We start from the raw sequence: 57,671 nt of genomic DNA on the forward strand, positions 1-57,671 counted from the left end.
TTAGAAATTGAATAAGAGGAGGCTTCTTTAATGCAGCTACCTAAGCATGTCATAATCAAAGAAGTTGGTCCCCGTGACGGTTTACAAAACGAAAAAACGCATATTACAACTGTTGATAAAATACAATTAGTGAATTTATTGAGCCAAACAGGACTAACTTACATTGAAGTGACTTCATTTGTTCATCCGAAATGGATACCTCAATTGGCAGATGCTGTTGAGGTTCTTCAAGCTATTAAACGGCAGAAGGATATTACTTATGCAGCGCTTGTACCTAATATGCGTGGCTTAGAACGTGCATTACAGGCTGAAGTAGACGAAGTAAGTATTTTTATGTCTGCTAGTGAAAGTCATAATCAAAGCAATATTAATAAAACCATTGACGATACATTTCCTATATTAGAGGAAGTAGTAATAGGGGCTAAGGCTGCAAAGAAAAAAGTTCGAGGGTATATCTCAACGGTTATTGGCTGTCCATATGAGGGGTATATACATCCTGACAAAGTACTACGTGTAACAGATAAATTATTGGAAATGGGTGTGGCTGAAATATCGCTTGGTGACACAATTGGTGTTGGCGTGCCAACGCAGGTTGAGTATCTTTTAGAGGCGTTATTAAAAAGATACGATGCTGAAAATTTTGCCATGCATTTTCATGACACACGTGGGACAGCACTAGCCAATATTATGAAATCCTTAGAGATGGGTATGACCAAGTTTGATAGTGCGCTTGGCGGATTAGGGGGCTGTCCATATGCTAAAGGAGCTTCAGGGAATGTAGCTACAGAGGATTTATTATATTTATTCGATGAGATGGGCATTGAAACAGGAATAGATCGACAGAAAGTGCTAGAGGCAGCACTCTTTATTGAAGAGAAATTAGGCAAAGCGGTTGCATCGAAGCAAATGGCTATTGTCCGTAATGAAAGGAGTGCAAACCAACGATGACACAACTTGTTCGTTTGGAATTACTAGAGGGCAGCATTGGACTGATTACCCTAACAAGACCAGAAGCTGCAAATGCTATGTCTGTTCAGTTACTTCGTGAGCTGTCCGACATGCTCGATCAAATCAATGGAGATCCAGCAGTGCGTGTTGTCCTACTGACAGGTGCAGGAGAAAAGGCATTTTGTGCAGGAGCAGATTTAAAAGAACGTAAAGGAATGGCTGATCGACAAGTGAAGCGAATCGTACAGTTGATTGGTGCGACTGTGGCAAAAGTTGAGACACTTGCTCAGCCTGTCATTGCTGTACTAAATGGGGTAGCATTTGGCGGTGGATTGGAGCTGGCATTAGCTTGTGATCTACGTATTGCCGCTACACATGCAAAGCTTGGTTTAACAGAAACATCACTCGGTATTATCCCAGGTGCTGGAGGAACACAACGACTTCCACGACTAATTGGCCTTGGCAAAGCAAAGGAATTAATTTATACAGCACGTAGGTTGAGTGCGGCGGAAGCCAAAGATTATGGCATTGTTGAGTATGTTTATGAGGAACATGAGGTAATGGAAAAGGCACAACAACTTGCGCTAGAAATGGCAAAAAATGCACCACTCTCTCTAGTGCAAGCTAAAGTCGCAATCAATCAGGGTGTTGAGGTAGATTTAGCTACCGGGTTAAAAATTGAATCACTAGCATATAGTGCACTGATCCCAACAGAAGACCGATTAGAGGGCTTGTTAGCATTCCAAGAGAAGCGAGCGCCACAATATTCAGGGAAATAAAGCGCTAAAAATGATTTTGGTGTAATTGATTGGGCAAAGGGAGGAAATAAACATGAGCAATATCTCGACAGAAAATACGCCACCTACAATGAAGGACAAAATTTTAACAGGTGGTTTACCAAAATATCATGATAAAAATGCACAACAGGGCAAGCTATTTGTACGTGAACGTCTTGAACTATTACTAGATGATGGTCTTCAATCAGAGGATGGCCTCTATGCAAACTGTTTAGCAGGGGATTTACCAGCTGATGGTGTTGTCACAGGTATAGGTAAAATTCATGGTCGCACGGTATGTGTGCTAGCTAATGATTCTACTATTAAAGCGGGCTCTTGGGGAAAACGCACAGTTGAAAAAATGATTCGTATTCAGGAAACAGCTGAAAAGCTGAATTGCCCATTACTATATTTAGTCGATTCAGCAGGTGCGCGTATTACAGATCAGTTAGAAATGTTCCCAGGACGCAGAGGAGCAGGACGTATTTTCTACAACCAAGTCAAGCTGTCAGGGAAAGTTCCGCAAATTTGCTTATTATTTGGTCCTTCCGCAGCAGGTGGTGCTTATATACCTGCATTTTGCGATATCGTTGTCATGGTAGAAGGAAATGCTTCTATGTATTTAGGATCACCTCGGATGGCGGAAATGGTTATTGGGGAGAAAGTAGATTTAGAAACAATGGGTGGCGCAAAAATGCACTGTTCTGTATCAGGCTGTGGAGATGTACTTGTCAAAACAGAACAGGAGGCTATTACGTATGCTCGTAAATATTTAGGTTACTTCCCGAATAACTATGCTGAGCGCAGTAAGATAGAGGCACCTAAACCACCTGCTTCATTTGATAAATCTATTGAAGAATTAATTCCACAAAACCAAAATGTTCCTTTTGATATGTATAAATTAATTGAACGTATTATCGATGAAGATTCATTTTGTGAAATCAAAAAATTATTTGCACCAGAATTAATTACAGGTCTTGCACGTATTAATGGGCAATCCGTTGGGATCATCGCTAACCAACCTCGTGTCAAGGGAGGCGTGCTATTCCACGATTCTGCTGATAAAGCAGCGAAGTTCATTTCACTTTGTGATGCATTCAATATTCCGCTGTTATTCTTAGCAGACGTTCCTGGCTTTATGATTGGTACTCAGGTAGAAAAAGCAGGAATCATCCGTCATGGTGCGAAAATGATTTTTGCCATGAGTGAGGCAACTGTTCCTAAGCTAACGGTCATTGTGCGTAAAGCGTATGGTGCAGGTCTATATGCCATGGCAGGACCTGCCTTTGAACCAGATTGCTGTATTGCTTTGTCAAATGCACAAATTGCCGTAATGGGACCAGAGGCTGCTGTGAATGCTGTTTATGCCAATAAAATTGCAGAGCTTCCAAAAGAAGAGCAAGCAAGCTTCATTGCTGAGAAACGTAAAGAATACCAAGAGGAAATTGACGTGTATCGATTAGCATCAGAGCTAATCATCGATGATGTCATTGAGCCGAATGAGTTACGCAAGGTGTTAGAAAATCGCTTAGAGCTTTATATGTCCAAATACTTATTATTCTCACAACGTAAGCATGGGGTAAACCCAGTATAAACATACTTATTGAAAGGCTGTCTCTGCTGTTAAGAGGCAGCTTTTTTTGAATGATTAATTTTTTCAGCTACTTGCATGCCATAGAGCAGCATATTAAAATATGGGAAGGAATAAAGGGAAGTGGGTGTTAAGCTTGTCTAAAAACAACATAACGGATGTTCACGGTAATGCCAAGCTCCCATTACCGTATCGAGATGTCATTGATACATATTATTTGCCCCTCAAGGTCATGGGGTGGATCTTATTTAGCATCTATTCATTTATAGCTTTTTATAAATTGGTCATTGATCGCTTAGTAAATGTAGTAGTTGTTTTATTGCAAGGCGATTATTCTATCGGCGACTTAGGTTTGTTTGATTATAGTAGTTGGCGACTAACTACTAATTTTGTTCCCTTTGAAACGATTCTCCGCTATATAAACTACTCTCAATATTTTAATTGGGATATCATAATCGTTAACCTTCTTGGCAACTTATTAATTTTTACGCCAATGGGTTTTTTATTGCCATTATTGTCGAAAAAATTTCGCAAAGCATGGGTCATTATTTGTTTGGGCTTTTTTGCTAGTCTTGCTGTAGAAACCATTCAATTCATTTTTACAGTGGGTTCTGCGGATATTGATGATTTAATTTTGAATACGATTGGCGCATGGCTTGGCTATATAGCTTATAAAGGGATCTTAATTAGACCTAAAAAATGAGAAAGCAGTCCTGTTTTAAGGGCTGTTTTTTGCGTTAATAAAAATTTTGTTTAAAGAATGCTTACTGTAAAATGAATGTATGGATTATACGCTTAAAAATAGAGTCTTTATACCTAGCACTAAAAATAATTAGTATCTCTTTAGGTGGTTAGTATTAATTTTTGCTTGAATTTAATAGTGAAAATTCCGATAATGAGTGTACAGAAACTGTTCAGACGGTATAGATATAGTGAAAGAAGATATTTTCATATCTAGTATCTTATTAGCATATGAAGATAGAAGGGCGAGGTGAAAACTATGAAAATATCAAATTTAAGGGAGCAAGAGAGAATTTCATCGCAATATAATCGTAAAAAAATCTTGCAACGAAAAGAAGCCGGAGAAGCTTATCGCAAAAATGCGATGTATTTCCAGCCAAAGAAAAACCCAGCATTGCTTGAACTTGAAAATCTACTGTTAGGGCGTACCGATCAAGACTTATTTGAGCAGCAACAAGAAAAGTCAAAAGAAGTTACTCCTCAACAGCAAGCCATAATGGAAGACTTGCGACAAACAGAAAAGAATGTACGTGCTCATGAGCGATCCTATAAAGAAGGTACTAGTGATAGCGCAGAATCTTCTACTGTCGTCAATCCAGAGCAAAATGACACATTGCAAATTTTAGAGCAGGTGCGACATGCCGCATTAGCATCGACAGAGCCTTCTCCTCAAGATTTACAGGTGGCACAAAGCGTGAATGCGCAAATACAACATATATTAAACGATTCGTATACTGAAGAGGGCAAAATAGGTGAAGAAGAACCATCCTTTGTACGTGACATCATGGAAGTGAAGGTTCCTGAACGTTTCTCGAAGGAATTGAAATTGGATCCATTTGCAGATACAATTTTCGGTAAGAACTATGAGACTGCATTTAAATTAAGAACATTCCATCAGGTATCGGAAAAATATGCGGCTCATGTTCAAATGACGAAAAATGGCTATCGTCCAGACACGGACTCTATGTTCTCTTTGATAGCCTGATGCTGTAGATAGGAGATTATTGACATGGCAAAGGCAAAGCATGCGAAAACAAATGCAATTCGATTATTAGAACAACAAAAAATCCATTTTGATGTGATTGAATATGAAACGGGAGACGGTCAAGTTGATGGTGTCTCTGTTGCAGAAAAAATTGGTCACCCTGTCACGCGTGTGTTTAAAACATTGGTAGCAAAGGCAAGCGCACAAAAGCTATTTGTATTTATCATTCCAGTGGCAGAGGAGCTGGATTTAAAAGCTGCCGCAAAGGTAGTAGGGGAAAAGAAAATCGAAATGCTAGCGGTAAAGGATTTACTTGGTTATACCGGTTATGTACGTGGCGGATGTTCACCAGTGGGGATGAAGAAGTTATATCCAACAGTAATAGATGAATCTGCCCTAGGGCAAGATAGTATTATTGTGAGTGCGGGGAAAATAGGTATGCAAATCCATGTTCAGCTAGACGACTTGAAAAATATGACAAAGGCACAGCTTGCCCCTATTACAACTACCCATGTGTGAGAGAATGGGTAGTTTCTTTATGTATAATGGACAATCAAGTACAAGCGCAGTCTCTCAATTTTTTATAGAAAATGTGATACAGTTAGAGCAATATCATGCATAGAGAGAGGGATAGGAAATGCGTAAGATAATGGGGTGGCGTTGGACATTTTTTATTAGTGGCCTAATTGTGATGTCACTTGGCATCACGATGTCGATAAAGGGGAAGATTGTTGGCACAAGCCCTTGGGATGTCTTGCATGTTGGGTTATTTCAAAATTTTGGGTTAAGTATTGGGACATGGTCTATTATAACAGGGCTCTTTATAGTTGCTTCAACATCGATTGTGTTACGTGAATGGCCAAAGATAGGCACTTGGCTGAACATGCTGCTCATCGGCTCCTTCATTGATGTATTTAATTTGGTGCTGCCATCTACTGATGTTTATGGCTTGCAGATTACATATTTTATCATTGGTTTATTTGTTTTGAGTTTTGGCTGTGGGATGTATATTGCACCGAATATGGGTGCAGGTCCACGAGATACTTTAATGATGATACTTGTTGAAAAGTTTGGTGGCTCGATTAAAACAGCCAGAATGGGCATCGAAGTTCTGGTGACCATTGTTGGCTGGCTTTTAGGAGGACCAGTTGGCGTAGGGACGGTATTAATCGCTCTAACCTCAGGCTATATTGTGCAATATTCATTACCGTATTGTCGTAAAATATTAATGAAATGTATTGGGCATATAGAAGGAATGAAGCCATTCTATTAAACGATGAAGCTACTTAGATCTGTAAAAGATAGAAGTAGCTTTTCATCTTTTTTAGCGTTCTTTCATATAATGCAGGGCAGAAGCTAAAGGAGGAACGACATTTGAATGGAAATGTAACGTATTATTTTGGACACGCATTGACTGGGCAAGGTGTGAAACATTTATATAAAGAGATGATAGAAGAGGCGGAGCTTGTTTACTTTTTGCAAGGTGCTCCCACATTTAAAGGATCAGAGCTGTTAAAAGAGCTAGGGTATTTTTATGTGAAGCAGGGCTTTGCAGTCGAATGGTTTAAGCATGCTTTATTAGAGGAAGTAGTTGAGGCCGTTTATGTAAAGGGCTGTAATAGACTTTTTGTATGGGCCTCTGAATGGAATATCGAGCCAACTTTACTCGGTACAAAGCATCGCGTCATGTCCTTTTATGATTGTTTAGAGGAAGTACAGCTTGAAAAGGTTGGGGAGCAGCTTGCTGAGGCGATGCAGGAGCGTGCAACTTGGCGTGAAAAATGTATTGCAAAGCTGGATCAGGCAATCAAGCTTCATGATGACTGGGAGATTATCACGCAAAGCTGTATGAACTGGCAGGCATTAAATGAACAAGTGGAAAATTTAAAGACAGAAGTGTTCCAGTCAATTGTTTTAAATAAAACGGGTATACGGACACATCGTTTACTTGGAACACTAACGCCTAGAGGTGCGGAAAATACCGTTGAAAGTATTACAAAAAGTATAACGACTCGCTTCATGATTAAAGGTAAGCCTGGTACAGGTAAGTCTTCATTAATGAAGGGTTTAGCGGATGAGGCTAATGCTAGAGGTCTTGATGCACAAATTATATGGTGTGGTTTAGATGCAGGTTCAGTGGATATGGTCATTATTCCAGAGCTTAATTTCTGTATCTTTGATAGCACAGAGCCCCATGTCTTTGATCCACAGGATGGTAGATTAGGGGACAAAATTTTTGATATTGGGCAACATTGTGCACTTTCAGAGGAGGCAGAAACAGCAATTGAGGCAGTTCGAGCACACTACAAAGAAGCTATCCAGGATGCAATGGGTCATTCGAAGCGTTATGCTGAAGCCGAATATACAATCCGCCGTCTAGTGGATAATTGTCTATCCGCATCCTTATGGCGTGAAAAAACAGCGCCATTATTCGAAAGATTAACAAAGTAATGTAGCTAATGGCTTGCATGTGCTAAACTAGGAGCTAGAACAGTTTTCCTAGGAAAGGATGATACGCTTGTCAAAAGTATTGAATGCATTTTTAGATGAAAACCTACAAGCCTTACATGAACAAGGCTTATACAATGAAATTGATCCAGTAGAGGGAGCTAATGGCCCGATTATTCAAGTCCGTGGCAAAAATCTTGTTAACTTATCCTCTAACAACTATCTTGGCTTAGCAACAAATGAAGAATTAAAGCGTATTGCCAAAGAGACAATTGATAAATACGGTGTTGGTGCAGGTGCTGTTCGTACAATCAACGGGACACTTGATTTGCACGTTAAATTAGAAGAAAAGCTTGCTGAATTTAAAGGAACAGAAGCGGCTATTTCTTATCAATCTGGCTTTAATTGTAATATGGCAGCCATTTCAGCTGTGATGGATAAAAATGATGCGATTCTATCTGATCAATTAAACCATGCCTCTATTATTGATGGTTGTCGTTTATCAAAGGCGAAAATCATTGCGTTTAATCACTCCGATATGGATGACCTACGTGCTAAGGCAAAAGTAGCTAAAGAATCAGGATTATACAATAAAATCATGGTCATAACAGATGGTGTATTCTCAATGGATGGTGATATTGCTAAATTACCTGAGATTGTGGAAATTGCTAAAGAGTTTGATTTAATTACGTATGTCGATGATGCACATGGTTCAGGTGTAACAGGTAAAGGCAAAGGAACTGTGAAGCATTTTGGATTAGAAAAAGAAATTGACTTCCAAATTGGTACACTATCAAAAGCTATTGGTGTTGTGGGTGGCTATGTAGCAGGTAAGAAAAATTTAATTGATTGGCTGAAAGTTCGCTCTCGTCCATTCCTATTCTCAACAGCTCTACCACCTGGTGATGTAGCAGCCATTACAGCAGCTGTACAAATGCTGATTGATTCAACAGAGCTGCACGATAAGCTTTGGGATAATGGCAACTATTTAAAAGCTGGACTGGAGAAGCTTGGCTTTAATATCGGTGCATCTGAAACACCGATTACGCCTTGTATCATTGGGGATGAAAAGCTGACACAGGAATTTTCAAAACGTCTTTTTGAAGAAGGCGTTTATGCAAAATCAATTGTTTTCCCAACTGTGCCAAAAGGTACAGGACGTGTTCGTAATATGCCAACAGCGGCACATACAAAAGAAATGCTGGATGATGCGATTGCGATTTACGAAAAAGTTGGTCGTGAATTAGGCGTTATTCAATAAGAAAAAGGCTTCCTCATGGATGGGGAAGCCTTTTTGTGTGATAGAAAGTTGAAAGTGGTGGATAGAAGTGAAAAAATAGTCGATAGCAGTTCATAACTGATTGATAGCCACCTGAAAGTAGTCGATAGTTTTATTTCGAACCTATAATTTTGGCTGTTCTTAATTGCTGAATGTCTTCAGCGGAGATATTCAAAGCCTGTAAAATCTCCTCATTATGTTGTCCTAAAGTAGGAGCTGCACTTGTTAGATGACCTGGTGTTTGTGAGAACTTAGCTGGGAAGCCTAATGTACGCATTGGTCCTGCAGTTGGGTGCTCATAGGACAAGACCATGCCACGCTCTAGAATATGTGGATCATTTAATGTTTGATCGTAGGAATAGATTGGGCTAGATGGTACGCCGTGTTCATCCAATAGCGCTAGCCAGTAAGTAGCTTGATGCTTGATTAATTCGCTCTCAATTTCTGCCTCCAGTACTTTCACATGTTGGGCACGTGAATAGTTGGTAGCAAAGAGGGGATTGTCTAACCAATCAGGTCGGTTGATAACTTTTGTTGCAAAAATCTCCCATAGCTTTTGATTGCCAGCACCTATTAAAATATAGTCGTCCTGCGTTTTGAAACCTTGATAGGGGGCGGATACCCGATGTGCTGTTCCAGTCCGCTCCGGTAGTTCGCCATGTCCAAAGTAAGCAGCGGCCTCCCATACAGTCCATGCTAGACCTGATTCCACTAAGGAAACATCAATATATTGCCCCTCGCCACTACGCAGCTTATAAATATAGGCCATTAAAATAGATTGTAATGCTGTTTGAGCAGCAGCAATATCATTCACGGCAAAGCCGACTTTTACAGGTCGACCATCCGCTTCACCCGTCATATGCATTAAGCCATTCAGACCCTGTGCCATAATATCATAGCCACCCTTTTGACTATACGGACCCGTTTGTCCATAGCCTGAAATAGAGCAATAAATAAGACCAGGATTGATAGCTTTTAATGTGTCATAATCAATACCAAGCTTTTTTGTGACACCTGGTCGATAGTTTTCCACAAGGACATCAACAGATTGGATAAGTTCTTTAAATAAAGCTAATCCCTCTGGCGTTTTTAAATTAATACAAACCCCTTTCTTATTGCGATTGACCATCATATACATATGGCTTTCTTCATTTATAAAAGGACCCATTGTACGGGTATCGTCTCCATTTGGATACTTCTCAATTTTGATAACCTCTGCACCCATATCTGCTAAGACCATCGTGCAATAAGGACCAGCTAATACTTGCGATAAATCAACAACTCTTAATCCTTGTAATGCTTGTTTCATTTAACCACAGTCCCATCGTGTTTGACTAATGTGATGTTGCGTAATCCTTTGATAGAGGTTGCACCTGCTAAAGCGATGGAAACTTTTAATTCATCATAAAGATTGGTCATCACCTTTTCGACGCCCTGTTGTCCTTCAAGGGCTAGCCCATAGACGAAAGGGCGTCCAATTGCAACGGCATCCGCTCCTAAAGCAAGTGCTTTTAAAGCATCCATGCCACGATAGACACCACTATCTAAAATAATAGGAATTTGTCCATTCACAACTTTCGCAATAGCAGGAAGTGCATCAAGTGAACCAATAACACCATCTAATTGACGGCCACCGTGGTTTGATACAATAATGCCATCAATACCATTGTCGATAGCTAGCTTCGCATCTTCAGGATGTAAAATTCCCTTCAATAATATAGGAAGGTTTGTACGTTTTTTTAATTCTCGAACATGCTCCCAATTAAGTGTTGGGTGGAAGACATTTTGCAAGACACCTTGTACGTAGGACTCGAATGAATCATCAGGTAAAGTGGCTGTAAAAACGGGATCATTCATATAATTGCCTCGTGCATAGCCTAGCTTCAATGGTGAAAATTGATTGCGGACATCTTCTTCACGCCAACCAAGCATTACTGTATCGACAGTTAAGACAATCGCTTCAAATCCGGCTGCCTCCGCTCGTGCCACCATACTAAAAGCGATTTCTTCATTAGTAGACCAATATAATTGAAACCATTTTGTTGCAGAAGGAGCAGCTTGAGCAACTTCTTCAAGTGCATAAGTGGAAACGGTGCTCTGAATATAGGGCATGTTTAAATGCTCGGCAGCACGTACTACAGCAAGCTCACCTTCATCATGAACCATTCCGTTCATGCCGACGGGAGCAAAGAGCAATGGAGTTGGGTATGTTTTACCAAACAAATTAATCGATGTTTGAACATTTGAAACATCCTTTAAAAAGCGAGGAACTATAGAATACTTTTCGAAAGCTGCACGATTATTGCGCAGTGTTTGTTCACCACCAGCACCTGAACGGATATAGCCAAAAGGTCCAGCTTCGATTTTTTCCGCTACGGCCTTTTCTAAATCTGCAAAGCAAATGGGGAAGGGGGCTTGTGCAGTAATATTTTTTAAGAGTAGATCACCATCAGTTATGTTTGTCATCGTTACTACCTCACTTATTTATTGAAAATAGGCTTTCTTTTGTTTAAGAAGGCTTGAATACCTTCGTTATAATCATCTGAACTAAATGAATTAAGAACGATCTGTGCCAGCTCATCGCTTTCTTCGTTTTCACCATCTACAATTGCTTGGATCATTTTTTTGATGCCTGCGTTTGCAATGGATGATTTACTTAATAGATGTTCAGCAAAATGCAGCGTGGCACTTTCAATATCCTCTGGCTCATGTAAGGCTGTGATTAAACCGATGTTTTTTCCATCTTGTGCTGTAAAAATATTGGCTGTGTATAAAATCTCTTTCGCCTTGGCAACACCAACAAGATTGATGAGACGCTTTGTACTTTCAAGATTATAGACAATACCAATATTCGCCGCTGTGATGCCTAGCTTACTCTTTGGTGTCGCCATTCTAAAATCACATGCGTTGGCTAGTTCTAAGCCACCACCAATGGCTAAACCCTGAATCATAGCAATCGTCGGGTGAGGAAATTTATAGAGGGTATCAATCGCCTTTAGAGCCAAATCATTATAGGCTTTGGCATTGTCCGCGGCATAACGAATATCTAAAAACTCGCTAATATCGGCACCAGATGAAAAGGCTACTTCATTAACGCCACGGACAATTAAGAGCTTAATAGAAGAATCTACACGTAACTGCTCAAGTTGCTCTACTATGTTCTGAAACATCGCCTTTGATAAGGAATTCCGTTTATCAGGTCGGTTTAACACTAACGTTGCAATATAACCATTTTTCTCTACATAAATTTCAGTTGTCATTGTCATTCTCCTCTTAATCCTTTTTCAATTTCGCAGCGAAGCGGTTGCCGATGGATTGAATGCTTTGCACAAGAATGATTAAGATAAAGACAGTTGCATACATAACATCGACCTCATAGCGTAAATGACCATAACGATAGGCGAGGTCACCCAAACCTCCAGCACCAACCATTCCTGCCATAGCCGTAGCACCGATTAAACCAATTGTGGCAATTGTTAAGCCTAAAATAATAGATGGACGAGCTTCACGTAATAGCACATGCCAAATAATATGGCGACGTTTAATACCCATTGCTGTGTAGGCTTCTACCACTCCCGAATCCACCTCTAATAGCGCAGATTCCATCAGTCGAGCAATATAAGGAGCTGTATAGACAACTAGCGGAACGATAACACCTTTAACCCCAATTGTTGTGCCGACGATCAGCTTAGTAAAAGGTAGGATGAAGAATAATAAAATGATGAATGGAACAGAACGTATAATATTAATGACTAAATTAAAAAATTGATATAAAAATTTATTGTCAAAGGATTGACCTGGTCGTGTTAATACGATTAATAGCCCCAATGGAATCCCAATGAGAATGGAAAACAATAAAGAAATTCCGACCATTTGAAATGTTTCGATAATTGATTTGCCAATTACATCTGACCAATCTGTAAAAAAGCTTTGAATACTACTCATTGAATTCACCTCCTAATTCTTCCACCGCGACGCCATTTTCCGTAAAATATGTGAGTGCCTTTTGGACAATGTGAAGTTCTCCATGTAAATGCACCACAATGTTACCAACAATGCCGTTTTTTAATTCAATAATATTTGCCGTTAAAATATTTGGTTGTACATCATACACTTTCGTAACTTCTGCTAGTAATGGCTTACCAGTACTTTCACCTAGGAAGGTTAAACGAATGACACTGCCTGAAACATTTAACTGCTCGATCAGGGAAGGGGATAAATTACGTTGTGAAATCGTATTTAAAAACTTTCTCGTTGTAGGATGCTTCGGTTTAGCAAAAAGTTCAATAGCCGTACCAAATTCCACCACTTTTCCTGATTCAAGAACAGAAACCTCATCACATATTTTCTGAATGACATTCATCTCATGTGTAATCAGCAGGATCGTAATACCTAATTCACGGTTAATTTTTAACAACAATTCAAGAATGGCTTCGGTTGTTTCAGGGTCGAGTGCACTTGTTGCTTCGTCACTAAGTAGAACCTCTGGTTCCTGTGCCAAGGCACGTGCAATAGCAACACGTTGCTTTTGCCCACCTGAAAGTTGGTTAGGGTAGCTGTCTAGTTTGTCTGTTAATCCAACAATTTCAGCATATTTAGCCACACGGTTTTTTACCTCTTTCTCGTTATAGCCAAGTAGCTTTAAAGGAATAGCAATATTATTGTAAACGGTTGCCGTTTTTAATAGATTAAAATGTTGGAAAATCATCCCGATTTTTTGGCGTGTTTGCCGTAATTCATGAAGAGAAAGGGCAGTAATGTCCACATTGTCGATTAACACTTTTCCAGCTGTAGGTCGCTCTAGTAGATTGACGCAACGAATGAGTGTACTTTTACCTGCACCACTATAGCCAATCACACCATGAATTTGTCCTTTTTTTACATGGAGATTTATTCCATCTACAGCCTTAATGATGTCTTTTTTCGTCTTATATTCTTTTGAGATATTTTGTAATTGAATCATCCGATTGATTGCTCCTTTCTCAAGCTCCTAAAAAGCAAGAATCTGCTCGTTTTCCATAGAGGAATTTCGGCAGATTCTTCAGCTACTAGAAGCTTCCTGAATGTATTACCAGCTAGGGATTACTGAACCTTTGAATTCTTCTTCAATGAATTGACGTACTTCATCAGATTGGTAAGCCTCAACGAACTTTTTAATTGTTGGGTCATTTTCATTTTCTGCACGTACCACAATATAGTTCACATATGGAGAGTCAGTAGATTCTAAAAGAATAGCGTCATCTTTAGGATTAATGCCAGCTTCCAATGCGAAGTTTGTATTAATAGCTGCTACATCTACTTCACTAAGCTGCTTAGGAATTTGAGCTGCCTCTAATTCGATGAATTTTAAATTCTTTTTGTTTTCTTCTACATCACGGATAGAGGCTGTTAAATCTGCCCCATCTTTTAATTTTATATAGCCTGCTTCCTGTAAAACAAAGAGGGCACGAGCACCATTTGTTGGGTCATTTGGTAAACCAAATGTTGCACCATCCGGAATGTCCTCAAAGGATTTATATTTTTCAGAGTAAATACCCATTGGATTTAAAATCGTTTTGCCTACTGGTACTAAATCTGTATCATGATCTTTATTAAACGTATCGAGGAAAGGCTCGTGTTGATAGCTATTCGCATCAAGATCACCTTCAGATAAGGATGTATTAGGTAAAACATAATCAGAAAATGATTTAAGCTCTACTTCTAGCCCATTTTCTTTGGCTACTTTCGCTGCAACTTCTGCTATTTGTTCGTGTGGACCAGACGTGACACCTACGACGATTTTATTTTCATTAATTGCTTCAGCTTGACCTTTACTCTCTTCTTTAGAGCCACAACCTGCTAGAGCTGCTGCTAATGTAAGACTTGCTAAACCTACTAAAAATTTATTTTTCTTTTTCATGAAAACTACCTCCAAGATTGTTTTTATCGGTTTTTGAAAATAAAAAAACTCTCTTACAAACTAAGAGAGGCTCATGAAAAAATGTCCTCTCTTATCTATCAAACGATAATCGTTTGCAGGATTTAGCACCTTCCTTCTAAAAGGAGGTTGCCGAGCTTCATAGGGCCAGTCCCTCAGCTACTCTTGATAAGAGATTTATCATATTTTTTTTGTAATTCCGATAGAACTAATATAATTTATAGGTTATAGTAAGTCAATAAATATTTTTTTAAATTTTTTATATTATTATAATATTTCGTCATGAAAGAGGGATAGCAATGTCTGTAAGAGTTAATTATGGTATAGGTTCATTTGGCAAGGTTGTGAGTGCTCGATTGCTAATGGGTACAGACATTATTGAAGGAATGGAGGCACTTTGTGAGGAGAACCATATTGAGTCAGCAACAATTGTTAGCTGTATAGGTAGCCTTCAAAAGAGTAGCTTTGTTTATTTAGTACCTGATGAAACATCACAGATTAACGTAAGTTTTAGCGATGTCATAAAAAAAGAGGGGCCACTTGAATTGATCCAAGGCTCTGGCGTAGTATGTAAGCGCGATGGGGGATATGAAACACATTTCCATGGTTCTATGAGTGATCAATGGGGCATCGTGTCAGGGGGGCATTTAATGAAGAGGGGGAACCCTGTTATTACGGCTGACATAGTGCTAGCTGAGGTTCAAGGCATCCAGCACTTTCGAAAATTTGATGAAGAAACAGGCCATGTTCAATTTTATCCATTAGAACACGGTTTACAGCAGCCAAGGAAAATTGAAAAATAGCGAAAATGATACTAACTTTTTCTTTTCACTGAGCTGCATGTTCCTTACTGAATTAAAAAATGTTAGACCGAGCTTATAATCGGTCTAACATTTTTACTTTTGTCCCAGCCTCATGTCATGGTTAAGGGTTGAATAATTGTAATTGTTCGATTCTATGGATTGCTTCACGTAAGCGTTCCTCGCTAACAAGTAAACCAACACGGATATAGCCTTCGCCATATCGGCCGAAACCATTGCCTGCTGCTACAGCGATATCAGCCTTTTCCAATAATAAATCGGCAAACTGCTCGCTAGTATAGCCGAATGGTACAGGGAGCCATGCGAAGAAGGAGCCTTTTGGAGCCGTTACATGCCAACCAATTCTTTGAGCTTCTTCAATGAGTACATTGCGGCGACCTTCATAGGTAGCTCGCAGTTCATCCACACATTCTTGGGAAGCTGTAAGTGCCGTTGCTGCTGCTTGTTGAATAGCAGGGAATTGACTACAAAACAGATGATCCTGAATTAGATTAATGGCAGCAATAATGTCGGCATTACCGACAGCGAAGCCTATACGCCAGCCTGCCATATTATAAGTTTTGGAGAGTGTGTACATTTCAATTCCTACTTCTTTTGCACCCTCAGCTTGTAGGAAGCTAATAGGTTTATTACCGTCAAATCCTATTGCCCCATAAGCAAAATCATGTGATACGATAATATTGTGTTCCTTCGCAAAGCGAACGGTCTCTTCAAAAAATGCAAGTGTTGCTGTACCACCTGTAGGGTTGTTCGGGTAATTTAGGTAAAGTAGCTTCGCCTTCTCTTTCATTTCATCAGGTAATGCATGATAATTAGGTAAGAAATCATTTGCAGCTAAAAGTGGCATCACTTCAAAATGGACATCACCTAATACGACACCTGATAAGTAATCTGGATAGCCAGGGTCTGGTAAGAGCATTGTATCACCTGGATTTAATACGGCTAAAGGTAGCTCAACGAGTCCAATTTTTGTCCCGCCAAGAATCGCTACCTCTGTGTCAGGATTTAGATTCACATTATATTCACGTTTATAATAGTCGACAGCTGCTTGGCGTAATTCAGCGATACCGCGAAATGGTGAATATTTGTGATTTTGTGGATTTTCAGCCGCCTCCTGTAATGCTTGAATGATATGAGGGGGCGTTGGTTGATCGGGATTTCCTTGACCAAGATTAATGACATCGCGACCTTCTTCTAAGGCATTATTTACTTTTTGAACTAACGCTGCAAAAAATTGAGTGGGTAGTTGCTGTAGTTTTTTAGAGAATTCCATGCATGATCACCTTTTTCAGAATATAATAATTATTATTGAAGAATATGAAGCAAATAGTATTACTTTTTTTGTTAATTGTCTAGAGGAGGAATGGCTATGAAAATCGGTTGTATTCAATTAAATGTTGGCTTTGGCAAAGTAGAAGAAAATTTTGCACGAGCTGAGGACAAGATTCGAGAAGTGGCAAAAAAAGGAGCAGAAATCATTGTGCTGCCTGAAATGTGGAATACAGGCTATGCGTTAGAGAAGCTGCCTGAACTAGCGGATGTCGATGGTGAACGTACGAAATCCTTCTTGGCTGAATTAGCACAGGAACTTGGTGTACATATTGTAGGTGGTTCTGTTTCAACGAAGAAAGGCGACAAATTTTATAATACGATGTATACATTTGATCGCAATGGAGAACTTGTAGGGGAATATAGCAAAGCACATCTTTTCCGTTTAATGGATGAGCATCTCTACTTAGAAGCAGGGGATGAAATGAATCGATTTGCTCTAGGAGATATTGAAGCTGCTGGGGTCATTTGCTATGATATTCGTTTCCCAGAATGGTTACGTGCACACGCATTACAAGGAGCAAAGGTATTATTTGTACCAGCCCAGTGGCCAACACCAAGGATTGATCATTGGAAAACATTGCTGCAAGCTCGTGCGATTGAGAACCAATGTTTTGTAATAGCAGTTAATCGCATTTCAAAAAAGGTAGAAAACTTTAATGGCCAATCGATGATCATACAGCCTTGGGGAGAAGTACTTTGGATCGGTGCAGAGGATGAAGAAGTAGCGGTGATTGATGTAGATTTTTCTATTGTCGATGAAGTACGTGGAAGAATTCCAGTTTATGACGACCGTAGACCAGGACTATATCATGATGTTGTCGTGAAAGGCTAATAGAGGGGCACGCTCAAGAGGGAGTAATCTTTTGAGCGTGCCATCTTTTTTCTAGCCCTTATCCTCAATCAATGAATTTGCCAATAGCATAAATTCTAATGTAATGCGGTTATGTCCTTTCATGAAATTTTCACCTAGTAAACCTTCAAGCTTTCTTAAGCGGTGATAGAGTGTTTGACGAACAATAAATAATTGGTTGGCTGTTTGCTGCTTGGAGCCATTTGTTTGTAAATAAACCTGTAATGTTTCAAGAAGCTTGCTATTGTATTTTTTATCGTACTCAATAACGGGCTGTAAATAATCGTAAATCACTTCCTGTAAATTCACTTGCATTTGTAATTTATAGATTAAATGATATAAATGCAAATCATCATAAAAGAAAGAGGACGTTTGCACTTTACGGCAAATATATAAAGTTTCTAAAGCAGTTTGATAGCTTTTAGGAATTTCTTCTACATCGCAAACAACCTTTCCAACGGCTATTTGAAAACCTTGTGCTTGCTGCTTTTTATAAAAGTCGGTATTGGGCAGTGTGGAAAAAATGCTATTCAATATGTCACGAATAGCTTTACTGTCTTTCGTATGAAGTAAAATAAAAATAATATAGCTTTTTCTTTCGAATAAAAAGGGCATAAATCCATGTTGCTCAAAGAGATTTCGATAATAAAGCTTACTATAGACCATATCCTCCTGTGTCTTTGTCATTGTAGTAGGAGAGGATAAAATAAAGACAGCTCCACTAGATTGTGTATAGCCCGCGTAATGTGTAACGATAAATTTATAGATTTCTTCCTTAGATAATTTTTGATCAATCCAATCGACTAAAATTGTAGCATCCTCAATATTCTTTTTTTCCTCAATATAAAACTCTCGCATTAATAGCTGTGCCAGCGCCGTTGCTGTACGATCTAATATTAATAATTCAAACTCTGAAAATAGTCCATCCTCTCGATAGAGTGTTAAATCTGCATAATGCTGATCAAAGATAAAAATAGGCCCATGTTTAAATTGCTGAGCAGACTTGTTCAATGTTAATAGCTGCTGACGTTTTTGGTGTGTCGTATTGGGGAAAAAAATAGGATTGCGTCCCTTAATGGAAAACATGATTTGTGTTTTTAATTCATTATACATATTTTGTAAAATATCTTCTGTGTTTTGTCCTAAGACAGCATTTTTGTTCAAAGCTTGTGCATAAGATTCTAGCGAAGAAATCATTAAATATTGCTGATTGATAATTTGGCTATGTAAATCCTGCGTAATACGAACAAAAGGAACTGCCTCATGAAAAACAATAATGGGAAACTGATGCCGGTTTGCCAGTGCTAGTATTGCTTTTGGAACGGTCTGAATATAAGAGCCATACTCAATACAAAGAGCAGCACAATTTTTTTGAATGATGGCTTCTACAAATGCGGTAAAATTAGCGATACTATGCTGGAGACTAATTCCTGTTGTTAATACTAACTCCTCACCAACTAAAAAATGATCAACTTGTACGATTTCAAGAACATGTACCCATTTGATAATCCTTGATAATCCTTCATGACCTGCCACAACCTCTGCCTTATGAAAATACTTATTTTCCAAAACATCTAGTACTTTAAGTTGAAACGGACTCAATTTAGCCCCTCCCTTAGTTGTATGCATTGTATATTTTTTCTGTCTGATGATTTATATTTTCTTATAAATTCGTGGATATAGTATTTTAAGAATATTTAGTCTATTTTACATTATGTTTAAAACAAAAGTATATAATTTTACAGTTTGTCTATTACTTCAACGTTATGAAACATGTAAAATTTTTGTAAGCGATCAAGCAATCTACTAAAAGGGGTGACAGATATGGAGCAACAAACGCATTTACAAAGAGGGTTAAAGAAGCGGCATATGACGATGATTGCTATTGCAGGAGTAATCGGTGCTGGCCTATTTATGGGGAGTGGTTCAGTTATTAATTTAGCTGGTCCAGGGGCCATTTTATCGTATATATTTGCAGGAATTATCGTTATTTTAGTTATGCGTATGCTAGGCGAAATGGCAGCTGTTAATCCAACGAGTGGCTCATTTGCACATTATGCGCATGAAGCCATTGGCCCGTGGGCAGGTTTTATGATTGGATGGCTGTACTGGTTTTTCTGGGTCATTGCGATTGCACTAGAAGCAACAGCAGCGGCAGCCATTATTCAATATTGGTATGACGGGATGCCTTTATGGCTATTAAGTTTGTTACTAACCGTAGCACTTACTTTAACGAATGTTCTTTCTGTCAAAGCATTTGGTGAGTTTGAGTATTGGTTCTCTCTTATTAAGGTTGCAAGTATAGTGGTTTTCCTTGGTCTTGGTGCCTTCATTATTTTTGGCATCGCCCCAAACTTTAATGCTGTAGGTATGACCAATCTAGTCGGGCAAGGTGGTTTTTTACCTAATGGTTTTGGTGCTGTTCTAATGGGTGTCGTCATTGTTATTTTCTCCTTCATGGGAACAGAAATTGTGGCCATTGCTGCTGGTGAATCAGATGAACCATTAGCTGCTGTAACGAAAGCTACCAATTCCATTACTTGGCGGATTTTAATTTTCTATGTGGGCTCTATAGCGGTTGTAGTAACGCTATTGCCTTGGCATTCCTCCGATATTTTAACAAGTCCTTATGTAGCGGTACTCGATTATATTGGAATTCCTGCTGCCGCACAAATTATGAATTTTGTTGTGTTAACAGCGGTGCTATCGTGTTTAAATTCAGCACTTTATGCAACATCACGCATGGTATTTTCTTTAGCAGAAAAGGGAGAAGCGCCAAAAGCATTTTTAAAATTAAACAAAAAGGGTGCACCTGTCAATGCCATTTTAGCAGCAACATTTTTCTCGTATATTGCAGTCATTATGAATTATGTTTCACCAGATAAAGTTTTTATGTTTTTACTGAGCTCTTGTAGTGCGATTACTTTAATACTTTATTTAATCATTGCCTTTTCACAATTAAGAATGCGACGCAAGATTGAACAAGAAAATTTAGAGCTATTAAAGGTGAAGATGTGGTTTTTCCCTTATTTAACGTATTTCACAATACTCGCTACAACAGCTTTATTAATGGCGATGTTCTTTATAGAGTCTATGCGCTCACAAATTTTATTTACATGCGTTGTCGTCGCTATTGTGATGATTTTCTATGTACTTACTCAAAAGAAAAAAACGATTAAACAACCCGATGAATCAAGTTCTATTTTTAGCAAAGAAGAATTCGATTTTGAACAATAATACGATAAAGGAGTGGTCTAATTATGACAGTTCAGCAAGAAATGAAAACGCTCACACATTTTATCCAAGGGGAAGAGGTAGCTGGTACAAGTGGCCGATTTTCAGAGGTTTATAATCCATCAACAGGAGAGGTTATTGCAACAGTACCACTTGCTTCAAGAGATGAGGTAAAGCATGCTATTCAGCTTGCAAAAGAAGCCTTTCCAGCATGGAAAAAACGATCAATTGGTAAACGGGTAGAAGTGTTACATCGATTCCGTCAGTTGTTAGTAGAAAAACAGGAAGAGCTTATCGATGTGATTTGTCAGGAAAGTGGTAAAACAAAGGACGATGCAAAAGGTGAAATCGTTCGTGGTATTGAATCTGTTGATATGGCGATCAGTGCACCGCAAATGCTAAAAGGAGAGTACTCAGTCAATGTAGGTGGTAATATAAATGCCTTTTCTGCCAAATCACCACTCGGCGTAGTGGCAACTATCGCACCATTTAATTTCCCTGTTATGGTACCGCTTGCGATTACAAGCATGGCTGTGGCAGTAGGAAATACCGTTATATTAAAGCCATCAGAGCGCGTACCGATGTCCGCTCTCTATATAAGTCAATTATGGAAAGAGGCAGGTTTACCAGATGGCATTTGGACTGTTGTCAATGGAGATAAAGAGGCTGTCAATGAACTATTAGAAAATAAAGAGATTCAAGCTATCTCATTTGTTGGCTCAACACCTGTTGCTGAATATATTTATCAAACAGGAACAAAGCACAATAAACGTGTTGCGGCATTTGGTGGTGGGAAGAACTTTATGATTGTGATGCCAGATGCCAACCTAGAACAAACGGCGAATGCCTTTTTAGGAGCAGCGTATGGTGCAGCATCACAGCGCTGTATGGCGATTTCAGGTGCACTTGTTGTAGGCAAAGATACCGAACAACGGTTTACGGAACTATTAAAAAATAAAATCTCTCAACTAAAGGTTGGACCCTATACAGAAAAAGACGTCGATTTCGGACCAGTCATCACTAAAGAGTCGAAAGGAACGATTATTCGTTCTATCGATGAGGCAGTCACTGAAGGGGCAAATCTTGTGATTGACGGAAGAAATCCGAAAGTATGTGAAACGTCAAATGGCTTTTATCTTGGCCCAACCCTCCTTAATAATGTCACATCGGAAATGAAGATCTTTAAAGAAGAGGTCTTTGGTCCAGCACGTATTGTTGTAGGGGTGGACTCATTACAAGAGGCAATAGATTTAATCAATAACCATGAGCTTGGCAATGGGGTAACCATGTTTACAAGCAGTGGAGCAGCAGCACGGAAATTCCAAGAGGAAATAGAAGTCGGCATGGTAGGTGTGAACGTACCTATACCAATCCCTGTTGGCTATCATAACTTTGGTGGATGGAAACGTTCTAAGTTTGGTGAAGGGCATATGTTTGGCCCAGATCAGGCAAGGTTCTTTACAAAGGCCAAAACGATTTCTGAGCGCTGGCCAGATGAAACGGAGGATACAACAAGTTCCTTTGCGTTCCCAAGTAATAATGATGCGAAAAACTAATATAGTGAGGGGTGTTTGATGATGACACAGACAAATCTTAAAAGTGATGTATTATCCAAGGATGAGCAATATGTTTGGCATTCTATGAAACCATATAATCCGCAAGCCACATATGTAGTAGAAAGGTCTGATGGTGCAAGAATTATGGATACAGATGGTGTGGAATATATTGATGCAATGGCAGGGCTTTGGTGTGTCAATGTTGGCTATGGACGGAAAGAGTTAGCAGATGCGGCACATGAGCAAATGATGAAAAATGCTTATGCACCTTTATCTCAGGGTCATTTGCCTGCAGTGGAATTAGCTGAGAAGCTAAATGAACTACTTGGTGGAGATTACGTTATTTTCTTCTCCAATAGTGGATCAGAGGCGAATGAAACAGCCTTTAAAATTGCTCGGCAATACCATCAGCAAAAAGGACAAAGCTCACGCTATAAAATTGTCTCACGCTACCGTGCTTATCATGGTAACTCCTTTGGGGCTTTAGCGGCAACGGGGCAGGCGGAGCGCAAATATAAATACGAGCCACTATCTCCAGGTTTTATCCATGTCGCACCACCTGATCAATATCGTGAGCATGAAAGCGATGCTATTGCGCCATTGGATTTAGCGAGTGTAAAGGCTGTAGATAAAACGATGACATGGGAACTGAGTGACACAATTGCAGCTATGATCTTAGAGCCTATTATTACAGGTGGCGGTGTCATTATGCCTCCAGAGAATTATTTAAAAGGCATTGAGGAAGTGTGTAAAAGGCATGGTGCTTTACTGATTGTGGATGAGGTTATTTGTGGCTTTGGTCGAACAGGTAAGCCTTTTGGATTTATGAACTACGGTGTTAAGCCAGATATAATTACGATGGCTAAAGGAATTACAAGTGCCTATTTACCATTATCAGCAACAGCCGTGAAGCGTGAAATTTATGAGGCGTTTAAGGGCTCAGATGCATACAGCTATTTCCGCCATGTGAATACGTTTGGAGGCTCTCCTGTGGCATGTGCAGTTGCATTAAAAAATATTGAAATTCTTGAGCAAGAAGCGTTGTTTGAGCGTTCCAAGGAAATTGGCGCTGCAACACTACAAACATTGCAGCAACAATTGCAGCATCATCTAAATGTAGGAGATGTGCGTGGCAAAGGTTTATTAATTGGGATTGAATTAGTTGCAGATAAAGTCTCGAAAGAACCTTTACCAGTGGAGAAGGTGAATGCTGTCATTGCCAAATGTAAAGAACAAGGGGTTATCATTGGAAAAAATGGAGCAACTGTTGCAGGGTTTAATAATGTCTTAACGCTATCACCACCACTTAATATTGTACAAGAAGATCTTGATCGTATACTCGATGTGGTTGTGGATAGTGTAAATAAGCTGTAAAGAATATTGATATGGTTCTAAAAGCCTTGGAGTAATTAGCGGTGGGTGGTAGATGTCAACTAGATGGAACAAATTCAGTATACAAATCAAGAAACGATTGAGCGTATTAAAGCCTTGTCTCCTGCATTTGTGCGTAATGACGCAGGGCAGGAAGTAGGAGAAATTGTTTCTACAATTAAAATCGTATAGAGGTGAAGGTACTTGTATGTTTTGGCAATTGACGGTGGTGGAACAAAAACAATTGCGACAATCTCAACATTTCGTGGGCAAGTTATAGCACTAGCAGAAACAGGTAAAAGTAATCCCACATCTATGAGCTTAGAGCAATTTACGCAGACGATAACAGAACTAATAATTGATTTAAAAAGACAACAACCTTATGATTTTCATCAAATTACGAAGTGCCATGCGGGACTATCTGGCGTAACGGAAAATAATAATGAGGAAATTACCCACACATTATTAACCTCGCTATTACCTGAAGGCTGTCAATTATCACTGTCGAATGATGGGTTGAACGCGCTGTATGCTGGTACATTAGGTCAGTCTGGCATTGTACAGATTTCTGGTACAGGTGCAATTACATTAAGTATAGATTCGTCTGGCAGAGTTGAGCGTACGGCAGGATGGGGCTATATTTTTGATGATGAAGGCAGTGGCTATGATATTGGTATTCGCACATTAAAAGCGGTGTTTAAAGCATTTGATAAAAGAGGGCCAGAAACGAGCCTCACATCCTCAGTATTAAATTATTTTCAATTACAATCGATTCCACAAATAATTGAAATTGTTTATGGAAAAGGACATCCGAGAGATACAATCTCTCCTTTAAGTAAGATTGCCATTGATTGCGCTAAAAGAGGTGATGCTGTAGCGAACACGATTCTGGATCAAGTGTGCCATGTTTTTTATCAAAGTATAGATGCTTGTTACAAAAAAAATCCGTTTTCAGATACGCGTGTCAAAGTCGTGCTAGCTGGTGGAGTTTTTAATGAATTGACGTTATTTATTGAAAAATTAGCCTCCATTGATAAAAATAATAGCAATCAGTATGACTTTATGGGTGCTTATAGCCTACCAGTTGGCGGTGCCGCATTAGCCGCATTAAAACTACCTAATAATGAAGCGAAAATATTTATCGATCAATATAATGCTAGTATTAAGGAGTTTTTAACTAATTAATCCTCCCTTTTAATTTAGCAAGTAGAGAATAGGAAGGTCTTTTCTCTACTTGCATTTTGTTAGTCCTCTACTTTAAACATATTACCTTTATAAGACTTATGAATAGTCATAACAATTCCCATAAGCATGATGTTCGATAATATTGATGATGAAGGAGCTTAATTTACACTACTGGAGTGGACAAAAAGACAGCTAATCCCACCTAGTAGAAGAAAATGAACTACTAAACTTACATCCAACCTCTTGAGTTGAGACAAATATAATACCTCCATTCTTTATTAATACGATAAACGTTTGGAATGCATGGAAGGTTACGGTGGCAGAAATAGTATAATTAAGGATCAATGGTAGGGAGTTATTTGTGTGGTAAATTACCTATATAAAACTAGATAATGGGCATAAATTCTTAATTCTTCTTGCAATCTTTACAAAAACATAACACTGGCTTTATATCTTCATACTATCATTATTGGTAAGAGTTGGAGGAGGAGCCAAGGATCATGCATTTTTTCCGTTTCATAAAGGTGAAGGACAAGTTACTTGTACTCATGATTGTTTGTGTATTATCGAATGTATTGCTGGGTGTGTTTAGTGTGGATTATTTAAGGAAGATGTCGTGGCATGCAAGTGAGAGTTACACACAGGGACTTGTCCCAATCGGTTGGCTGAATGAGCTAGAAGAATCACAGCGTCAATTAGATTTTATCGTAGATGCTCAGGGTGACTATCAAGAAATGACGGTTATTTTAAAAGAGATGGCACAGCCTTTAAAGCAATTGGATAGCCAAGAAATTGATAAAAAAATGAGTCATCAAATTAAAAAATTTAAATCCTTGCTGAAGAAGCAAGGAGAATTGATTGAGAGTTATAAGCAATTGAACCAAGGTGAGCTAGAGCAGTTCTATTCGCTAACATTTCTACCAATAAGTCAGGAAAGCCATACATTATTAGAAGAAACACAAAATTATTTGGTTGAAAAAGCGAAGGATCAACAGAAGTATTATCAACAAGATGTGCAATTTGGTTATTGGTTACTAGGTGGCGTATGCTTAGCGGTGGTGTTGCTTGTCATTCTGATAGGATTTATCGCAACTAAGGCAGTCAATGTACCAACACGTCAATTGAAATCATTATTAAAACGAGCAGAACAAGGCGATTTCACTGCGAATGCAAGTTATGTTGCCCATGATGAGCTTGGTGAGGTAGTACTGTCTTACAATCAAATGGTCACAGAGGTAAAACACCTACTCCATACTGTAACGGACAGCGCCTATGAAGTAGAAGAAATGACAGGTAAATTGCAAGGATCCTCAGAGCAATCATCAACAACAACGTTAAAAATAGCAAAAGATGTACAATCTATTTCAGATTCAACGGCTGCTTCTACTAGTAAATTGGCTTCCAATACAGCTTCTTTAGAGGAAGTTTTAAATGATGTACAAGTCATTTTAGAAAAAGTGCAGGTCGTGGAAAGCTTTGCGCATCAAACAGCAAGAGATGCTGAGAGTGGAACTGAAATTGTACAGGCTAATTTAATGCAAATGCAGGTCATTAAGCAGGCCGTAGAAAAGTCGAATACAGCTATCTTTAACTTGGTTGAGCGTGCCTCATCAATCGATCAAATGATTGAGGTCATAGAAAAAATAACAGCACAAACCAACTTACTAGCGTTAAACGCATCCATTGAAGCAGCAAGAGCAGGAGAACATGGAAAGGGGTTTGCGGTTGTAGCCAATGAGGTGCGGAAGCTTGCGGAACAAACAGTCCAATCAACACAAACGATTACATCCATTGTACAAAACATCCATTTAGATTCGAGCTATGCAGTACAAATGATGGAGGGCGTGTTGTTGGCTACTGAAAAAGGTGTTGCCGTAACAGGACAAACAGCGACAAGTTTTGATCAAATTTTAGAAAAAGTACATACAATCAAGCCTTATATGATGGAAGTATCTGCTACAGTTCAAGAGATAGCCACTCACACCCAAAAGGTGAGTGAGGATGCGGTTATGTTAACAGCTATATCGGATACGAATGCCGTATCCACTAAGCATGTTGCTACATTAACAGCAGATCAATTAACAGCTCAACAACAATTCCATAATTACATTAAAGAATTGCGCAAAGTATCAAAAGTTTTGCAAATTGCTGTTAAACGTTTTTCAATCTAATTTAATATTAAAGAATAATGTTGAAAAGGAGTCTTTTTTGCGGAAATTAGCAAAGAAGGTTCTTTTTTTGCGTGGTTACAAAACTAGTTTATGAAAGATTTAATTTTTTGTATTTTTGAGGTGTACAATTGTATTTTTTATATTTTTGTAGCACAATATTTTTTGAGTGCTCATATACTGGAAGTAAGGGATTGTATGTTCCTTTTAATGAATATTATTAATATAATTGTTGTATTTTCAAAACGAACACATTATAATGAGTTTCATTGAAAGTGTTATTAAATCAATGTTTATCAATATATATTTGTACTTTCAGCAAGTACAATTGTTCATATGTGGAGGTTTTGAGAAATGAAAAAGATTATTGTTACTGGGGCACTTGGTCAAATTGGTTCTGAGCTTGTAGAAAAACTTCGTGGTATTTATGGAGAGGACAATATACTTGCTACAGACATTAGAAAGCTTGAACATACTAAGGGCCCATTTGAAATATTGGACGTGACAGATGGACAAAGAATGCACGATTTAGCAAAGGACTTTGGTGCAGATACGATGATGCATTTAGCAGCATTACTATCAGCCACAGCTGAAAGAAATCCATTGTTAGCTTGGAATTTAAATATGGGCGGTTTAATGAATGCATTGGAAGTTTCTCGTGAGTTAAATATGCAATTTTTCACGCCAAGTTCAATTGGAGCATTTGGTCCATCTACACCGAAGGAAGATACACCGCAGGATACTTTGCAACGTCCAACAACTATGTATGGTGTAAATAAGGTAGCGGGTGAATTATTATGCGATTATTACTTCAATCGTTTTGGTGTTGATACACGTGGTGTACGTTTCCCTGGATTAATTTCTTATGTAACACCTCCAGGTGGTGGTACAACTGATTATGCAGTAGAAATTTTCTATGAAGCAATTGAGCAAGGTAAGTACACATCTTATATTCAGGAAGGTACGTTTATGGATATGATGTACATGCCAGATGCCTTACAAGCTATTGTAGATTTAATGGAGGCAGATGGTAGTAAGCTCGTTCATCGCAATGCCTTTAATATTACAGCGATGAGCTTTGAACCATCACAAATCGCAGCTGAAATCAAGAAGCATTTGCCAAATTTCACAATGGATTATCAGGTTGATCCAGTGCGTCAAGCGATTGCAGACAGTTGGCCAAACTCTTTAAATATTGACGCAGCTCAAAAAGAGTGGGGCTTCAAAGCAGAGTATGATTTAGCCAAAATGACGATAGATATGTTAGAAAAACTAAAAATGAAACTGCATAAAAAGGCAATTTCCTAATCATTAAAGGACGGATGTAGAATTAGTCTACATCCGTTTTTTTATGTGTCTATAAAAGAGAATTGTTGGCATATATAGATTAAATTACGTAACTGAAATATATTTGTGTTCTGAATATTGACAGTTCCTAAAAGCTAAGCTTTGTGATAGTATTGCCGAAATATACCTAGATCATTGATATAGTTAAAAGAGCGATTTCCTTTTATAGAAGTCACTCTTTTATTGAATTATTTAGTTAACATGTGGAAAACCTGTTCCACGTCTTTATCACCACGACCTGAGATATTAATAATAATGCTTTCTTCAGATGATAAAGTTGGTGCTAATTTTAGAGCATGTGCGACCGCATGTGAGCTCTCAAGGGCAGGAATAATCCCTTCAACCTTCGAAAGTACTTGAAATGCCTCAAGGACTTCTTTGTTTGTCACAGTCACATACTCAGCACGGCCAATTGTTTTTAAATGACTATGTTCTGGACCTGCTCCAGGGTAATCTAAACCAGCAGCTATTGAATAGGTTGGTAGTGGATTGCCGTCTGCATCCTGTAATACTAAGCATTTGAAGCCATGTAGCTCTCCGGGCGAACCTTCGTTTAATGTAGCAGCTTGATCTGGCTCTATTCCAATAAGACGAACCTGTTCATCTGCAATGTAGTCTGCAAATGCTCCAATGGCATTACTGCCACCGCCAACACAGGCAAGGATCGCTGCGGGTAGCTTTCCTTCTTTTTCTAAAATCTGTTCACGACTTTCGCGACTAATCACAGATTGGAAGTGTTTAACCATTGATGGGAAGGGATGTGGCCCAACTGCTGAACCTAATAAGTAAAACGTTGTTTCATAGTTTTCGACTAAGTCAGCGAATGCTTCATCAACTGCATCCTTTAAACGTCCTTGCCCTTTATCAACAGCTACTACTTTCGCGCCAAGAAGCTCCATGCGAAACACGTTCAATGCTTGACGTTTTGTATCCTCTAAGCCCATATAAATAGTGCAATCCATTCCAAACATGGCACAAGCAGTCGCAGTTGCTACACCATGTTGACCTGCACCTGTTTCGGCAATAACGCGATTTGCCCCCATACGTTTGGCTAGTAAAATCTGTCCCAATACATTATTAATTTTATGTGAGCCTGTATGGTTAAGATCTTCACGTTTTAAATAAATTTTTGCGCCACCCAATTGCTTTGTTAAATTTTCTGCAAAATAAAGTGGGGATTTACGACCAACATACTCACGGAAATAGTAATCCAATTCTTTTTTAAATTCTTCATCATCTTTAAACTTTTGGAAATGCTCATCTAGAATAGTTAAGACATTTTGAAGCTCCTTTGGAACAAAGCTTCCGCCAAATTCTCCGAAATAACCTTTTTTCTCTACTACTTTACTCATCTTTACTCGACTCCTCTATGCTAATTTTTCCATAAAAAAAAGCCACTCTAATCCTCTTAAAAAGGACGAGTAACCGTGGTGCCACCTTCATTCGCAATTTTTGCGCGCTTTCTTACTCCGATAACGGGGAGTGAATCGGCCTTACATTTAATAAGGCTGCTCTGAAGTCCATTCACAAGTATCTACTACTGGTTTGCACCATTCACCAGCTCTCTGAAAGTAACCATGCTTGCTACTACTCTTCTTCCTTGCATTTATATTAGAAAGAATTGTAGTTTATTTTCAGAATAGTGTCAAGAAAAAAAGACGAATCTAAAAAGACTCGTCTGTTAAATCAAATGATGAAAGTGAAGGCGTTTATTGAGTGCATACATAATCGGTGCACCAACAGCTAACACAACAAATTCACCTGCCGCCACTGTTAGCCAAGTCCAGAAGAATGGTAGTTCTAAGGCCAAATTCAACTCGAAGGCAATAATAAACATTGTGCAAGTAAATAATAATGTATTAATAATTAAACGTGCCCAAATATTTTTGACATATTTACAGATTAAAATGAACAGTCCAAGTGTAATCATCGAATGACCAACACCAAACACTAAATCGTAAATGCCAAGTGGTGAAAATAGATTAGAGATCAATACACCAATAATGATCCCTACGGCAAAGCGTGGGTTAAAGGCAACCAAATGGTTAAACATTTCAGATACACGGAATTGTACCTCTGTAAAACCAAACGGTGCAACAAGCATTGTCACCGCAATATATAGCGCTGCAATAATACCACTTGCTGCTAAAAATTTTATCTTCATATTCATTTCTCCTTAGTTTTTTTGCGTGGGATGGTTACGAACCACGTAGAGCAAGTGCAATCATATCAGTATTCATGCGGGTTTGTAAATAACATTGTGTAAAATATGTGTAAAATTATAAAGCAACTAGAATATTGACTGTATTATTTTCATCTTCTTCACGAAGCTCTTTGATGAGGTGAGTGTAAATTCGAATTGTTGTATCAACATCTGCATGTCCAAGTCGTTCGGAAATATACTGAACTGAAATTCCTGTGTAAAATAAAATACTAGCGTGAGAATGGGGTAAACCATGAATTGAAATTTCTTCTATCAGTAAATCAAGAAGTATTTTTTTAAATCCTTTATTAACACCTGTATTGCTGAAAACATTTTATAGAAGCGGGTTTATAAAACACCAATTTATGAATATTCTCAGGTGTCACTTCGAAAAAAATGATTGAACAGACTCATCGTTACCTTGTCTATTTTAATTATGCGGTTTGAACTTTCCGTTTTGGTCTTTTTCTTACCTTCATCATAGGAACATGTATATCCCCATGTCTTGTTAATGTTGATGGTGTTGTCTTTGAAATTAAAATCTTTTTAGTAAGTGCGATTATTTCAGCAAAGCGCATCCCTGATTTCAAAGCTAATAAAATAATGTAGTATACAGGTCTATTATCTTCTTTTAGTGATTTCATTAGATAACTGGACAACAGCTTGCTTTCTGTATAGTTAATATGCTTTTCATCACTCTTTTTGGAGTCTTGGCCAGAAATTGTTGCATTGCGAGTAAAGTTTGAAGGAATTATAGCCTCATCAAAAGCTTCGCGTACACAGGCTCTAATGTGGGCATTTATCTTTTTTACCGTTTCCTTAGATTTGGTCTTTCCGTACTCATTAAGAAAAGATTGATAATCACTCTTTTTGATATGCTGTAATGGAGTGTTAGAAAAGTATTTTCTAATTACTTTCAATGTATTTTTGTAATGTACTTTTGTAGGTGGTACAGTAGTGGATTTGTAAATAGACACCCATTGTTCAAAATACTCATCGATTGGCTCTAATTTCGTAATGGGATTTAAGCCCTTATTTAATTTAGATTCTATTTCAGCAGCTACGATCTGTGCCTCTTTCTTCGTTTTGAAACCACCCTTGCCTATAGGTTTGATTCACTCTTTTTGATGAACAACATATACAATTTCATCTGTATGAAGAATGTAATAAAGTAATTGTAAAAGATCGGTGATTTTTAGCAAGTGGTCTTTATAGAGGGGGTATAAAAGATGCTATGAAGACTTTCGAGCAATTTAGTGCGATAGATATTTCTTCAACTGATGAATTACCCTTTATTTGTGGGGGGACAAATACGAATTAACGAATTTTATGAAAGAAGTAAAAGAGTATATTTCCAGACCAGGTGAGGGGTATTTCTCTCATTTAATCAAAGATGATTTTAAAGAAATATTAAATCCTCCAACATGTATTATTTAGATGAGAATATAAAAATACTTGTTGAACTAATATCATATTTAATTAAAAGGAAGTTACGTTCCTAATAAATTGTAGGTAGTAGTATTAAAGCGTATGGTAATACCTAAACAATATTGCATTACGAAATAAGCACGTTTTGATTGCTTGTACGTGGATGTCTAAAAACAAGTGATAGGTCACATTTAACTAGATGTGGCTTTTTAAGTTTAAGAGACTAATAATTTCTAATCTATCTTTAGCAAAAAAATATTTATTAGAAATAGGTAATTATTGAAAAAATAATGAAAAACAGTATTGTGAAAAAAACACAATAATTGTAAAATTGTAATATATTGAGAAAGGGAGTGTTTTGGTAAAAATGATAAATTATGTTAATAAAATTTTTGCTATTGTGTTAATTGCGGTATTCGCATTCACAACCATTTTTTCGACTAGTATTGAAGTAAGTGCAAATTCAGAAGTCGATATGAATAAGTATATTACTAGCAATTTACCTAATGATGCTGTAATAACACAAAATGATGATAGAATTACAGCAATTACATATTTAGAAAACGGTAAAACTTATACTACTTCAATCGATAAAGAACATAGAAAGATGTATTTAGAACATAATGGAACTAAGTACGAAATGATTGTAGATGCTTTGGAAAGCAATGAATATACTCAGGAATCTGAATTTCTCGGTCACTTAGTAAATATAGAGACTGGAGAAATTATTGATTTTGATGATTTAGATAAGTCAAACAATGAAACTGAAATTACTCCATTTGCTGTATTCGTTGCCCCTTTAGCAATTCCTGTCTTAACGAAAGCCTTAGAACTGTTACTATTAGGAGCAACAATGATATATGTTGCAAATTCGGATTTTGTAGTTGCTTCAGAAGCAATGCAAATGACTAATAAATATAAAAAGAATAACTATTTTGCGGCTTGGATTTATTACCCGGAACATTATAAAAAAGGGGAAGAATTTGTTGTAATTGGGCAAGGAATCTCAGATGGTGAGGCCCAAGCTCGTTTAATGATTAACAAGAGTATTTTTGCAAGAAGTGAGGCATTAGCTAAATCTATCTTCAAAAAAATAGATAGAGGACCAGAACAACATGGACCTTTCCCAAATTATTTACCACACTATCATGGAAAACTTCCAGGTGAAAATAACCCGAATATAGATGTGTCAAGTGGTGGTCATTCATGGTACTTCGGTAATATTTGGAGATAATTTTATAAAATTATTTTATTACAAAAAAGTGGACAATAAGCTATAAAAGCTCAAAAGTGTCCACTTTTTTTATTTCACATTTTTATAAAATAGAGTTATTTAGTATATTTAAAGAAAAATGCTAGGAGGAATATTTTTGAATAATAAAGAACTAATTCCTACAACTGAAATTAAAGAAGAGTTTGAAGCTATTCTATTAGAAAATGATTGTATTGCGCATTGTGAGATTAATTTAAAAAACGGGACTATAAAAAACATACAACGATTAGATACGAGTTATGACGAGATTGCTTTGGATACTGTGAATAATGAATTCTGTTTTACTCTAAAAGATAAAAATAACATAAACTTTCATAGAGTTAATCTTCAAAAATTTAGTCAAATAAATGCTATAACATTAAATTTAAACGATTATTTTTCTTCTGAAGAACTTAAGGATGAAAGCTATTATTCCAAGTTAATCTACCTTAATCACCAATATTTGTTGTATTTTATTACGAAAAGAGAAATTAACTATGGACTTCCTTTTTATCAATGTATTTTTTTAGTAAACACTTCAACAGGAGAGATAAAACGATTAAATCCTTTACTTCCAAACGGGGATAATTTACTTAGGTTAGATATTTTCAAAAACATCTATCTAAGCAATCATAATCACTTTTTATTGTTAAAAACAGGGAGAATTAGACCTTTTGAAAAACAATCAATGTATAAAAACGTAGATATTGAAAATCTTTATCATGACCATCTTGAATCCATTTACTTAATGGAGGTTTCAACTTTAATTGACCAACAAAATTTTAATAATGCGACATTGATATCTTTATTAAATTATTCAAGTGCTTCTGAAAAATTGCAATATGAGAACAATATTCTTTCATACGTAGTATCTGATTTTACTCACAACACTAAAGAATTAATAAAACATGATTTGTTAATAGGGAATGTTTCAAAGTTTCAAGATAACCAATTAATACGAGATCATTTAAATTATGATTTTGAAATATTACCAAACTACTATCATTATATCTCAAAATTATCTGAACAAGAAAAAACTGATACGTTTAATCTAATTGACGATGAATTTTCGTTTAATGTAAAGCTTGATAAGATAAATTAAATTTAAGTATCTCAGATGAGATGCTTCAGACTGTAGACAAACTCGGAAATTTGGGAGTTTGCCTACAGTCTTTTTTCTTTAACAATAGAATAAAGTAGAGCCGTTTATTTTCATTTCGGGCTGCAGTAAATTAGACAAAAACTGCACTTCAATTGTGAGATTGTGTGTCTAACAATTGGGCGCAGTTCAGAAATTATGGTCATATATTTTTATTGTGTAAAGCGGAACAGAAATTAAACTCAATTTAACGGAAAATTTTATACAAAGTTGAAAAGTATTAATAATACAGTATTTTAAAATTTATGTAAAAATTGTAAGTGAGTCCAGCTTAATTTTTTCATGGGATGGTTACGAACCACGGTGCTTTCACACAAGACAACATTTTATTATAGATATCTAGCAGAAGTCAAATGTCAGACTTTTTGTCTATATGACACACTTCGTAAAATTGTCATAAATATTTTTTACTGTTTTTTAAAAAGAAAGCAAATAACTAAAATAGCGTAGTTTAGCGGTTTAAAGCGGCAAATTGAATGAAAAACTAAAATGTTTCGTCAGTTTTAAAAGTCAGAACATTCATAATGTTGTTGACGGAGCTTGATAATAACGATAATATAGCGATACATTCACACTTTGTTTGGATAAAGTGTGATAGATATTGAGAGTATAATCGGGGGGATTATTTGTGAAGAACAGTGTAAAAAAGCTTTCATTCCTTCTTTTTGGATTAGTGTTACTACTTGCTGCTTGCGGTAGTGGCGGATCTAGTTCAACAGATTCAAAAGGGAATGAATCAAACAATGCAAGTGAGAGCGGGAATACAGAGGATAAAACATATAAAATCGGGATTACTCAAATTGTAGAGCATCCATCATTAAACGCAGCAACGGAAGGCTTTAAAAAGGCAATTGAAGATGCTGGCTTAAAAGTTGACTACGATCCACAAATTGCACAAGGAGATAACAGTCTTAACACAACGATTGCTAACAATCTAGTAAGTGCAAACGTAGATTTAATTTTTGCTAACTCCACACCTTCTGCACAAGCAGCGGCAACAGCCACAAGTGATATTCCAATTATCTTCACATCTGTCACAGATGCTGTTGGTGCACAGTTAATCGAATCAATGGAGAAGCCAGGAAAAAATGTTACAGGAACAATTGATTTACATCCTGAAACGATTTCTAAAACAGTCGCATTCCTAAAAGAGCTTGGCGCCAAAAAAGTAGGGATGGTCTACAATGCTGGTGAGCAAAACTCTGTTGCACAAGTTAAAGAAGTGAAAAAGGTGATGGATGAACAAGGCTTAACAGTAGTAGAAGCGTCAGCATCTACTTCGGCAGATGTAAAACAAGCAACAGAATCACTAATTGGTAAGGTAGAGGCTTTCTATATTATTACTGATAATACAGTAGTTTCTGCTTTAGAGTCTGTTATTGATGTTGCCAATACAAATGAATTACCACTTGTTGTGGGAGAGCTAGACTCTGTTGCACGAGGCGGTTTAGCTGCTTATGGTTTTGAATATTTCGATATTGGTTATGAGGCTGGTCAAATGGCTGTGAAAATTTTAAAAGGTGAAGCAACACCTGCCGAGACGCCAGCACAATATCCGCAAAATCTGAAACTATTAATCAATAAAAAAGTAGCGGATGATTTAGGAATTGAAATAAAAGATTCTTGGGGTGCAGAACTTCTAGAAAAATAAATGGAAGCGGGGGAGAACTATCCCCGCTTTATCTTCATTTATAAGCAGTAGAAATAATAAAAAGATTTAGGAGATGATTCAACGATGTTTTTAGCATTATTTGGCGCAGTGGAGCAAGGAATCATCTATGCAATTATGGCACTTGGTGTATATTTAACGTTTCGGGTGTTAGATTTTCCGGATTTAACGGTTGATGGAAGCTTTGTAACAGGGGCGGCAACTGCAGCAACAATGATTTTGCTTGGCTACTCCCCAATCTTAGCGACTTTAGTGGCAATTGTTGCTGGATTTATTGCTGGATGTATGACAGGAATTCTTCACACGAAAGGAAAGATTAATCCACTATTATCAGGGATTTTAATGATGATTGCGTTATACTCGATTAACCTGCGCATCATGGGGTTAACTGCAGAAAATACGATAGGTCGCCCGAATATTCCACTATTAAACTCAGAAACGATTTTTTCAAAGTTTCAAGCATTTTGGAGTGATTTAGGGATCGATGCTGCTCTCAATAACCTATTAAAAGGCATGGGCTTTCAGCATGTACCAAATACATGGAGTGTGCTGATAGTCGTATTAATCATCACGATTTTAATTAAGTTAATAGCAGACTGGTTCTTGAAGACTGAGGTCGGGCTAGCTATCCGAGCAACTGGTGATAATAAACGAATGATTCGTAGCTTCTCTGCAAATACAGATACACTTATCATTTTAGGGCTTGGACTTTCCAATGCGCTTGTCGCATTTTCTGGAGCTTTAATCGCACAATATTCGAAGTTCTCCGATGTTAGTATGGGGATTGGTATGATTGTCATCGGTCTTGCATCGGTTATTATTGGTGAAGCCATTTTTGGGACAAAGACCATTATCCGTACAACTTTTGCAGTCATTGCAGGAGCTATCATTTACCGTATGATTTTAGCATTAGCATTACGTGTAGATTTCCTTGATTCAGGAGATATGAAATTAATTACGGCTATCATCGTTATTTTGGCGCTGATCTTACCACAATTTATCAATAAGAGTAAGGAACGTAAACGTAAGGCGAAGCGTGCTGCAGAGCTGTCACGAGTAAAAACAGTAGAGCAAGGAGGAAAAGGTCTTGCTTAAATTACATGGTATTAATAAGGTGTTTAATGAAGGAACACCAGATGAAAAAATTGCACTAGCAGAGATTAATCTACACTTAAAGCCAGGTGATTTTGTGACAATCATTGGTAGTAACGGTGCAGGGAAATCAACGATGATGAATATGATTTCAGGCGCCTTAACACCTGATTTTGGCACAGTTTCTATTGATGGTAATGATGTCACGAATTTGCCTGAATATAAACGCTCTCAATACATTGGTCGTGTGTTCCAAGACCCAATGGCGGGAACAGCTCCTACGATGACAATTGAAGAAAACTTAGCACTGGCCTATTCACGAAATAAGGGTAGAGGACTGCACATCGGTGTGGACAAAAAGCGTCGTACCTTGTTCAAAGAATCATTAGAAATGCTTGGTTTAAATCTGGAAGATCGGCTTTCTGCAAAAGTAGGCTTACTTTCAGGTGGGGAACGGCAAGCATTGTCACTGTTAATGGCTACTTTCACAAAGCCCTCTATTTTATTGCTGGATGAGCATACGGCTGCACTTGATCCATCACGTGCAGAATTAATTACCCGTATTACGAAGTATTTAGTTGAAAAAGATCAGTTAACGACATTAATGGTAACGCACAATATGCAACAAGCTTTGGATTTAGGGAATCGTCTTATTATGATGGACAAAGGCCAAATTATTTTAGAGGTTGCTGAAGACCGTAAGCATGAATTAACGATCCCAGATTTAATGGCCGAATTTGAACGCATTCGTGGGGAAAAAATGAATTCAGACCGCGCTTTATTAGGTTAATGACAAAACGCTCATACACTTGTATGGGCATTTTTTATAGTGTTAAAAAATCCATCAATAGCATTTTTGTCAATGGTGAAAATGAATGTCCGTTGCAGGCTACTTGATTTCCTGTGGGGGGAATGCCGATCTATCCCACGGGAGTCAAGTAGCCTTCCACTCCAACCCATAAATTGAGCAAAGGGGTTCACTACTGTTAGTATGAAAGAAAATGAAAAGACACATTTGCAGAATAGTTGATTGGAGTGGAGCCAGCGTCACTCCTAGGGGATTTAGCGTCATATAGGAGAAGCTGGAGCGAGTGAAGCGGGGCTATCGGAAGCTGGCGGAACGGAGATTAACCCCTCGCATTGCCAGAATGTCACTTTCCGCAGGTGATATTATTTTTTTCAACAATATATATAACGCTCATGCACTAGTTTGAATGTTTTTTATTTAGGGTAATAAAAACGATTGATAAACTTTATCACAATAAAAAAGTCTCACTTGCTGAGAAGTGAGACTCTTCATTTTAAACGAGTAAGCCAAATAGTTGAATGTCGTTGTTTACTTCTTTGTATTTGAAGCCGAATTCATCCATTCGTGCAAGCAGCCCTTCATAATCCGCTTGATCGCCAAGCTCAATACCAACGAGGGCAGGACCACTTTCTTTATTGTTTTTCTTTGTGTATTCAAAGGTAGTAATATCGTCGTTAGGTCCTACAACGCTTGTGAGGAATTGACGTAATGCCCCTGCGCGCTGAGGGAAGCTGACGATGAAGTAGTAAAGTAAGCCTTCGTGAATAAGCGACTTTTCTTTAATCTCCTGCATCCGTCCAATATCATTATTACCACCGCTAATAATGACCACGACTGATTTCCCTTTAATTTCTTCTTTATAAAAATCAAGAGCTGCCACTGATAGTGCCCCAGCAGGCTCGGCAATAATGGCATGTTTATTATATAGATCTAAAATCGTTGTACAAACTTTGCCTTCTGGTACAAGAATAATGTCGTCTAAATAGCGGCGACAAACATCATAAGTGTGATGGCCGACGCATTTTACGGCAGCGCCATCGACGAATTTATCAATCCAATTAAGAGCCACAGCGCCCCCTTCAGCAAAAGCAGCTTTCATACTGCCAGCACCAGCGGGCTCTACGCCAATAATTTTAGTAGAAGGGGAGAGGTTTTTAACGTAGGCAGAAACGCCAGACATTAAGCCGCCACCACCAATACTGCCAAAGACGTAGTCGATTGGCTCCTCCATGTCATTCATAATTTCTACTGCAACAGTTCCTTGACCAGCAATGACATCGAAATCATCGAATGGATGGATGAATATTTTATCGTGTTCTTCGCAATAGCTTAAGGCGCTTTCAGCAGAGTCATCGAACGTATCGCCTGCTAAAATAATCTCTACAAATTCGCGCCCAAACATTCGCACTTGGTCTATTTTTTGCTTTGGTGTTGTTTGAGGCATAAAAATGCTAGCCTGGATTTTTAATTGAGCACAGGCATAAGCTACACCTTGTGCATGATTGCCTGCGCTTGCACAGACAACACCAGCGTTGCGTGCTTCTTCCTCGATTTTTTTAATTTTATAATAGGCACCTCGGAGCTTGAATGAGCGCACATGTTGTAAATCTTCGCGTTTAAAGTAAATAGTAGCTCCGTATTTCTCGGATAAATAATCGTTTTTTTGTAGTGGTGTATGGACAACTACATCTTTTAAAAAATGATGTGCAATCAGGACATTCTCCACTTGCACGGTTCTAGTATCAGCAACTTCCATAGTATTCATCCTCCGTTATACGTTTAAAACATTTATCTATGATAGCACACTTTATTTGCTTTTGGTGGTTAATTTTTAGTAAATTCTAAATTTTCCGTGTCTATTTTATGATGTAAGCGTTTTATCGAATAAATGATGCCTCGAGCAATTGCTGAAACGTTACTTTTGGGACAAAAAGCATTTGCTGAATCAGGATAAATACAATTCTCATAACAAAAATGGTCAAGCATATACTAGATTAGCTGAGGACAAGTAGGAGGGTAAGTAGTGGAAATCATTCAAGGAATTTTATCTACATATTGGCAATTTTTTGATTGGGCGATGTGGCAGGAAGTATTAATGGACCCTGTATCCTGGGGGCTAATATCCTCATTAATTATTATAGAAGGGCTACTGTCGGCGGATAATGCACTTGTATTGGCAGTTCTTGTTAAACATTTACCAGATAAACAACGAAAGCGGGCATTAATGTACGGTATGCTAGGTGCCTATTTTTTTAGATTTTTATTTATTGGTATAGGTGTTTATCTTGTGGAATTTTGGTTTATTAAAGTGTTAGGTGCATTATATTTAGGCTGGCTCTGTGTAGCTCATTTTCTTCAAATTGGGAATGAGGATAGCGTGAAGGAAGTGAAAAAATCAGGATGGATGGTGCGACTCTTTGGAACCTTTTGGGCCACCGTCATTTCTGTCGAGCTAATGGATATTGCATTTTCGATCGACTCTATCTTTGCAGCCTTTGCCATATCAGATCAAGTGTGGGTACTTTTAATTGGGGGGATGTTAGGCATATTAATGATGAGGACAATTGCAGGTGTGTTTTTAATCATTATCGAAAAAATTCCAGAGCTTGAAGCAACGGCCTTTATTATAATAGGTGTTATTGGCTTAAAAATGCTAGTGAGTGTTGTTAATATTCATATCCCGCATTACTTATTCTTCCTATTCTTGGTGATTGCTTTTTCCATCACAATCATTGTGCATATGATGAAGAGGGTAAGAGCTGCCTAATTAAAAAGTACTGTTCTCCAAAAATGAGAACAGTACTTTTCTTATTGCTGAAAAACAGTCAATTGACAGACAGAAATGGATTTCCGTTGCAGGCTACTTGCTTTCCTGTGGGCGAGCGTCGAGCTGTCCCACCGGAGTCAAGTAGCCTTCCACTCCAATCCACAAAAGTGTTACCTTTTTAGCAAAGATTTTCAAATAAAGTAAAGGTGTTCACTACTCTTTTATGAGATGTTGTCACTCATCACTTCTCTACATTGAAAATAAAAGCTTATCCCCTCTAAGAATAAAGGTAATGGGCGATTGGATCGCTATGCTACTACGAAAAAAAGTAAAGACACTTTGCAGAATGGTTGATTGGAGTGGAGCGGCACATCAGGGCGTTGGCGGAACGGAAATCAACCTCTCACCTTGCAAAGTTGCTTTTTCTGCCATTGACATCATCTTTTTTTATTTTACATATTTATCTGGGTCAACAATATAAAACTTTTCAACATTTAGCCAGCTTTCACTCATTGGTTCACCATCATCAATGCGCTTTTCAGTTTCCTGCATCATCCAACCAGTTTGGGATGAATGGGCTTGTAATGCTTTTAATTTGTCCATTTTCATTTCAGAAATATCATAGACAACATGTGGATCACCATTTTTTTCAATTGTATCATTGGCAAAGGCACAGCCTAATACTTGTGGTCGGGCAGCCTTAGGCATTCGACGAACAGCTTCAACTACAGCACGTGCTGTGGCTTCGTGGTCTGGATGGACAGCAAAGTCAGGTAAGAACGTGAAGATTAATGAAGGCATTAGCTCTTCGATTAACCCTTCAACTATTTTTACCATTTTCTCATCGTCTTCAAATTCGATTGTTTTATCTCGTAAACCTAGCATACGTAAATCTTGAATACCCATTGCCTCTGCTGCTGCTACCAATTCTTTGCGGCGGATTTCAGGCAAAGATTCGCGTGTTGCAAAGGGTGGATTACCTAAATTACGTCCCATTTCGCCTAATGTTAAACAGGCATATGTAACAGGTGTATTCATCTTCTTTGTATAGTAGGCGATTGTCCCAGCAACTGAAAAAGCTTCATCATCTGGGTGAGGGTACACAATTAAAATATGACGTTGTGGTTGTAAATTCAAATAGTCGTCCCCCTTAGTAAGTAAATGGCGTTTCGCTAATTTCAAGCGCAATCGCCAGTTTCCCTGAGTAGTCTAGTCCAGCCATTAATAAACGGCCTAAATCATCTAATTCAAAATGTGTAATGCCTTGTGCATAAACCCAGCCGTGAGGTAATTTTAAACCAACACGATGCGGTGCATGATCTACCACTTTAGCAAGCTCATAATTAATCTTAGCATTGCGAATAAAAGCACCTGCATTAAAGAATTTTTCATCATAGTGTGCTGCATAAGATCCATTTGTCGTCTCAAGATGAATATAAACGTCTTTGTTGGCGAAAGAATTCAGCAATTCCTGTAACGTCTCTACCTGTACTTCTTGCATCTTAACACTCCTCTCGATCATTTCTCCTTTTAGTATAGTAAAAAAAATTCGCAAAGGGAAATTGATTGCATTGTTATGACAATTTAATGACTCATGAAAAAATGAATCATTATCTATAATTCTATGATAAGTATTTAAGCAATATTCTTGAAAAAATTATTGTAATGTATCAATATAGGGAGTGTGAAAATAGTATGTACAAAATGTGTCGTTCTGTATTGTATCCGTTTTCACATCCGAAAAGATATTGCAACCATGACTTCTTCCTAATTCGTGTGTGTAGACAGCCCCGCCTGTTGAAGGGAGTATTATTTTAGTAATAACGGATTCTATCTTGGTACAATAGATGACGTTCCTTAGACAGGTGAAACAGGGTAGCTGTGAAAAGAGGAAGAAAAGTGAAGCTCATTATCATAGTATAGTAAAAAACCGCGATTCTCTTTTATGACGGAGAGTCGCGGTTTTTTGTCTTGATTCAGCAAATGTTTTTTTATACCAAAAGCGAAGCGTCCTATAAAGAGACTACCTCATCTATTGGTTATGTATTTATTAGTATCGATTAAGCTTTCGTTCGATTGTATCTAAACGGTTGTTGACATTTTGTAACTGTTTAAACATTTGCTTCATATAAAGATTTTGATCTTGTGTTTCAGTTGTTTTGGCTTGTGCCAATTCTTCCTCCTCCTGCAGAGCTAATATTGTGGCAAGGGTGGATAATGAGTAACCAAGTGTTAATATAATGGAAGCAATTACTTCAACTTTTGAAGAGGTGATTTCTCCAGCTAGTAAACCTGATTCTTCCGTTAAGTCCTCTGCCTTGTTTTTTTTCATCTTTTCCCCTCCCATACAGCTAATATATGGGATATGTAGCCCTAACGTATCTTGTCCACTTTTTATCTTTAGCAAGCAAATGATTCATCATGAACAGAGTGTTTACCATTGGTAATTTTTAAAAAGGATGTCTCCAAAATTCTTTGAGACATCCTTTCTATGTTAAATTTCAGTTACTGTTACTGGAGGAGCACCAAAGCGAGATTTCGCTCCATGCATGACTGGTCCTACATATTCATTTAGCGCCCAGCCATGGGCAATGGCAGCAGATACAAATTCTTTCGCTTCAATGACAGAATCTTTAATAGAAAGACCGTTAGCAAGGTTGGCTGTTACAGAAGCTGCAAATGTACAACCAGCGCCATGATTATAAGTAGACGCGACCTTTTCCGATTCTAATAAGAAGAATGTTTCACCGTCGAAGAAAAGGTCTGTTGCTTTTTCAGTAGCTAATGCTTTTCCACCTTTAATGACAACAGCCTTAGCCCCTAGTTCGTGAATTTTACGAGCAGCAATTTTCATGTCGTCAATGTTTTTTGGTGTACCTGTGCCAGCTAATTGTCCTGCTTCAAAAAGGTTTGGTGTTGTTATAGTTGCTAGTGGTAGAAGATGTTGCACCATAGCATCAGTATTTCCAGGATTCAGTACTTCATCGTCACCTTTACATACCATAACAGGGTCGATGACAACATTTGAAGTGCCAGATTTTGCGATAGCTTCTCCAGCGATACGAATAATCTCTTCTGTTGAAAGCATTCCTGTCTTAATGGCATCAATACCTGTTGAAAGGGCGGTATCAATTTGTTTTTGAAGAAGCTTTGTTGGCAATGGTGTGACGTTATGTGTCCAGCCATTCGGATCCATTGTTACGACTACTGTTAAAGCCAACATCCCATATGTACCGTGCTCCTGGAATGTTTTCAGGTCAGCTTGCATACCTGCGCCACCTGATGTATCTGAACCAGCAATTGTTAATGTTTTTTTTAGAGTCATCTGAAAGATCTCCTTTAGCATTGAGAGTTGTAAAATTACCATCTAGTATAATCCGAAACTGATTCTATAAAAATAGTCAGAATATGATATTTATATATGGTCAGTTCGAACTGATGCTTGAATTCATGTTTGATTTTTTGTACCGTTGTAAGAAGAGAAAGGGGCTTAAAGAACGATGAAACAAGTATTCCCGAATGATTGGCAAGAAATACTCGCAGAAGAATTGAAAAAACCATACTATCACAAACTACGTCAATTTGTAGCAAATGAATATTCGACGCAAATGATTTATCCACCAATGACTGATGTGATGAATGCCTTTTATACAACAGCTTACCATGATGTAAAGGTTGTTATTTTAGGACAAGATCCTTATCACGGTCCGAATCAAGCACATGGCTTAAGCTTTTCCGTTAAACCAGGTATTCCACATCCACCAAGCTTGCGAAACATGTTGCAAGAGCTGCAAGATGATTTAGGCTGTCCTATTCCTCCAAATGGAACATTAACAAAATGGGCAGAGCAAGGTGTTATGCTTTTAAATACTGTGCTTACTGTTCGAGCAGGACAGGCTCATTCTCATAAAGATCAAGGGTGGGAGCAATTTACCGACGCTGTTATCGACCAATTAGCAGCAAGGGAAGAGCCGCTAATTTTTGTACTGTGGGGTAAACCAGCACAGCGTAAAAAGCAATTGATACGTAAATATAAAACACCACATGTTATACTCGAAGCGCCACATCCGAGTCCACTCAGTGCTTACCGAGGATTCTTTGGTAGTAAACCTTATTCAAAAATTAATCAACAATTGGTGGAATGGGGCAAACAGCCAATTGATTGGTGTCTAGTATAGATTGGCACAAATCGTTTTCTTTATACACTTTATAAATCATGATACAGTTAATATAGAAGAAAGTGTGGGACAATAATGAAGGTGAATTGTTTCAAGTGTCAATTTTTCAAAGTAACCTGGGACCCTCAAACGCCACGAGCCTGTGCAGCATATGGCTTTAAAACAAAGCAAATACCATCCGTTGTCGTGAAGCAATCTTCAGGCATGGAGTGTTTAAAATTTGTACCAAAAATAGAAGGGGGGAGAATGTCATGATTCCTTATCAAGCCGTGATACAGCAACTTGAAAAACAATTATCTGGCGCAAAAAATGCAGGAAATGATCAGCAAATTCGCGAGGCACTTACAGCTATTCGAGCATTATGTGATGTGGTATTAGATTCTCCAAACGATACGCCAGCCATCACAACACCTAAGCATATACCTCAAATGCTTGTGTCTGAGTCAAAACAAGCAACTTTATACACATCAAAAATTGAAGAAGATGGAGCAAATGGTGACTCCATTTTTGATTTTTAATCCATTTAAAAGGTAGGGTACGAGAAATGAAAAGATTCATCGTGACAGGTGCTCTTCATGGCCTATTAGCAGTGGCATTGGGTGCATTTGGTGCACATGCGTTAAAGGAAATATTAGATGAATATAGCCGAGGAATTTGGGAGACTGCTGTTCAATATCAAATGTTTCATGCAACAGGGCTGCTGGTCATTGGTCTATTAATGAGCTCTAAACTATTAGGTGAAGTAAAGCAATTAAATGTAGCAGGTATTTTCTTTAATCTGGGCATTGTGTTCTTCTCAGGTAGCTTATATGTACTGGCGATAAGTGGAATTAAAGTATTGGGTGCCATTACACCAATTGGTGGCGTCCTACTCTTAGCTGGATGGTTACTCATTATTTTATCTGCTTTAAAACATGCTCGCTAATTTAAAGTTAAGACTCTCTTACATTATTTGTAGGAGAGTTTTTTTGTTATAAACGAATTTTTTACGTTGGCGATTTAAATCCTATTCATTTTGTAAGAATTTATAGTACACTACTATTATTACTTGCAATATTTCGAAAATACAAAAAGAGAGGTTATGTAGTATGGAAAAACTATTTGCATTAATAGATGGGTACTATAATGAAATGGTAGGGATTCGTCGTCATTTACATGAATACCCTGAATTATCCTTTGAGGAAGTGGAGACGCCAGCCTATATAGCTGCTTTTCATAGAGAATTGGGTCATGAGGTTCGTGAAGGAGTAGGGGGACGTGGCGTAGTAGCTATATTATGTAGCGGAAAACCTGGTAAGACAGTAGCATTACGTGCTGATTTTGATGCATTAGCGATACAAGAGGAAAATGATGTACCTTATAAATCTAAAGTAGCTGGAAAAATGCATGCATGTGGACATGATGGTCATACAGCAACATTGCTTGGGCTAGCTAAAGCACTCAATGCGATGAAGGATGAAATAACAGGCAATGTGGTGTTTATTCACCAGCATGCAGAGGAAGTAGCACCAGGTGGCGCAAAGCCGATGATAGAGGATGGTTGTTTAGATGGCGTAGATGTTATTTTTGGTACGCACTTATGGGCGCCTACACCACTAGGAGAAATTTTAGTGAAGGATGGAGCCATTATGGCAGCTGCGGATAAAGTAGAAATCACGGTTCAAGGGAAAGGCGGTCATGGCGCAGAGCCGCATCATTCCATCGATGCTGTTACCCTTGCCTCACAATTTGTGGTCAATGCTCAACAACTTGTTTCAAGACGCATTGATCCATTAAAATCAGCTGTTTTAACAATTGGTCATTTGGAGGCTATTAATCCGTTTAATGTGATTGCGGATCGAGTGATTTTAGCAGGAACAATTCGTACCTTTGAAGAAGAAGTACGTTCACAAATGGAGCAGGAACTAGAAGCAGTTTTAAATGCGACATGTCTGGCATTTGGGGCAAGCTATGAATATCGTTATACAAGAGGTTATCCGCCTGTATATAACCATCAAAAAGAAACAGAGTTTGTAGCACAGTTGGCGTCTACTGTTCCAGGTGTGGAGCAAGTAATAACATGTCCACCGTTTATGATTGGGGAAGATTTTGCCTATTATTTAGAAAAGGTACCGGGTACTTTCTTCTTCACAGGTGCTAAAAAGCCGGAATGGGAAACTGCCTATCCACATCATCATGCACGCTTTGATTTTGATGAACGTGCCATGCTAATAGCTGCGAAAACTTTAGGGAAAGCAACTTTAACGTATCTAAAAGAGCACTAAATATAGTGAATGATAAAAATCCGCCTACACTCATCGACTTTTGTCAGTGAGCGTATAGCGGATTTTTACATTACAAGATGGCATTATGGATTTTGATTAAAGTAAGCCATTTCCTCATCGTATTCAGCAAAATCGAAATAAATCATAGGGAATAGGAAGCGATGATTGGATTTTAGTTCACGAATAATGACATGATCACGACCAGCGGCTTCTACCACACCACGAACAGTTTTTGTATTTTTTCCCTGTTCCACAGCATGTTCGAAAGAAAAATGGAAGGTAGCTGGTTTTCCGCGATTCAAACGTAAAATATTTTCTATATAGGACTCCTCACGACCAGGTGGTCGTCCGCTCGGAAGAGTGACTGGAGGAGGAGTCATTTGTTGTTGCGTTGTTGGTGTCCAATAATAAGGCATCATCAATTATCAACCTACTTTCTTTTTAAATTTGAGGACAATCTTGTTCAGATGGCGAGAAAAAGCAATGAGATTTGAATCTGCCAGTATTCCATTGACCATACCATTGTGCGGGACAATCCCCCGCTGGCATGAAAAACCACAAGGAGCGAGTAGCTGGATGAAATCTTTCCCCTTGAATCACCCTTTTCGCTAAACGAATGTCTTGTTCACGGGCCCGCTGATAAAAATAACCCTTTTGTGTTGCTTCAAAGCCTCCCGGACGCTGATAAACCATTTGCTCAATCGTTCGAATATCACCAAAATCTAAACAGTCACCTCTTACACGATTAACGCCAACATTCCCAACCATCAGCATGCCTAGCTCTCCTTCACCTTCTGCTTCGGCACGCATTAGCCTTGCTAGTAGGGCAGTCTGTGCATCATTCGTCTTGATAACAGCGATTTTCATACCTCCTCGCAGACAGTATATGCACGAGGGTATTGTAGACATGTTCAATTTTGATAAGAAAGACAATCACACATTAAAGTTACTATGCATATAGTAATCATAACGATAAGTGCCTAGAAAATAATTGAAAACGCTACAAGATCCGATAGTCTTTTAGTCAAAACGGGTAAATAGAAAAAGATAGAATTAGGGGAATGTGAGATGGATGATTTGCATGTGTATTCAATACATGTGAGGTGAGTACTTATGGAAATTGGAGTTTGGTTTGGAATTTTATTAAGTGCGGTACTGGCTTTTCTATTGGGCGAGTTTTATGGACAGCCGCTCCATTGGTATCTCTTTATTGTCATAATTGTAATCGGTTTTTTTATTCAAACTGTTATTTTGATTTTAAAAGTAAAGGACGAACACTCTTGAGGAAGTATGCAAAAATTGAATGGATGAATGAACAAAGTGTCATCGCAGAGAGATGGCACTTTTTTATATTACAAGTATATTAAAGATAGAGCGAGACATACTAAAAGTGACTTTATTTTTGCTTTCAAGAAGGAGCGTTTTCATGCGTATTTTTAGTATGTTTGTAGCCATTATCATCAGTGCTTTTTTAGCAGTTGGGATAGCAGAATACTATCATCAACCATATAATTGGTATTTAGTTTTTCTCATGGTTCTTACTGGGTTCTTTATTCACATCATTATTTTAATATTTGAATCTGAGAATGCTGAAGAAAACGAAATTTAAAAATGCGAGTCCGTTGTGGAGGACTCGCATTTTCTATGTGTATTAAACAGTTAAGAACTTAACTAATTTATCGTTATCAAGTAGGTTTCCGACGAAGAATGCACCGAACTCACCATAGCGAGCAGACACTTCATCAAAGCGCATTTCATATACTAATTTTTTGAATTGTAATACATCGTCTGCGAATAGTGTTACGCCCCATTCGTGATCATCGAAGCCTACTGAGCCAGTAATAATTTGTTTCACTTTACCTGCATAGCCACGACCAATCATTCCATGAGAACGCATTAATGATTTACGCTCATCCATTGATAGCATGTACCAGTTATCGTTGCCTTGACGGCGTTTATCCATTGGGTAGAAGCATACATATTTGGCACGTGGAAGTTCTGGGTATAAACGTGCACGTACATGTGGGTTTTGGTAAGGATCCTCATTTGATTCGCCAGCTAAATAGTTTGAAAGCTCCACAACAGATACATAAGAATATGTAGGAATTGTAAAATCAGCAATTGCTAATTTATTGAATTCTGCTTCAATCTCTTGTAGTTCATCCATTGTTTCACGCAATGTCATAACCATAAAGTCAGCTTTTTGACCCACGATAGCATAAAAGGCATGAGCGCCTGTTTTAGCGATATCTGCTTCGTTCAATTTTTCTAAATAAGCAATAAATTCCTCTATTGCTGCTTGACGTTCTTCTGCAGAAACAAGTTTCCAAGAAGCCCAGTCGATTGAGCGGAAATCATGTAAAGCGTACCATCCATCTAATGTAATTGCTGCTTCATTCATTATTGAAACACTCCTTTATAAGTGAATACCATTCAAAATTAGTTTATCATAGTTTGTACAAAATCCCTAAGTTCATGACAGTAATTCACGAATTTGACACCAACTAAAGATGATGTATTCTAAGAAGAAGATATGTGACTAGAGGAGTACCAATATGAAAAGTATTTTACAACAGCCAATTTGGCGTTTTTATGATCAATCCATTAGTGCCAAGCAACGATCACCATTAGAATCGTTTGCAACGGATGATACGTTGTGCCAATTAGTTGGACAATTAACTTCTCCGCCAACTATTCGTACATGGGTCCATGAGGCATCCGTTGTGCTTGGTATTCAAGATCATCGTTTGCCGTATGTTCAGCAAGGCATGGATTTACTAGAGTCTAGAGGCTATCATCCAATCGTTCGTAACTCTGGTGGATTAGCAGTTGTGCTAGATGAAGGAGTCCTCAATATTTCTATTGTATTATCTGAACAATCAGAGTCGCTTAGTATAAACGATGGCTATGATGTGATGGTAGACCTTGTGAAGGGATTGTTTCCAGAAGTAGCTGATAAAATAGAAGCTTATGAAATTGTAGGCTCCTATTGCCCTGGCTCTTATGATCTAAGTATTGAGGGAAAAAAATTTGCTGGTATATCTCAAAGACGCTTACGCCAAGGAGTGGCTGTGCAAATTTATTTATGTATTGAAGGAAGTGGCTCACAACGTGCGGCACTCATTCGTGACTTTTACGAAGTAAGCTTGCGACAAGAGGAGACAAAGTTTATTTATCCTCAAATCGTACCTGAAGTGATGGCATCATTATCAGAGCTTGTTGACCCCGATTTAACAGTAGAAGGGGTGGTTATTCGTCTACAGCAATTACTTCATCAGTTGTCCGAGGAAGTTCGTCCACAATCTTTCTATGATGAAGAATTAACAGTATACGGTTTCTATTTACAGCGAGTATTTGAGCGTAATGCCAAAATGCTTGAACGAAAATAATAGGCTGATTATATGAAACATAAAAGGGAAAAGCGATGCTGCTAATTTAGCGCATCGCCATTTTCTGATTGATAAACTGGGCCACTTGTTACGAGATTTCCGTTTTTCTCCATTTTGAAAACGGGTGCAATTCGCTCTTCTTCTTCATCCAGTGTTACAAGACGTCGAGCACGATTCATAATTTGAACAAACTGCTCGTAATCTTTGCGGATTGCTCGATTTTCTTCCTCTAGTTTTGTAATAGTTTTCTCTAGTTTTTTATTTTTCTCAGATGTTACATGTACTAGCTGTCTCCATTTTGAAGATTCATTTCCTACTTCACCAGAATGCTGTAAACGTAGTAAATAAGCTATCACAATATCAAGAGAAAGAGCAGATAACGGAATTGATTTTCCTTCTGCAGCACTATTATTCACGGTAAACATACTAGAGGCACGACGTCTCGCTGGTGCTCCTAACACTCGCATTCTCTCTTTTCTTTCTTTTTTAGCCTCTGCTAATTGTTCCTCGTATTCTTTACGAACAACCGCATTCCAACGGAAACCACAGGCTGCAGCAGTACGATTTAATGCATCACCAGCTTCTTCAAAAGCATTGAGCTGTGTGCTACCTTCTGTCACATGACGAATAACCGCCTCTGCTAATAATTCATCGTTTTCTTGTAACCAAGCATCTTGTCTTATTTTACTCATCTTAAAATCCTCCCACCTTTATTTGGAACTTGTTATGTAAGACTAGCATGACCAATCTTTTAACCTTTTATTCATCTATGTAGAAGGAATTATGCTTGAATAGAAGGGGAAAAGTACGATACAATACCCGATGTAGGTTTGTGCACATGCTGCATACTTAAATATGTGAAGGTCATGTGTTCAATAGAGCGATATTTTGTTGAAAAAATACTATATAGAAAGGGTTGTTGACAAAATGGCAAACGAATTTAAAGTTTGCGATGAATGTCAGGCCGTTAACTTAAAGACGTTAATTCCAAAATTAAAGGAAATCGATCCTGATGCAACCATCGAAATTGGCTGTCATTCTTATTGTGGCCCAGGACGCAAAAAAACATTCACCTTTGTAAATAGTCGCCCTGTTGCAGCACTAACAGAAGACGAACTAATGGAAAAGGTTTTAGCAAAATTAAAGAATAAGTAAAATAAAAAGCTATCTCTATTTGTTAGGGATAGCTTTTCATGTTGTTGAAAAAAGATAATGTCATTAGTAGAAAATGACCTTTTGGCAAGGTGAGGAGGTGATTTCCGTTCCGCCAGCGTCCTTTCTAGGGAGACGTCACTCTAATCAACCGTACTACAAAAGTGTCTTTTTTTGTCTTACATACTAGTAGTAGTGAATAAAATAGCCCATGATTTCTATTTTTAAAGAAAGGATAGCCTCTTAATTTTCAATGTGGAGAAGTGATTGATTTCAACAACCATCATCTTCGTTTGATTTGTGAAAGCTTTGCTAAATTTTGTTGAACGGAAAATCTTTCCCACCTCTCATCTTTCATAAAAATGCCATTGTTTTTCAACACTTTGCTATCTCTACATATTAGGTATAGCATTTGCTTTGTATATTTTTAAGTTGCTGTGAATATTAGATCAATAGAAATTTACAATAAATAGGCATATGGCGAAAAAAGGTTGTTAGTATCTATAGAAAAAAGTTAATAAGTATGCTAGTCCTAGATTTATGGCATATAATAGAACTATCACAAAATGGAGGTGCTATCCAAATGACATATGCAAACGCTAAATTACAAGAAGAGAAGGTATTTAAAGACCCTGTTCACCGATATGTACATGTTCGCGATCAAGTGATATGGGATTTAGTGGGTACAAGAGAATTTCAGCGTTTACGCAGAGTTCGTCAGCTAGGTACCACATTTTTAGTATTTCATGGGGCGGAACACAGCCGCTTTAGTCATTCACTTGGTGTTTACGAAATTGTACGCCGCATAGTAGATGATATCTTCGTCGGTCGTCCCGATTGGGATGAAGGGGAAAGACTATTAGTATTATGTGCAGCCCTTTTGCATGATTTAGGGCACGGTCCATTTTCACATGCCTTTGAAAATGTCTTCGAGCTGGATCATGAATACTATACAAGGCAAATTTTATTAGGGGATACAGAGGTAAATGCTGTTTTAAGAAAAGTAGCAGATGATTTTCCAGAAAAGGTCTCGCAAGTGATTGAAAAGACATATCCGAATAAGCAAGTCATCAGTTTAATTTCCAGCCAAATTGATGCGGATCGTATGGATTACTTACAACGTGATGCTTATTTTACAGGTGTCAGCTATGGTCACTTTGATATGGAGCGGATTTTAAGAGTAATGCGTCCACGTAAAAACCAAGTGGTTATTAAAGCAACAGGCATGCATGCAGTGGAAGATTATATTATGAGCCGCTATCAAATGTACTTGCAAATTTATTTCCACCCTGTGTCACGGAGTGCGGAAGTTATTTTAAATAATATTTTAAAAAGAGTTAAACAATTAAGCCAAGAAGGTTATACATTTAAGCATGAACCTACTCACTTCTTAGCATTTTTTCGCAATGCTATTACATTAGAGGATTATCTTGCTTTAGATGAGAGTATACTTTTTACATATTTTCAGCTATGGATGCAAGAGGGTGATGCTATTCTAAGTGATTTAAGTCGTCGCTTTGTTAATCGTAAGCTATTCCAATACATTGATTTAGATCCCGGTGTTGAGCTAGATAAATATCAAAAACTACAAGAGCTTTTCAAGCAAGCAGACCTGAATCCAGATTATTATCTTGTTCATGATACAACGGCAGATTTGCCCTATGATTTTTATAGACCTGGGGAGGAAGAGGTGCGTGTGCCGATTTTTCTAGAAATGAAAAATGGCGAGCTACGAGAGCTTTCGCGTGAATCCATCATCGTTGATTCCATTTCAGGTCGTATGAAACGAGACCATAAAATCTATTTTCCATTAGATTTCTTAGAGGATGACTCTATTCACTCAACTATTAAAAAACAAATCTTAACACTGTTAAGAGAAGACAGCAAATAAAATAAGAATAAACAAAGCAGTAAACACGTTCAAATAAGAGCGTTGTTTACTGCTTTTTTGTATGTATACATGATTTGTTTAGAATTTGTTCAGGACCCCTAGTTATAATGGAACAAAAATCCTAAAGGGGGGTGAGGCCAATTATTGTAGGTGTCACAAAAGTAGTGCTTATAAAATAAAAAGTGAAAAAGGCTATAATTTGTTAATTCTTATGACCTATGTTAGCATACAATTTGGCTTTTATTCACAAGAGTGACAAGTTAATTTTAGGAAAGAGGGAGCAACTGATTGTTTGTAGCACGCCTTTCCTAAACAGTGAAAGGAAGCTATCGTCATAGCAAACAATTCAAGCTCTCTATCTATTAGAAAAGAGGAGAGACATGAGGAAAAAAATGAACATTGCTATGCTGACCATGTTGTTAGTGTTCCAAACACTACTAAGTCCACTGTCAGCATTTGCAGCAGATGACCTTTCAACACCACCAGTCGCAAATGACAATGGTGCGGAGGCCGGAATGGCAGAAAACCTATCTACGCCTGTCGACGATGGCACAGATTTGACAGAAGACAACACAGGTGAAGAAGACCTTTCTACAACTCCATCGGAAAATGAAAACACGGAGCAAGCTCCTGAGGGCGAGGCTCCTGAAGAAGAAAAAGCAGCAGATGAGCCTGTGAAAACATTGCCAATGAATGAGGCACCATTAGCGGCTCAAGAAATTCCAGCTTCACTATCATCATTTGTGATGAAAATTGGTGGAACAACGGTTGGAGCAGGTGAATTTGGTACAGAGCTAGATCCAAATACAACAGCTAACTTCACTGTTAAATTTTCCGTACCAATGCAAGATAGTCAAGGCGAAGCATGGGGAGACGGGAGCTGGTTTGAATTCCAACTGCCGCAATCATTAATTGACTTTGATGGGGCATTTACAGGAAGCAGAACAGTGAACGGTATCACATATAATTATGTAACTACAGATAATAAAGTACGTGTAGAGTTAAGCGGTATGGAACCAGGCTCAGGCAGCTCTCAACCGGAGGAATTAAGCATTACATTTAATTCTGGATTTAACCTCCTTTCTGATAACATTGAGCAAGAGCTGGAAATTCCAGCAGCCACTGGTGGTAGTGAGATAATTAAAGCTCAATTTAGTTTTTTACCTTCAACGAGCAACAAAAAGGTAAGTAAGTCAAAACTAGGCACTCCTACACCAACAGCAAGTGGTAACCATGAAATGGAATGGCAAGTATGGGTTAATGAAGCGGGTAAATCATTAAGCAATCCAACTTTGACAGACGATCCAACATCACATGAAATTATGGCTAATTCCGTGAATGTATATCAATATGTGGTTGGTCTTAATGGTGTAAGAACAAGTACTGAAACAAATGTTCTTACAAATGGTAGTTGGAGCGATATTGAAAGTAAGTTGACTGGTAAATATGCATATAAAATTACGTACAAAACGTCTGTAACATTAGATGCTGATAAACGTGATGGTGCAGTTAACTTTCATAACAAGGTACTATTTACTAACAATGGGCAACTAGAAACTTCTAATACGGCTACTCACACCATTACGTATGGTAAAGCACTAGATAAAAAGCTAGTGAGCAATACAAACTATGAAACAAAATGGCGTATTGATTATAATCATAATCTGTTAAGTATCGATCAAGCTGATGCCTATATTGAAGATACAATCCAAGGTCCTCACGAAATTGATGCATCAAGCATTAAAGTATATAAAATGAATGATGCGGCTGGCAATGTGGCGACAACAGTTTCGGAAGCTAATAGAGTAACAAGTGGATTTACTATTACTCCTACTCCTGCAACTGGAGATGTTAAAAGTTTCACATTAACCTTTGATAACGGTATTTCAGATGCCTATACAATAGTGTATGATGCGAACTATACTAAACAGGATTTTTATGAAAATGAAGCAGGTCTGTTTAACAATAGTGTGACAAGTGGTTCAGGTAAAGAGAAGAATATAGACTATGCACTTACAGAAAACTTATTAAAAAAATCATATACAGTTGATTTTGATAAAAAAGTAATTACATGGACGGTCGACATTATATCTGATAATCCAACTAAACCAATTAACAACCTAAAACTAACAGATACATTTACAGCAGGTGCTGCAGATGGGGTGCATGAGTTAATAGATAACACTGTAAAGCTTAATGGTATAGCAACTACTTATACTCTAATTGATGGAGATAAGAAAAAAGGCTTTACAATTTCAGGTATTAATGTACCAGCAGGTAGTACATCAACTATCACTTATCAAACGAGCTTCGCAATTGGTGATGAGGGTACTGTACAAAAGCAAGGGTATGGCAATACAGCTGCTACAGAGTGGACTAGTGGCGGTAAAACATATAAAAAGTCATCTTCAACGAGTTATATCCCACAGTCAACTACTGTTAACAATGGCAGCAAATCGGGAACCTTTAACTACTCCACGCAGCGATTTACATGGGATGTGAAAGTGAATATCAATAAAAAGGATATTAATGGAGCCGTTTTAATTGATACAGTTGGTGAGGGACATAAGTATTTACCGGGAACAATTGAAGTATTACCTTTAACTGACTTAGGTGGTAGTGATACAGGTGGAACGATTGGTACTACACCGATTAACTCGAGTAATTACACAATCTCGGCTGAATCAGATAAAGGCTTTACATTAAAATTCAGTGATTCCTTAGCAGGAGACATAAACTACCAAGCATACGTTGTTCGTTATAACACAATGGATGACGATCACATTTTAGGTATTGGTTCTGATACGGCTACTGATAGAGGGAATGTTTACACGAATGATGCCACATTTAAAACAAAAGGTACGCAAGAATTTACGCTTGAATCAAAGCCAGTAACGATTGACGAGGATGTAGCGAATAATTTAGTGACAAAAAATACACCACAACAAAACGCGAATACAGAAACAATTACTTGGACATTAGATGTGAATAGATCTCATTCTAATTTAGGTCAAAATGTCATCTTAACAGATTTACCAGGTAATAATTTAATGTTATTGGAAAGTAGTATTCTATTAACACCATATACAGTATCTAAAACTGGTATTCAAAAAGGAACTACTTGGCAAACACCTTCGCAATTAGGGGTAACGGTCACATTCGATACACAAGGTGGCTTTAGCCTCGAATTTCCTGATTTAAATCAAAAGGGGTATCAAGTACAGTATAAAACAATAGGCTTTGGTCAATTTGGGGATGCATTGGAAAATACAGCAACATTGCATTATACGGGTCAAACAAAAGCTAATCAAAAAACAGAGAGCGACTATAAGGATAAATTTAGCTTTAGTAGCTCTGAATCAGATTTTACGTCAACACGAGGCAGTGCTAAATTTAAAAAGATTGGTATCGATTCAGCTACAGGCCAATTTAAAGAAAATTTAGCTGGTGTTGAATTCCAACTTATTAAAAAAACTGCAAAACCGAATGAATATATTATCCAAACAGCTACTACAGATGTAAATGGTGAATTCACATTTGAAAATGTACCGTACAACGATTATCTTATTCGTGAAGTAGCTGCACCAACTGGTTATAGTAAAATGTCTGACTTTAAATTTAAGTTAGATGAAAACACGACACTAGATAAGCAACCAGACTTCATTACACAACTTGTCAATACAACACCAATCATTGGTGGTAGTTGTACACAATTTGAAATAGCGATTAAGGATGTTGATGGTCATTCCATTACAACAGGCACAGTTACATTAAAGGATCACAATGGTATAGAAACAGCGCCGTACACAGTAACAAATGGCAAAGTGACATTACCGAATCATTTTACTGCTGGTGAGTATACAGTAATTC

57 protein-coding genes, 1 pseudogene, 2 riboswitches and 1 other annotated feature (2 of these 61 only partly in view) are annotated in these 57,671 nt (G+C 37.9%); of the genes and pseudogenes, 36 read left to right on the forward strand and 22 right to left on the reverse strand.

The window, feature by feature from the left end; all coding sequences use genetic code 11:
- The 10 genes from AC6BKE_RS09485 to AC6BKE_RS09530 all read left to right on the forward strand — a co-directional run.
- Nucleotides 1-15, forward strand: partial view of an acetyl-CoA carboxylase biotin carboxyl carrier protein subunit gene (locus tag AC6BKE_RS09485; protein ID WP_004225532.1) — the 3' portion only. 198 nt of this gene lie to the left of the window's left edge; the window shows 15 of its 213 coding nt (coding positions 199-213); the start codon falls outside the window, past its left edge; it ends in the stop codon at nt 13-15.
- Nucleotides 16-30: 15 nt separating this feature from the next.
- Nucleotides 31-948 carry a hydroxymethylglutaryl-CoA lyase gene (locus tag AC6BKE_RS09490; RefSeq protein ID WP_499856673.1) on the forward strand — a complete coding sequence of 306 codons (918 nt, stop codon included), beginning with the start codon at nt 31-33 and terminating at the stop codon, nt 946-948.
- A complete protein-coding gene (locus tag AC6BKE_RS09495) occupies nt 945-1,727 on the forward strand; it encodes an enoyl-CoA hydratase (RefSeq protein WP_499856674.1) in 783 nt (260 codons plus the stop codon). Before AC6BKE_RS09490 ends, AC6BKE_RS09495 begins: the two co-directional genes overlap by 4 nt.
- A gap of 52 nt (nt 1,728-1,779) precedes the next feature.
- Entirely contained in the window at nt 1,780-3,318 is a 1,539-nt protein-coding gene (locus tag AC6BKE_RS09500; RefSeq protein ID WP_058843613.1) for an acyl-CoA carboxylase subunit beta, read from the forward strand.
- A 124-nt stretch (nt 3,319-3,442) separates the two neighbouring features.
- A complete protein-coding gene (locus AC6BKE_RS09505) occupies nt 3,443-4,018 on the forward strand; it encodes a VanZ family protein (RefSeq protein ID WP_231744989.1) in 576 nt (191 codons plus the stop codon).
- A 297-nt stretch (nt 4,019-4,315) separates the two neighbouring features.
- Entirely contained in the window at nt 4,316-5,041 is a 726-nt protein-coding gene (locus tag AC6BKE_RS09510; protein ID WP_330493608.1) for a hypothetical protein, read from the forward strand.
- A 24-nt stretch (nt 5,042-5,065) separates the two neighbouring features.
- A complete protein-coding gene (gene ybaK, locus AC6BKE_RS09515) occupies nt 5,066-5,560 on the forward strand; it encodes a Cys-tRNA(Pro) deacylase (RefSeq protein WP_141903935.1) in 495 nt (164 codons plus the stop codon).
- A 118-nt stretch (nt 5,561-5,678) separates the two neighbouring features.
- Nucleotides 5,679-6,314 carry a YczE/YyaS/YitT family protein gene (locus AC6BKE_RS09520; RefSeq protein ID WP_036117471.1) on the forward strand — a complete coding sequence of 212 codons (636 nt, stop codon included), beginning with the start codon at nt 5,679-5,681 and terminating at the stop codon, nt 6,312-6,314.
- 101 nt (nt 6,315-6,415) lie between these two features.
- Nucleotides 6,416-7,492 carry a nucleotide kinase gene (locus AC6BKE_RS09525; RefSeq protein ID WP_036117469.1) on the forward strand — a complete coding sequence of 359 codons (1,077 nt, stop codon included), beginning with the start codon at nt 6,416-6,418 and terminating at the stop codon, nt 7,490-7,492.
- Nucleotides 7,493-7,550: 58 nt separating this feature from the next.
- Complete coding sequence (locus tag AC6BKE_RS09530; protein ID WP_499856675.1) at nt 7,551-8,750, forward strand: glycine C-acetyltransferase; 1,200 nt, start codon at nt 7,551-7,553, stop codon at nt 8,748-8,750.
- Nucleotides 8,751-8,880: 130 nt separating this feature from the next.
- On the opposite strand, the gene AC6BKE_RS09535 is transcribed toward AC6BKE_RS09530, so the two are convergent.
- The 6 genes from AC6BKE_RS09535 to AC6BKE_RS09560 all read right to left on the reverse strand — a co-directional run bounded on the left by AC6BKE_RS09535 (nt 8,881) and on the right by AC6BKE_RS09560 (nt 14,667).
- Nucleotides 8,881-10,077 (reverse strand): CaiB/BaiF CoA transferase family protein, encoded by a 1,197-nt coding sequence (locus AC6BKE_RS09535; RefSeq protein ID WP_340833684.1) that lies wholly within the window; start codon nt 10,075-10,077, stop codon nt 8,881-8,883.
- A complete protein-coding gene (locus AC6BKE_RS09540) occupies nt 10,074-11,234 on the reverse strand; it encodes an alpha-hydroxy acid oxidase (RefSeq protein WP_499856677.1) in 1,161 nt (386 codons plus the stop codon). Before AC6BKE_RS09540 ends, AC6BKE_RS09535 begins: the two co-directional genes overlap by 4 nt.
- A gap of 14 nt (nt 11,235-11,248) precedes the next feature.
- Complete coding sequence (locus AC6BKE_RS09545; protein WP_058843617.1) at nt 11,249-12,028, reverse strand: enoyl-CoA hydratase/isomerase family protein; 780 nt, start codon at nt 12,026-12,028, stop codon at nt 11,249-11,251.
- A 13-nt stretch (nt 12,029-12,041) separates the two neighbouring features.
- On the reverse strand, nt 12,042-12,713 hold the full coding sequence (locus tag AC6BKE_RS09550; RefSeq protein ID WP_036117459.1) for a methionine ABC transporter permease: 672 nt from the start codon (nt 12,711-12,713) through the stop codon (nt 12,042-12,044).
- Nucleotides 12,706-13,731, reverse strand: coding sequence for a methionine ABC transporter ATP-binding protein (locus AC6BKE_RS09555; protein WP_499856681.1), 1,026 nt, complete (start codon nt 13,729-13,731; stop codon nt 12,706-12,708). Before AC6BKE_RS09555 ends, AC6BKE_RS09550 begins: the two co-directional genes overlap by 8 nt.
- A 105-nt stretch (nt 13,732-13,836) precedes the next feature.
- Nucleotides 13,837-14,667 carry a MetQ/NlpA family ABC transporter substrate-binding protein gene (locus AC6BKE_RS09560; RefSeq protein WP_499856682.1) on the reverse strand — a complete coding sequence of 277 codons (831 nt, stop codon included), beginning with the start codon at nt 14,665-14,667 and terminating at the stop codon, nt 13,837-13,839.
- A gap of 88 nt (nt 14,668-14,755) precedes the next feature.
- A riboswitch (SAM riboswitch) is annotated at nt 14,756-14,860 on the reverse strand.
- A gap of 124 nt (nt 14,861-14,984) precedes the next feature.
- Here AC6BKE_RS09560 and AC6BKE_RS09565 point away from each other — a divergent pair.
- Nucleotides 14,985-15,488 carry a PPC domain-containing DNA-binding protein gene (locus AC6BKE_RS09565; RefSeq protein WP_058843619.1) on the forward strand — a complete coding sequence of 168 codons (504 nt, stop codon included), beginning with the start codon at nt 14,985-14,987 and terminating at the stop codon, nt 15,486-15,488.
- Between the two features lie 121 nt (nt 15,489-15,609).
- On the opposite strand, the gene AC6BKE_RS09570 is transcribed toward AC6BKE_RS09565, so the two are convergent.
- Nucleotides 15,610-16,779, reverse strand: a complete 1,170-nt coding sequence (locus AC6BKE_RS09570; RefSeq protein ID WP_499856683.1) for a pyridoxal phosphate-dependent aminotransferase — start codon at nt 16,777-16,779, stop codon at nt 15,610-15,612.
- A 96-nt stretch (nt 16,780-16,875) separates the two neighbouring features.
- Between AC6BKE_RS09570 and AC6BKE_RS09575 the strand changes: the two genes are divergently transcribed.
- The gene (locus AC6BKE_RS09575; RefSeq protein ID WP_036117447.1) at nt 16,876-17,670 is read left to right on the forward strand and encodes a carbon-nitrogen family hydrolase; all 795 of its coding nucleotides are present in this window, start codon (nt 16,876-16,878) and stop codon (nt 17,668-17,670) included.
- Nucleotides 17,671-17,721: 51 nt separating this feature from the next.
- Here AC6BKE_RS09575 and AC6BKE_RS09580 read toward each other — a convergent pair whose 3' ends face one another.
- The gene (locus tag AC6BKE_RS09580) at nt 17,722-19,290 is read right to left on the reverse strand and encodes a PucR family transcriptional regulator (protein WP_342544575.1); all 1,569 of its coding nucleotides are present in this window, start codon (nt 19,288-19,290) and stop codon (nt 17,722-17,724) included.
- 222 nt (nt 19,291-19,512) lie between these two features.
- On the opposite strand from AC6BKE_RS09580, the gene AC6BKE_RS09585 reads away from it, so the two are divergent.
- From AC6BKE_RS09585 to AC6BKE_RS09615, 7 genes are all read left to right on the forward strand, one after another.
- Nucleotides 19,513-20,925: an amino acid permease gene (locus AC6BKE_RS09585; protein ID WP_058843621.1), complete on the forward strand. Its 1,413-nt coding sequence runs from the start codon at nt 19,513-19,515 to the stop codon at nt 20,923-20,925.
- 23 nt (nt 20,926-20,948) lie between these two features.
- Nucleotides 20,949-22,478, forward strand: coding sequence for a CoA-acylating methylmalonate-semialdehyde dehydrogenase (locus AC6BKE_RS09590; protein WP_499856684.1), 1,530 nt, complete (start codon nt 20,949-20,951; stop codon nt 22,476-22,478).
- A 21-nt stretch (nt 22,479-22,499) separates the two neighbouring features.
- Nucleotides 22,500-23,852: an aspartate aminotransferase family protein gene (locus AC6BKE_RS09595; RefSeq protein WP_499856685.1), complete on the forward strand. Its 1,353-nt coding sequence runs from the start codon at nt 22,500-22,502 to the stop codon at nt 23,850-23,852.
- Between the two features lie 63 nt (nt 23,853-23,915).
- Nucleotides 23,916-24,041 (forward strand): hypothetical protein, encoded by a 126-nt coding sequence (locus AC6BKE_RS09600; RefSeq protein WP_268987977.1) that lies wholly within the window; start codon nt 23,916-23,918, stop codon nt 24,039-24,041.
- Nucleotides 24,042-24,053: 12 nt separating this feature from the next.
- On the forward strand, nt 24,054-25,034 hold the full coding sequence (locus AC6BKE_RS09605) for an N-acetylglucosamine kinase (protein ID WP_499856687.1): 981 nt from the start codon (nt 24,054-24,056) through the stop codon (nt 25,032-25,034).
- Nucleotides 25,035-25,534: 500 nt separating this feature from the next.
- Nucleotides 25,535-27,205 (forward strand): methyl-accepting chemotaxis protein, encoded by a 1,671-nt coding sequence (locus AC6BKE_RS09610; RefSeq protein WP_271912321.1) that lies wholly within the window; start codon nt 25,535-25,537, stop codon nt 27,203-27,205.
- Nucleotides 27,206-27,556: 351 nt separating this feature from the next.
- A complete protein-coding gene (locus tag AC6BKE_RS09615; RefSeq protein ID WP_141903905.1) occupies nt 27,557-28,510 on the forward strand; it encodes an L-threonine 3-dehydrogenase in 954 nt (317 codons plus the stop codon).
- A gap of 227 nt (nt 28,511-28,737) precedes the next feature.
- Here AC6BKE_RS09615 and trpB read toward each other — a convergent pair whose 3' ends face one another.
- The 5 genes and pseudogenes from trpB to AC6BKE_RS09640 all read right to left on the reverse strand — a co-directional run.
- Complete coding sequence (gene trpB / locus AC6BKE_RS09620; protein WP_036117429.1) at nt 28,738-29,901, reverse strand: tryptophan synthase subunit beta; 1,164 nt, start codon at nt 29,899-29,901, stop codon at nt 28,738-28,740.
- 58 nt (nt 29,902-29,959) lie between these two features.
- Nucleotides 29,960-30,159 (reverse strand) — a binding site (T-box leader).
- Nucleotides 30,160-30,230: 71 nt separating this feature from the next.
- Nucleotides 30,231-30,713: a QueT transporter family protein gene (locus tag AC6BKE_RS09625; protein WP_036117427.1), complete on the reverse strand. Its 483-nt coding sequence runs from the start codon at nt 30,711-30,713 to the stop codon at nt 30,231-30,233.
- A gap of 6 nt (nt 30,714-30,719) precedes the next feature.
- Nucleotides 30,720-30,764: riboswitch (PreQ1 riboswitch) on the reverse strand.
- 64 nt (nt 30,765-30,828) lie between these two features.
- Nucleotides 30,829-31,044 carry a tyrosine-type recombinase/integrase gene (locus tag AC6BKE_RS09630; RefSeq protein ID WP_340835622.1) on the reverse strand — a complete coding sequence of 72 codons (216 nt, stop codon included), beginning with the start codon at nt 31,042-31,044 and terminating at the stop codon, nt 30,829-30,831.
- Between the two features lie 142 nt (nt 31,045-31,186).
- Nucleotides 31,187-31,729 carry a site-specific integrase gene (locus AC6BKE_RS09635; RefSeq protein WP_499856693.1) on the reverse strand — a complete coding sequence of 181 codons (543 nt, stop codon included), beginning with the start codon at nt 31,727-31,729 and terminating at the stop codon, nt 31,187-31,189.
- 90 nt (nt 31,730-31,819) lie between these two features.
- A pseudogene (locus AC6BKE_RS09640) lies at nt 31,820-31,867 on the reverse strand (hypothetical protein); the annotation flags it as partial.
- Nucleotides 31,868-32,547: 680 nt separating this feature from the next.
- Between AC6BKE_RS09640 and AC6BKE_RS09645 the strand changes: the two are divergent.
- The 5 genes from AC6BKE_RS09645 to AC6BKE_RS09665 all read left to right on the forward strand — a co-directional run bounded on the left by AC6BKE_RS09645 (nt 32,548) and on the right by AC6BKE_RS09665 (nt 38,142).
- Nucleotides 32,548-33,414, forward strand: a complete 867-nt coding sequence (locus AC6BKE_RS09645) for a hypothetical protein (RefSeq protein WP_499856694.1) — start codon at nt 32,548-32,550, stop codon at nt 33,412-33,414.
- A gap of 136 nt (nt 33,415-33,550) precedes the next feature.
- Nucleotides 33,551-34,534 carry a hypothetical protein gene (locus tag AC6BKE_RS09650; protein WP_499856695.1) on the forward strand — a complete coding sequence of 328 codons (984 nt, stop codon included), beginning with the start codon at nt 33,551-33,553 and terminating at the stop codon, nt 34,532-34,534.
- A gap of 685 nt (nt 34,535-35,219) precedes the next feature.
- Complete coding sequence (locus tag AC6BKE_RS09655) at nt 35,220-36,242, forward strand: ABC transporter substrate-binding protein (RefSeq protein WP_340812535.1); 1,023 nt, start codon at nt 35,220-35,222, stop codon at nt 36,240-36,242.
- An 84-nt stretch (nt 36,243-36,326) separates the two neighbouring features.
- Nucleotides 36,327-37,355: an ABC transporter permease gene (locus AC6BKE_RS09660; RefSeq protein WP_499856696.1), complete on the forward strand. Its 1,029-nt coding sequence runs from the start codon at nt 36,327-36,329 to the stop codon at nt 37,353-37,355.
- The gene (locus AC6BKE_RS09665) at nt 37,348-38,142 is read left to right on the forward strand and encodes an ABC transporter ATP-binding protein (RefSeq protein ID WP_036117422.1); all 795 of its coding nucleotides are present in this window, start codon (nt 37,348-37,350) and stop codon (nt 38,140-38,142) included. The genes AC6BKE_RS09660 and AC6BKE_RS09665 overlap by 8 nt, the downstream gene beginning before the upstream one ends.
- Nucleotides 38,143-38,653: 511 nt before the next feature.
- Here the strand turns inward: AC6BKE_RS09665 and ilvA are convergent.
- Nucleotides 38,654-39,916 (reverse strand): threonine ammonia-lyase IlvA, encoded by a 1,263-nt coding sequence (gene ilvA / locus AC6BKE_RS09670; RefSeq protein WP_340812537.1) that lies wholly within the window; start codon nt 39,914-39,916, stop codon nt 38,654-38,656.
- A gap of 267 nt (nt 39,917-40,183) precedes the next feature.
- Between ilvA and AC6BKE_RS09675 the strand changes: the two genes are divergently transcribed.
- Nucleotides 40,184-40,927 (forward strand): TerC family protein, encoded by a 744-nt coding sequence (locus AC6BKE_RS09675; protein ID WP_036117400.1) that lies wholly within the window; start codon nt 40,184-40,186, stop codon nt 40,925-40,927.
- Nucleotides 40,928-41,374: 447 nt separating this feature from the next.
- Here the strand turns inward: AC6BKE_RS09675 and bshB2 are convergent, their stop codons facing one another.
- The 4 genes from bshB2 to thiD all read right to left on the reverse strand — a co-directional run bounded on the left by bshB2 (nt 41,375) and on the right by thiD (nt 44,252).
- The gene (gene bshB2 / locus AC6BKE_RS09680) at nt 41,375-42,064 is read right to left on the reverse strand and encodes a bacillithiol biosynthesis deacetylase BshB2 (protein WP_036117397.1); all 690 of its coding nucleotides are present in this window, start codon (nt 42,062-42,064) and stop codon (nt 41,375-41,377) included.
- Nucleotides 42,065-42,077: 13 nt separating this feature from the next.
- The gene (locus AC6BKE_RS09685) at nt 42,078-42,428 is read right to left on the reverse strand and encodes a YojF family protein (RefSeq protein ID WP_036117395.1); all 351 of its coding nucleotides are present in this window, start codon (nt 42,426-42,428) and stop codon (nt 42,078-42,080) included.
- A 549-nt stretch (nt 42,429-42,977) separates the two neighbouring features.
- A complete protein-coding gene (locus AC6BKE_RS09690) occupies nt 42,978-43,259 on the reverse strand; it encodes a hypothetical protein (protein ID WP_058844322.1) in 282 nt (93 codons plus the stop codon).
- A 162-nt stretch (nt 43,260-43,421) separates the two neighbouring features.
- The gene (thiD, locus tag AC6BKE_RS09695) at nt 43,422-44,252 is read right to left on the reverse strand and encodes a bifunctional hydroxymethylpyrimidine kinase/phosphomethylpyrimidine kinase (protein WP_340812538.1); all 831 of its coding nucleotides are present in this window, start codon (nt 44,250-44,252) and stop codon (nt 43,422-43,424) included.
- A 175-nt stretch (nt 44,253-44,427) separates the two neighbouring features.
- Here thiD and AC6BKE_RS09700 point away from each other — a divergent pair, with 175 nt between their 5' ends.
- From AC6BKE_RS09700 to AC6BKE_RS09720, 5 genes are all read left to right on the forward strand, one after another.
- Nucleotides 44,428-45,105 carry a uracil-DNA glycosylase gene (locus AC6BKE_RS09700; protein WP_036117389.1) on the forward strand — a complete coding sequence of 226 codons (678 nt, stop codon included), beginning with the start codon at nt 44,428-44,430 and terminating at the stop codon, nt 45,103-45,105.
- A gap of 75 nt (nt 45,106-45,180) precedes the next feature.
- Nucleotides 45,181-45,360: a hypothetical protein gene (locus tag AC6BKE_RS09705; protein WP_036117386.1), complete on the forward strand. Its 180-nt coding sequence runs from the start codon at nt 45,181-45,183 to the stop codon at nt 45,358-45,360.
- A complete protein-coding gene (locus AC6BKE_RS09710; RefSeq protein ID WP_036117384.1) occupies nt 45,357-45,623 on the forward strand; it encodes a YwdI family protein in 267 nt (88 codons plus the stop codon). The genes AC6BKE_RS09705 and AC6BKE_RS09710 overlap by 4 nt, the downstream gene beginning before the upstream one ends.
- A 26-nt stretch (nt 45,624-45,649) precedes the next feature.
- Entirely contained in the window at nt 45,650-46,030 is a 381-nt protein-coding gene (locus AC6BKE_RS09715) for a DUF423 domain-containing protein (RefSeq protein ID WP_499856699.1), read from the forward strand.
- A 163-nt stretch (nt 46,031-46,193) separates the two neighbouring features.
- A complete protein-coding gene (locus AC6BKE_RS09720) occupies nt 46,194-47,369 on the forward strand; it encodes a M20 family metallopeptidase (RefSeq protein ID WP_036117381.1) in 1,176 nt (391 codons plus the stop codon).
- An 83-nt stretch (nt 47,370-47,452) separates the two neighbouring features.
- Here AC6BKE_RS09720 and gerQ read toward each other — a convergent pair whose 3' ends face one another.
- Both gerQ and AC6BKE_RS09730 read right to left on the reverse strand, forming a co-directional pair.
- Nucleotides 47,453-47,788 carry a spore coat protein GerQ gene (gerQ, locus tag AC6BKE_RS09725; protein WP_004227629.1) on the reverse strand — a complete coding sequence of 112 codons (336 nt, stop codon included), beginning with the start codon at nt 47,786-47,788 and terminating at the stop codon, nt 47,453-47,455.
- 22 nt (nt 47,789-47,810) lie between these two features.
- The gene (locus tag AC6BKE_RS09730) at nt 47,811-48,236 is read right to left on the reverse strand and encodes a cell wall hydrolase (protein WP_036117377.1); all 426 of its coding nucleotides are present in this window, start codon (nt 48,234-48,236) and stop codon (nt 47,811-47,813) included.
- A gap of 246 nt (nt 48,237-48,482) precedes the next feature.
- Between AC6BKE_RS09730 and AC6BKE_RS09735 the strand changes: the two genes are divergently transcribed.
- Both AC6BKE_RS09735 and AC6BKE_RS09740 read left to right on the forward strand, forming a co-directional pair.
- Nucleotides 48,483-48,653 (forward strand): hypothetical protein, encoded by a 171-nt coding sequence (locus AC6BKE_RS09735; RefSeq protein WP_170829838.1) that lies wholly within the window; start codon nt 48,483-48,485, stop codon nt 48,651-48,653.
- Nucleotides 48,654-48,795: 142 nt separating this feature from the next.
- Nucleotides 48,796-48,978: a hypothetical protein gene (locus tag AC6BKE_RS09740; protein ID WP_036117367.1), complete on the forward strand. Its 183-nt coding sequence runs from the start codon at nt 48,796-48,798 to the stop codon at nt 48,976-48,978.
- A 42-nt stretch (nt 48,979-49,020) separates the two neighbouring features.
- On the opposite strand, the gene hemQ is transcribed toward AC6BKE_RS09740, so the two are convergent.
- Nucleotides 49,021-49,770, reverse strand: coding sequence for a hydrogen peroxide-dependent heme synthase (hemQ, locus tag AC6BKE_RS09745; RefSeq protein WP_036117365.1), 750 nt, complete (start codon nt 49,768-49,770; stop codon nt 49,021-49,023).
- A gap of 154 nt (nt 49,771-49,924) precedes the next feature.
- Between hemQ and lipL the strand changes: the two genes are divergently transcribed.
- Nucleotides 49,925-50,758 carry an octanoyl-[GcvH]:protein N-octanoyltransferase gene (gene lipL, locus AC6BKE_RS09750; RefSeq protein WP_340812539.1) on the forward strand — a complete coding sequence of 278 codons (834 nt, stop codon included), beginning with the start codon at nt 49,925-49,927 and terminating at the stop codon, nt 50,756-50,758.
- A gap of 41 nt (nt 50,759-50,799) precedes the next feature.
- Here the strand turns inward: lipL and AC6BKE_RS09755 are convergent, their stop codons facing one another.
- Nucleotides 50,800-51,450, reverse strand: coding sequence for an RsfA family transcriptional regulator (locus tag AC6BKE_RS09755; protein ID WP_036117361.1), 651 nt, complete (start codon nt 51,448-51,450; stop codon nt 50,800-50,802).
- A gap of 235 nt (nt 51,451-51,685) precedes the next feature.
- On the opposite strand from AC6BKE_RS09755, the gene AC6BKE_RS09760 reads away from it, so the two are divergent.
- From AC6BKE_RS09760 to AC6BKE_RS09770, 3 genes are all read left to right on the forward strand, one after another.
- A complete protein-coding gene (locus AC6BKE_RS09760) occupies nt 51,686-51,913 on the forward strand; it encodes a YuzB family protein (RefSeq protein ID WP_036117359.1) in 228 nt (75 codons plus the stop codon).
- Between the two features lie 580 nt (nt 51,914-52,493).
- The gene (locus tag AC6BKE_RS09765) at nt 52,494-53,801 is read left to right on the forward strand and encodes an HD domain-containing protein (RefSeq protein ID WP_080717019.1); all 1,308 of its coding nucleotides are present in this window, start codon (nt 52,494-52,496) and stop codon (nt 53,799-53,801) included.
- Nucleotides 53,802-54,181: 380 nt separating this feature from the next.
- Nucleotides 54,182-57,671, forward strand: partial view of a collagen binding domain-containing protein gene (locus AC6BKE_RS09770; RefSeq protein WP_499856701.1) — the 5' portion only. It continues 1,700 nt past the right edge of the window; only the first 3,490 of its 5,190 coding nucleotides appear in the window; the start codon lies at nt 54,182-54,184; its stop codon lies beyond the right edge, outside the window.

It is taken from the genome of Lysinibacillus sp. COL-1 (assembly GCF_059814265.1).

Excerpts from the sequence above, each read along its gene's own strand:
- AC6BKE_RS09490 (WP_499856673.1), top strand. The coding sequence starts at position 31 with ATGCAGCTACCTAAGCATGTCATAATCAAAGAAGTTGGTCCCCGTGAC.
- AC6BKE_RS09495 (WP_499856674.1), top strand. The coding sequence starts at position 945 with ATGACACAACTTGTTCGTTTGGAATTACTAGAGGGCAGCATTGGACTG.
- AC6BKE_RS09500 (WP_058843613.1), top strand. The coding sequence starts at position 1,780 with ATGAGCAATATCTCGACAGAAAATACGCCACCTACAATGAAGGACAAA.
- AC6BKE_RS09510 (WP_330493608.1), top strand. The coding sequence starts at position 4,316 with ATGAAAATATCAAATTTAAGGGAGCAAGAGAGAATTTCATCGCAATAT.
- ybaK (WP_141903935.1), top strand. The coding sequence starts at position 5,066 with ATGGCAAAGGCAAAGCATGCGAAAACAAATGCAATTCGATTATTAGAA.
- AC6BKE_RS09520 (WP_036117471.1), top strand. The coding sequence starts at position 5,679 with ATGCGTAAGATAATGGGGTGGCGTTGGACATTTTTTATTAGTGGCCTA.
- AC6BKE_RS09530 (WP_499856675.1), top strand. The coding sequence starts at position 7,551 with ATGATACGCTTGTCAAAAGTATTGAATGCATTTTTAGATGAAAACCTA.
- AC6BKE_RS09535 (WP_340833684.1), bottom strand. The coding sequence starts at position 10,077 with ATGAAACAAGCATTACAAGGATTAAGAGTTGTTGATTTATCGCAAGTA.
- AC6BKE_RS09540 (WP_499856677.1), bottom strand. The coding sequence starts at position 11,234 with ATGACAAACATAACTGATGGTGATCTACTCTTAAAAAATATTACTGCA.
- AC6BKE_RS09545 (WP_058843617.1), bottom strand. The coding sequence starts at position 12,028 with ATGACAACTGAAATTTATGTAGAGAAAAATGGTTATATTGCAACGTTA.
- AC6BKE_RS09550 (WP_036117459.1), bottom strand. The coding sequence starts at position 12,713 with ATGAGTAGTATTCAAAGCTTTTTTACAGATTGGTCAGATGTAATTGGC.
- AC6BKE_RS09555 (WP_499856681.1), bottom strand. The coding sequence starts at position 13,731 with ATGATTCAATTACAAAATATCTCAAAAGAATATAAGACGAAAAAAGAC.
- AC6BKE_RS09560 (WP_499856682.1), bottom strand. The coding sequence starts at position 14,667 with ATGAAAAAGAAAAATAAATTTTTAGTAGGTTTAGCAAGTCTTACATTA.
- AC6BKE_RS09565 (WP_058843619.1), top strand. The coding sequence starts at position 14,985 with ATGTCTGTAAGAGTTAATTATGGTATAGGTTCATTTGGCAAGGTTGTG.
- AC6BKE_RS09570 (WP_499856683.1), bottom strand. The coding sequence starts at position 16,779 with ATGGAATTCTCTAAAAAACTACAGCAACTACCCACTCAATTTTTTGCA.
- AC6BKE_RS09575 (WP_036117447.1), top strand. The coding sequence starts at position 16,876 with ATGAAAATCGGTTGTATTCAATTAAATGTTGGCTTTGGCAAAGTAGAA.
- AC6BKE_RS09585 (WP_058843621.1), top strand. The coding sequence starts at position 19,513 with ATGGAGCAACAAACGCATTTACAAAGAGGGTTAAAGAAGCGGCATATG.
- AC6BKE_RS09590 (WP_499856684.1), top strand. The coding sequence starts at position 20,949 with ATGACAGTTCAGCAAGAAATGAAAACGCTCACACATTTTATCCAAGGG.
- AC6BKE_RS09595 (WP_499856685.1), top strand. The coding sequence starts at position 22,500 with ATGACACAGACAAATCTTAAAAGTGATGTATTATCCAAGGATGAGCAA.
- AC6BKE_RS09600 (WP_268987977.1), top strand. The coding sequence starts at position 23,916 with ATGGAACAAATTCAGTATACAAATCAAGAAACGATTGAGCGTATTAAA.
- AC6BKE_RS09610 (WP_271912321.1), top strand. The coding sequence starts at position 25,535 with ATGCATTTTTTCCGTTTCATAAAGGTGAAGGACAAGTTACTTGTACTC.
- AC6BKE_RS09615 (WP_141903905.1), top strand. The coding sequence starts at position 27,557 with ATGAAAAAGATTATTGTTACTGGGGCACTTGGTCAAATTGGTTCTGAG.
- trpB (WP_036117429.1), bottom strand. The coding sequence starts at position 29,901 with ATGAGTAAAGTAGTAGAGAAAAAAGGTTATTTCGGAGAATTTGGCGGA.
- AC6BKE_RS09625 (WP_036117427.1), bottom strand. The coding sequence starts at position 30,713 with ATGAAGATAAAATTTTTAGCAGCAAGTGGTATTATTGCAGCGCTATAT.
- AC6BKE_RS09645 (WP_499856694.1), top strand. The coding sequence starts at position 32,548 with ATGATAAATTATGTTAATAAAATTTTTGCTATTGTGTTAATTGCGGTA.
- AC6BKE_RS09660 (WP_499856696.1), top strand. The coding sequence starts at position 36,327 with ATGTTTTTAGCATTATTTGGCGCAGTGGAGCAAGGAATCATCTATGCA.
- ilvA (WP_340812537.1), bottom strand. The coding sequence starts at position 39,916 with ATGGAAGTTGCTGATACTAGAACCGTGCAAGTGGAGAATGTCCTGATT.
- AC6BKE_RS09685 (WP_036117395.1), bottom strand. The coding sequence starts at position 42,428 with ATGCAAGAAGTACAGGTAGAGACGTTACAGGAATTGCTGAATTCTTTC.
- AC6BKE_RS09690 (WP_058844322.1), bottom strand. The coding sequence starts at position 43,259 with ATGAAAAAAAACAAGGCAGAGGACTTAACGGAAGAATCAGGTTTACTA.
- thiD (WP_340812538.1), bottom strand. The coding sequence starts at position 44,252 with ATGACTCTAAAAAAAACATTAACAATTGCTGGTTCAGATACATCAGGT.
- AC6BKE_RS09700 (WP_036117389.1), top strand. The coding sequence starts at position 44,428 with ATGAAACAAGTATTCCCGAATGATTGGCAAGAAATACTCGCAGAAGAA.
- AC6BKE_RS09705 (WP_036117386.1), top strand. The coding sequence starts at position 45,181 with ATGAAGGTGAATTGTTTCAAGTGTCAATTTTTCAAAGTAACCTGGGAC.
- AC6BKE_RS09710 (WP_036117384.1), top strand. The coding sequence starts at position 45,357 with ATGATTCCTTATCAAGCCGTGATACAGCAACTTGAAAAACAATTATCT.
- AC6BKE_RS09715 (WP_499856699.1), top strand. The coding sequence starts at position 45,650 with ATGAAAAGATTCATCGTGACAGGTGCTCTTCATGGCCTATTAGCAGTG.
- AC6BKE_RS09720 (WP_036117381.1), top strand. The coding sequence starts at position 46,194 with ATGGAAAAACTATTTGCATTAATAGATGGGTACTATAATGAAATGGTA.
- gerQ (WP_004227629.1), bottom strand. The coding sequence starts at position 47,788 with ATGATGCCTTATTATTGGACACCAACAACGCAACAACAAATGACTCCT.
- AC6BKE_RS09730 (WP_036117377.1), bottom strand. The coding sequence starts at position 48,236 with ATGAAAATCGCTGTTATCAAGACGAATGATGCACAGACTGCCCTACTA.
- AC6BKE_RS09735 (WP_170829838.1), top strand. The coding sequence starts at position 48,483 with ATGGAAATTGGAGTTTGGTTTGGAATTTTATTAAGTGCGGTACTGGCT.
- AC6BKE_RS09740 (WP_036117367.1), top strand. The coding sequence starts at position 48,796 with ATGCGTATTTTTAGTATGTTTGTAGCCATTATCATCAGTGCTTTTTTA.
- hemQ (WP_036117365.1), bottom strand. The coding sequence starts at position 49,770 with ATGAATGAAGCAGCAATTACATTAGATGGATGGTACGCTTTACATGAT.
- lipL (WP_340812539.1), top strand. The coding sequence starts at position 49,925 with ATGAAAAGTATTTTACAACAGCCAATTTGGCGTTTTTATGATCAATCC.
- AC6BKE_RS09755 (WP_036117361.1), bottom strand. The coding sequence starts at position 51,450 with ATGAGTAAAATAAGACAAGATGCTTGGTTACAAGAAAACGATGAATTA.
- AC6BKE_RS09760 (WP_036117359.1), top strand. The coding sequence starts at position 51,686 with ATGGCAAACGAATTTAAAGTTTGCGATGAATGTCAGGCCGTTAACTTA.
- AC6BKE_RS09765 (WP_080717019.1), top strand. The coding sequence starts at position 52,494 with ATGACATATGCAAACGCTAAATTACAAGAAGAGAAGGTATTTAAAGAC.